General features: G+C 67.5%; 42 protein-coding genes and 2 pseudogenes (2 of these 44 only partly in view). 27 read left to right on the top strand and 17 right to left on the bottom strand.

Translation table 11 applies throughout. The annotated features are described in order from the left end of the window. Window positions 1–392 carry the 5' portion of a gluconate 2-dehydrogenase subunit 3 family protein gene (locus QZM72_RS09265; protein ID WP_089436363.1) on the bottom strand. The gene continues 349 nt to the left of window position 1, outside the view, so 392 of the gene's 741 nt are visible here — the first part of the coding sequence; its start codon is at window positions 390–392; its stop codon lies beyond the left edge, outside the window. 635 nt (window positions 393–1,027) lie between these two features. Between QZM72_RS09265 and QZM72_RS09270 the strand changes: the two genes are divergently transcribed. Continuing rightward, entirely contained in the window at window positions 1,028–1,567 is a 540-nt protein-coding gene (locus QZM72_RS09270) for an RNA 2'-phosphotransferase (RefSeq protein WP_301737960.1), read from the top strand. Between the two features lie 19 nt (window positions 1,568–1,586). On the opposite strand, the gene QZM72_RS09275 is transcribed toward QZM72_RS09270, so the two are convergent. After that, window positions 1,587–2,003 (bottom strand): DUF3995 domain-containing protein, encoded by a 417-nt coding sequence (locus QZM72_RS09275; protein WP_301737914.1) that lies wholly within the window; start codon window positions 2,001–2,003, stop codon window positions 1,587–1,589. Window positions 2,004–2,297: 294 nt separating this feature from the next. Here QZM72_RS09275 and ald point away from each other — a divergent pair, with 294 nt between their 5' ends. Beyond that, the gene (ald, locus tag QZM72_RS09280; RefSeq protein ID WP_301737915.1) at window positions 2,298–3,413 is read left to right on the top strand and encodes an alanine dehydrogenase; all 1,116 of its coding nucleotides are present in this window, start codon (window positions 2,298–2,300) and stop codon (window positions 3,411–3,413) included. 292 nt (window positions 3,414–3,705) lie between these two features. On the opposite strand, the gene QZM72_RS09285 is transcribed toward ald, so the two are convergent. The 3 genes from QZM72_RS09285 to QZM72_RS09295 all read right to left on the bottom strand — a co-directional run bounded on the left by QZM72_RS09285 (window position 3,706) and on the right by QZM72_RS09295 (window position 6,686). Next, on the bottom strand, window positions 3,706–4,098 hold the full coding sequence (locus tag QZM72_RS09285; protein ID WP_089469659.1) for a TraR/DksA family transcriptional regulator: 393 nt from the start codon (window positions 4,096–4,098) through the stop codon (window positions 3,706–3,708). Between the two features lie 387 nt (window positions 4,099–4,485). Next, on the bottom strand, window positions 4,486–5,892 hold the full coding sequence (locus QZM72_RS09290; RefSeq protein WP_301737916.1) for an undecaprenyl-phosphate glucose phosphotransferase: 1,407 nt from the start codon (window positions 5,890–5,892) through the stop codon (window positions 4,486–4,488). 11 nt (window positions 5,893–5,903) lie between these two features. Continuing rightward, on the bottom strand, window positions 5,904–6,686 hold the full coding sequence (locus QZM72_RS09295; RefSeq protein ID WP_089469658.1) for a Crp/Fnr family transcriptional regulator: 783 nt from the start codon (window positions 6,684–6,686) through the stop codon (window positions 5,904–5,906). Window positions 6,687–7,603: 917 nt separating this feature from the next. On the opposite strand from QZM72_RS09295, the gene QZM72_RS09300 reads away from it, so the two are divergent. From QZM72_RS09300 to QZM72_RS09325, 6 genes are all read left to right on the top strand, one after another. Beyond that, the gene (locus QZM72_RS09300; protein ID WP_179233509.1) at window positions 7,604–8,386 is read left to right on the top strand and encodes a Crp/Fnr family transcriptional regulator; all 783 of its coding nucleotides are present in this window, start codon (window positions 7,604–7,606) and stop codon (window positions 8,384–8,386) included. Window positions 8,387–8,565: 179 nt separating this feature from the next. Next, on the top strand, window positions 8,566–8,817 hold the full coding sequence (locus QZM72_RS09305) for an acyl carrier protein (RefSeq protein WP_179233508.1): 252 nt from the start codon (window positions 8,566–8,568) through the stop codon (window positions 8,815–8,817). Continuing rightward, window positions 8,814–10,010, top strand: coding sequence for an acyl-CoA dehydrogenase family protein (locus QZM72_RS09310; protein ID WP_089469656.1), 1,197 nt, complete (start codon window positions 8,814–8,816; stop codon window positions 10,008–10,010). Before QZM72_RS09305 ends, QZM72_RS09310 begins: the two co-directional genes overlap by 4 nt. Next, a complete protein-coding gene (locus QZM72_RS09315; protein ID WP_089469655.1) occupies window positions 10,007–10,981 on the top strand; it encodes an amino acid--[acyl-carrier-protein] ligase in 975 nt (324 codons plus the stop codon). Before QZM72_RS09310 ends, QZM72_RS09315 begins: the two co-directional genes overlap by 4 nt. Beyond that, window positions 10,978–12,033 (top strand): DUF1839 family protein, encoded by a 1,056-nt coding sequence (locus tag QZM72_RS09320; protein WP_089470562.1) that lies wholly within the window; start codon window positions 10,978–10,980, stop codon window positions 12,031–12,033. The genes QZM72_RS09315 and QZM72_RS09320 overlap by 4 nt, the downstream gene beginning before the upstream one ends. Before the next feature lie 29 nt (window positions 12,034–12,062). Beyond that, complete coding sequence (locus tag QZM72_RS09325) at window positions 12,063–14,516, top strand: glycoside hydrolase family 2 protein (RefSeq protein WP_301737917.1); 2,454 nt, start codon at window positions 12,063–12,065, stop codon at window positions 14,514–14,516. Between the two features lie 41 nt (window positions 14,517–14,557). Here QZM72_RS09325 and QZM72_RS09330 read toward each other — a convergent pair whose 3' ends face one another. Beyond that, window positions 14,558–15,949 (bottom strand): sigma-54 dependent transcriptional regulator, encoded by a 1,392-nt coding sequence (locus QZM72_RS09330; RefSeq protein WP_179233507.1) that lies wholly within the window; start codon window positions 15,947–15,949, stop codon window positions 14,558–14,560. Between the two features lie 1,189 nt (window positions 15,950–17,138). On the opposite strand from QZM72_RS09330, the gene QZM72_RS09335 reads away from it, so the two are divergent. Next, window positions 17,139–17,717, top strand: coding sequence for a drug:proton antiporter (locus tag QZM72_RS09335; RefSeq protein ID WP_089470559.1), 579 nt, complete (start codon window positions 17,139–17,141; stop codon window positions 17,715–17,717). Next, the gene (locus QZM72_RS09340; RefSeq protein ID WP_301737918.1) at window positions 17,714–19,291 is read left to right on the top strand and encodes a mannose-1-phosphate guanylyltransferase/mannose-6-phosphate isomerase; all 1,578 of its coding nucleotides are present in this window, start codon (window positions 17,714–17,716) and stop codon (window positions 19,289–19,291) included. Before QZM72_RS09335 ends, QZM72_RS09340 begins: the two co-directional genes overlap by 4 nt. 77 nt (window positions 19,292–19,368) lie before the next feature. Here QZM72_RS09340 and QZM72_RS09345 read toward each other — a convergent pair whose 3' ends face one another. After that, window positions 19,369–20,652 (bottom strand): nitrous oxide reductase family maturation protein NosD, encoded by a 1,284-nt coding sequence (locus QZM72_RS09345; protein ID WP_089469653.1) that lies wholly within the window; start codon window positions 20,650–20,652, stop codon window positions 19,369–19,371. Between the two features lie 291 nt (window positions 20,653–20,943). On the opposite strand from QZM72_RS09345, the gene QZM72_RS09350 reads away from it, so the two are divergent. The 4 genes from QZM72_RS09350 to QZM72_RS09365 all read left to right on the top strand — a co-directional run bounded on the left by QZM72_RS09350 (window position 20,944) and on the right by QZM72_RS09365 (window position 25,740). After that, the gene (locus QZM72_RS09350) at window positions 20,944–21,990 is read left to right on the top strand and encodes a glycosyltransferase family 2 protein (protein ID WP_089469652.1); all 1,047 of its coding nucleotides are present in this window, start codon (window positions 20,944–20,946) and stop codon (window positions 21,988–21,990) included. 317 nt (window positions 21,991–22,307) lie between these two features. Continuing rightward, window positions 22,308–23,456: a glycosyltransferase gene (locus tag QZM72_RS09355; protein WP_301737919.1), complete on the top strand. Its 1,149-nt coding sequence runs from the start codon at window positions 22,308–22,310 to the stop codon at window positions 23,454–23,456. 21 nt (window positions 23,457–23,477) lie between these two features. Beyond that, entirely contained in the window at window positions 23,478–24,557 is a 1,080-nt protein-coding gene (locus QZM72_RS09360; RefSeq protein ID WP_301737961.1) for a glycosyltransferase family 1 protein, read from the top strand. A 130-nt stretch (window positions 24,558–24,687) separates the two neighbouring features. Further along, on the top strand, window positions 24,688–25,740 hold the full coding sequence (locus tag QZM72_RS09365) for an acyltransferase family protein (protein ID WP_301737920.1): 1,053 nt from the start codon (window positions 24,688–24,690) through the stop codon (window positions 25,738–25,740). Window positions 25,741–25,779: 39 nt separating this feature from the next. Here the strand turns inward: QZM72_RS09365 and QZM72_RS09370 are convergent, their stop codons facing one another. The 3 genes from QZM72_RS09370 to QZM72_RS09380 are packed head-to-tail and all read right to left on the bottom strand — an operon-like array spanning window position 25,780 to window position 30,697. Beyond that, complete coding sequence (locus QZM72_RS09370) at window positions 25,780–27,150, bottom strand: oligosaccharide repeat unit polymerase (protein ID WP_301737921.1); 1,371 nt, start codon at window positions 27,148–27,150, stop codon at window positions 25,780–25,782. Beyond that, window positions 27,147–29,420, bottom strand: a complete 2,274-nt coding sequence (locus QZM72_RS09375) for a polysaccharide biosynthesis tyrosine autokinase (RefSeq protein WP_301737922.1) — start codon at window positions 29,418–29,420, stop codon at window positions 27,147–27,149. The genes QZM72_RS09370 and QZM72_RS09375 overlap by 4 nt, the downstream gene beginning before the upstream one ends. Before the next feature lie 59 nt (window positions 29,421–29,479). Then, complete coding sequence (locus tag QZM72_RS09380) at window positions 29,480–30,697, bottom strand: polysaccharide biosynthesis/export family protein (RefSeq protein WP_301737923.1); 1,218 nt, start codon at window positions 30,695–30,697, stop codon at window positions 29,480–29,482. A 128-nt stretch (window positions 30,698–30,825) separates the two neighbouring features. Between QZM72_RS09380 and QZM72_RS09385 the strand changes: the two genes are divergently transcribed. After that, window positions 30,826–31,227, top strand: a complete 402-nt coding sequence (locus QZM72_RS09385) for a hypothetical protein (protein WP_301737924.1) — start codon at window positions 30,826–30,828, stop codon at window positions 31,225–31,227. A 161-nt stretch (window positions 31,228–31,388) separates the two neighbouring features. Here QZM72_RS09385 and QZM72_RS09390 read toward each other — a convergent pair whose 3' ends face one another. Beyond that, on the bottom strand, window positions 31,389–33,242 hold the full coding sequence (locus tag QZM72_RS09390) for an alpha/beta hydrolase (protein WP_301737926.1): 1,854 nt from the start codon (window positions 33,240–33,242) through the stop codon (window positions 31,389–31,391). A gap of 557 nt (window positions 33,243–33,799) precedes the next feature. Between QZM72_RS09390 and QZM72_RS09395 the strand changes: the two genes are divergently transcribed. Both QZM72_RS09395 and QZM72_RS09400 read left to right on the top strand, forming a co-directional pair. Continuing rightward, window positions 33,800–35,059 carry an oligosaccharide flippase family protein gene (locus QZM72_RS09395; protein ID WP_089470557.1) on the top strand — a complete coding sequence of 420 codons (1,260 nt, stop codon included), beginning with the start codon at window positions 33,800–33,802 and terminating at the stop codon, window positions 35,057–35,059. A gap of 502 nt (window positions 35,060–35,561) precedes the next feature. After that, complete coding sequence (locus QZM72_RS09400; RefSeq protein WP_301737927.1) at window positions 35,562–37,763, top strand: glycoside hydrolase family 3 C-terminal domain-containing protein; 2,202 nt, start codon at window positions 35,562–35,564, stop codon at window positions 37,761–37,763. 80 nt (window positions 37,764–37,843) lie between these two features. On the opposite strand, the gene QZM72_RS09405 is transcribed toward QZM72_RS09400, so the two are convergent. Both QZM72_RS09405 and QZM72_RS09410 read right to left on the bottom strand, forming a co-directional pair. Beyond that, the gene (locus tag QZM72_RS09405) at window positions 37,844–37,966 is read right to left on the bottom strand and encodes a hypothetical protein (RefSeq protein ID WP_256979735.1); all 123 of its coding nucleotides are present in this window, start codon (window positions 37,964–37,966) and stop codon (window positions 37,844–37,846) included. Then, complete coding sequence (locus tag QZM72_RS09410) at window positions 37,966–38,544, bottom strand: DUF4865 family protein (protein WP_301737929.1); 579 nt, start codon at window positions 38,542–38,544, stop codon at window positions 37,966–37,968. Before QZM72_RS09410 ends, QZM72_RS09405 begins: the two co-directional genes overlap by 1 nt. A 129-nt stretch (window positions 38,545–38,673) precedes the next feature. Here QZM72_RS09410 and QZM72_RS09415 point away from each other — a divergent pair, with 129 nt between their 5' ends. Further along, on the top strand, window positions 38,674–39,531 hold the full coding sequence (locus tag QZM72_RS09415; protein WP_089470555.1) for a LysR family transcriptional regulator: 858 nt from the start codon (window positions 38,674–38,676) through the stop codon (window positions 39,529–39,531). Window positions 39,532–39,892: 361 nt separating this feature from the next. Here the strand turns inward: QZM72_RS09415 and QZM72_RS09420 are convergent, their stop codons facing one another. Beyond that, complete coding sequence (locus QZM72_RS09420) at window positions 39,893–40,726, bottom strand: helix-turn-helix domain-containing protein (RefSeq protein WP_301737931.1); 834 nt, start codon at window positions 40,724–40,726, stop codon at window positions 39,893–39,895. 172 nt (window positions 40,727–40,898) lie between these two features. Between QZM72_RS09420 and QZM72_RS09425 the strand changes: the two genes are divergently transcribed. The 6 genes from QZM72_RS09425 to QZM72_RS09450 all read left to right on the top strand — a co-directional run bounded on the left by QZM72_RS09425 (window position 40,899) and on the right by QZM72_RS09450 (window position 49,800). Continuing rightward, on the top strand, window positions 40,899–42,581 hold the full coding sequence (locus tag QZM72_RS09425; RefSeq protein WP_301737962.1) for a cyclic peptide export ABC transporter: 1,683 nt from the start codon (window positions 40,899–40,901) through the stop codon (window positions 42,579–42,581). Then, on the top strand, window positions 42,578–43,408 hold the full coding sequence (locus QZM72_RS09430; RefSeq protein ID WP_301737932.1) for an ABC transporter ATP-binding protein: 831 nt from the start codon (window positions 42,578–42,580) through the stop codon (window positions 43,406–43,408). The genes QZM72_RS09425 and QZM72_RS09430 overlap by 4 nt, the downstream gene beginning before the upstream one ends. Next, window positions 43,405–44,379, top strand: a complete 975-nt coding sequence (locus QZM72_RS09435; RefSeq protein WP_301737933.1) for an iron-siderophore ABC transporter substrate-binding protein — start codon at window positions 43,405–43,407, stop codon at window positions 44,377–44,379. The genes QZM72_RS09430 and QZM72_RS09435 overlap by 4 nt, the downstream gene beginning before the upstream one ends. Continuing rightward, on the top strand, window positions 44,372–46,396 hold the full coding sequence (gene fhuB, locus QZM72_RS09440) for a Fe(3+)-hydroxamate ABC transporter permease FhuB (protein ID WP_301737934.1): 2,025 nt from the start codon (window positions 44,372–44,374) through the stop codon (window positions 46,394–46,396). Before QZM72_RS09435 ends, fhuB begins: the two co-directional genes overlap by 8 nt. Before the next feature lie 179 nt (window positions 46,397–46,575). Beyond that, window positions 46,576–48,750 carry a TonB-dependent siderophore receptor gene (locus QZM72_RS09445; protein WP_301737935.1) on the top strand — a complete coding sequence of 725 codons (2,175 nt, stop codon included), beginning with the start codon at window positions 46,576–46,578 and terminating at the stop codon, window positions 48,748–48,750. Window positions 48,751–49,212: 462 nt separating this feature from the next. Beyond that, on the top strand, window positions 49,213–49,800 hold the full coding sequence (locus QZM72_RS09450; RefSeq protein WP_089469638.1) for a YigZ family protein: 588 nt from the start codon (window positions 49,213–49,215) through the stop codon (window positions 49,798–49,800). 146 nt (window positions 49,801–49,946) lie between these two features. Here the strand turns inward: QZM72_RS09450 and ppk2 are convergent, their stop codons facing one another. Together ppk2 and QZM72_RS09460 are read right to left on the bottom strand one after the other, a co-directional pair. Continuing rightward, on the bottom strand, window positions 49,947–50,897 hold the full coding sequence (ppk2, locus tag QZM72_RS09455) for a polyphosphate kinase 2 (protein ID WP_301737936.1): 951 nt from the start codon (window positions 50,895–50,897) through the stop codon (window positions 49,947–49,949). A 151-nt stretch (window positions 50,898–51,048) separates the two neighbouring features. Beyond that, window positions 51,049–51,168, bottom strand: a pseudogene (locus QZM72_RS09460) (transcriptional regulator); the annotation flags it as partial. Window position 51,169: 1 nt separating this feature from the next. On the opposite strand from QZM72_RS09460, the pseudogene QZM72_RS09465 reads away from it, so the two are divergent. Then, window positions 51,170–51,360, top strand: a pseudogene (locus QZM72_RS09465) (alpha/beta hydrolase); the annotation flags it as partial. A gap of 107 nt (window positions 51,361–51,467) precedes the next feature. Here QZM72_RS09465 and ggt read toward each other — a convergent pair. Continuing rightward, window positions 51,468–53,189: a gamma-glutamyltransferase gene (ggt, locus tag QZM72_RS09470; protein WP_089469636.1), complete on the bottom strand. Its 1,722-nt coding sequence runs from the start codon at window positions 53,187–53,189 to the stop codon at window positions 51,468–51,470. A gap of 398 nt (window positions 53,190–53,587) precedes the next feature. On the opposite strand from ggt, the gene QZM72_RS09475 reads away from it, so the two are divergent. Next, window positions 53,588–54,112: a metal-dependent hydrolase gene (locus QZM72_RS09475; RefSeq protein WP_301737938.1), complete on the top strand. Its 525-nt coding sequence runs from the start codon at window positions 53,588–53,590 to the stop codon at window positions 54,110–54,112. A gap of 288 nt (window positions 54,113–54,400) precedes the next feature. Beyond that, window positions 54,401–57,671, top strand: partial view of a DEAD/DEAH box helicase gene (locus QZM72_RS09480; RefSeq protein WP_301737939.1) — the 5' portion only. It continues 1,238 nt past the right edge of the window; only the first 3,271 of its 4,509 coding nucleotides appear in the window; it begins with the start codon at window positions 54,401–54,403; its stop codon lies off the right edge, out of view.

The following is a 57,671-nucleotide window of genomic DNA, read 5'->3' on the forward strand; positions in this document are numbered from 1 at the left end:
GGCACCAGCTTCAACTGGTAGCCGAGCTCGGGCACGCCCTGCTGGAACGGCCCCTGCATGTACCACGTCGCGCCGTGCGCATACGGCGTCTCCATCTGGCGATCGATGAATTCGGGCACGCCGGCCTCGAGCGCGCCGGGGCCTTCGGCGTCGGCCGGAATCAGCCGGTCGACGGCGGCCTGGACGAACGCCCATTCCTTCGCATCGAAAAAAGTCGGCTTGTACGGCGCGCGGTCGGCGCTGGCCGCGGCAGTGGACGCGTTGCCGGCCGTCGTCGCGGACGGCGACGACGAGCGCAGGTCGCAGCCGGCGACCGACGCGATCGGCACGAGCGCGACCGATGTGCGCAGGAAACGACGACGCGAATTGGGTTTGTCAGGTGGCGTGGACATGGTCGGATGTTGATCGTTGGGGATCGGGGTTCGGACGCGCGCATTCCGCACGCCGCGTGCCCGGCAGGCAGCCGTGCCGCAAGCGGCCGGTCGCCCTGTTCTTTCGTGTGTTGCGCGCAACGTCGATGCAGGCGTCCGGCCGCGATGCGCGGGACGCCGCCATTGCAGCCGCGCGGCGCGCCCGGATGCCGGCGGCGTGCACGCGAATCGACTTCTTCGCGGGCCTATCGTCGGACAAATACCAGCATCGGCTCGCATCTGCCCGTCATCGCCCATGACGCTTGTTCAACTTAGACGTCACATCGGCCCACGGCAAGCGCAACGCGCACGACCTTTTTTCAAGCCCGGCGACGCGTGCCGCGAATTATAGATGGAACCGGTTCCATTACTAGAGGGTCCAATGCAATTCACTGCATCGAAATCGGCAACAATGGGGAATCCGGACGCCGGAATGTGCAAGGACGGCGAGATGGCGGACAGCATCGCCGGTCGGGCGAAGGATCGGGTGGCGGCACGCGCGTGTCGCTTTCCGGCGACGCCCGATCAGATGACGGCATCGAGTGGCAGCGCGCTCTGGGCCTCCGCATCTCACGAATACCCAGAAAAACAAATCGCCGGCACCGGATGCGACCGGCATCAGCCAATTCCTGAGCTACCTGTTGCGCCACGAGCCGCAGGCCATCGGCCTGCAACTGGACGCCGAAGGCTGGGCCGATATCGATGAACTGATCGCGGGCGCCGCCCGACACGGGCGCCGGCTCGATCGCGCGACGATCGAAAGCGTGTGCGCCACCAACGACAAGCAGCGCTTCGCGCTGTCGGACGACGGCCGGCGCATCCGCGCCGTGCAGGGTCATTCGACGCCCGTCGTGCAGCGCCGGTATCCGGCCGCGCGGCCGCCCGAGCGCCTCTATCACGGCACGGCGACGCGCTTCCTCGATTCGATTCGCGCGCAAGGGCTGAAACCCGGCGCCCGTCATCACGTGCATCTGTCGGCGGACATCCGCACGGCGCTGGCCGTCGGCACGCGCTACGGCGTACCCGCGATCCTCGAAGTCGATGCGCGGCGCATGCACCGGCAGGGCCATACGTTCTTCGTCGCCGAAAACGGCGTCTGGCTGACCGATGCCGTGCCGGCCGAATACCTCGAGTCGATCGATACGCGCACGGCATGAGCCGCGCGCCAGTCCCCACTCACCCCGGCCAGAACATCGACGCGATCGACAACGCCAGCGCCGCGCACAGCGGCGAGTAATACAGCGTGTCCATCCGCGCGAAACGCGACCCGCGTATCCGTTTGAAGAAGCCGACATAGCGGAAATCGCCGACGGCCCGCACCGCGAAGATCAATGCGAGCGCAACGACTGCGAACGCGATCGTGCAGGGATACGCATTGCGGCCGAGCCAGCCGGCACGCGTGGCGACCACGCCTGCGCCGCCCAGCAGTGCCATCGCGACCGCAAGCGTGCCGACGGCAGTCGGCCGCAACAGCGGCACGCCGTCCTGCTCCGGAATGGCCGCACGCTTGCCCCGCCGCCCGCCGAACGCCCAGTAGACGTGCACGAACGCGATGGCGCAAAGCGTCGGCACGCTGAAATACGCAGCGGTCATGTCGATCAATGTCCTCGTCTCGTCGTCTCGTCGTTTGCGCAAAGGATGTCGGCACACGGCCTCGCCTCGCGGCACGCAAGACGATACCGAAACCCGGCCGCGCGCGCATTGCGACTTCCGGTCGCAACCGGTCGCCGCGCATGCTGCGCTGCAGTGCGCATGAGCCGTCGCGCAGGCCGGCCGCTTGACTTCCCTCGGGGCACTACTACGCTGTTATTCCAGTACTGCGGTCGGCCCGCCGCTGGCAAGCGGCTACCCGCACGACGACGACAACGAAGGCCATGGAGGCGACTCATGCTGATCGGTGTGCCGAAGGAGATCAAGAACCACGAATACCGCGTCGGCCTCACGCCGGCCGGCGCGCGCGAACTCACGCGGCACGGCCATCGGGTGCTCGTGCAGCGCGGCGCGGGCACGGCGATCGGCCTGCTCGACGACGACTACACGGCCGCGGGCGCATCGCTCGGCGACGGCGCGGACGAAATCTTCGCGCGCGCCGACATGATCATCAAGGTGAAGGAGCCGCAGCCGGCCGAATGCGCGATGCTGCGGCGCGGCCAGATCCTCTATACGTACCTGCATCTCGCGCCCGATCCCGACCAGGCCACCGCGCTCGTGAAATCCGGCGCGGTCTGCATCGCATACGAAACCGTGACGGGCCCCGGCGGCGGCCTGCCGTTGCTCGCGCCGATGAGCGAAGTCGCGGGGCGCATGTCGATCCAGGTCGCGGCGACCCACCTCGAAAGCCCGCGCGGCGGCCGCGGCGTGCTGATGGCCGGCGTGCCCGGCGTGCCGGCCGCGCACGTCGTCGTACTCGGCGCCGGTGTGGTCGGCACCGGCGCGCTGCAGATGGCGGTGGGCTTGGGCGCCCGCGTCACCGTGCTCGACACCAACGTGAACCGGCTGCGCCAGCTCGATCTCGTGTTCGCGAACCGGATCGCGACCGTGTGCTCGAACGCGCATACGGTCGACGAAGCCGTACGCGATGCCGACGTCGTGATCGGCGCCGTGCTCGTGCCGGGCGCATCGGCGCCGCGGCTCGTCACGCGCGACATGATCGCGACGATGCGCAAGGGCGCGGTCGTCGTCGACGTCGCGATCGACCAGGGCGGATGCTTCGAGACCTCGCATGCGACCACGCACGCCGCGCCGACCTTCGTCGTCGACGGGGTGGTCCACTACTGTGTCGCGAACATGCCCGGCGCGGTCGCGCGCACGTCGACCTTTGCGCTGAACAATGCAACGCTCGGCCATGCGCTCGCGCTCGCCGACAAGGGCTGGAAACAGGCGATGCTCGACGATCCGCATTTGCGCGCGGGCCTGAACGTGTGCGACGGCCACATCACGTACGAAGCGGTCGCGCTGGCGCTCGGCCTGCCCTACGTCCCGGCGACCGGCGTACTCGGATGACCTTGCCGGCATGCGTCGAACGCGTCGCGTGCGGCCGCGTTGCGTTCACGCGTCGTTCGAGCGGCTCCGCGTCGCGCCGCTGCCGCCCGCGCTGCCCGCACCGCCCATCGTGCGCGCCGGCACCGCCCATCGTGCGCGCCGGCAGCAGCCGCCGTTGCGCGAGCGTGCGCGTGGTCAGTAATGCTGCGTCAGCCAGCCGCGCCCGATCGACGGAATCCCCCGGAATTGTCGCCGTTCGCGATCATCGTCGGGATGTCGCGGCCATAGTCGGCGATCGGACGCACGCACGACGTCACAGCGATGCGCGCGGTGTCGTCGCGTAGCGCCGTTCGTAGAGCGACTGGCAATGCGTGCAGCGTTCGGCGGTCGGGCGCGCCAGCAAGCGCTGGTAGCCGACCGAGCCGTCGCAGTCGATGCATTCACCGTAACTGCCGTCGCGCATGCGCTGCTGCGCGCGGCCGATCGCGCGCAGCTCGGTCAGCTTCATGCCGATCAACGCATGGTCGACGTCGACGAAGAGGTCCGCGTTCGCCTCGTCGCCCTCGTCCGGCGCCGCGCCGGCAAGCTCCGCGTAGGATTCCGACGCGCGCTGGTCTTCGCTCGCACGGATCTCCGCGCGCAGCGTCTGCTCGCTCTCGTTCAGCCGCTGCTTCAGCGTCTGCCGTTGTTGTGGGTCGAGCGACATGGCCGTCTCTCCTGTTCCGGGTTCCGCGCGAGACAAGAGCGGCGCGCGGTATCGCACCGGTGCGCGACGGCGCAGGCCTGACCTGCGCTGTCGCATCCGGATGGGTGGCCGGACGCGCGAAACGCCGGACGCATGCGACGCAGGATAAACCCATTGAACACGCGTGTGTTGACCGGAATCAGCGTGCCGTTCGCGCAGCGGCAGCGGTGCGAAAACTGGGGACGGACGCGCAATCCCGCCCGACGGCGCGCGCGGCGAAGCGCGTCGTCGTAACCGCAGCGCAGCAATTTCCGCGCGGTCGCCTCGGTTCTTTCCGCGCCCTCGAACCGCCATCGCGCGGTCGATACGATCGCTCGCGCCGCACGCCACTGCAATCATTCGGGATCCTCAGAACGCGTTGCGCCCGATGAAGCCGCGCACCACCGTCAGCAGGATGATCTTGATGTCGAACCAGAAGCTCCAGTTTTGCATGTAGAACAGATCGAACTTCACGCGCGCCGCCATCGCCTCGACCTTGCGCGTTTCACCGCGATAGCCGTTCACTTGCGCCCATCCTGTGATGCCGGGCCGCACGCGGTAGCGGTACATGTAGCAGTCGATCAGTTGCCGATACAGGTCGTCGTGCTCGATCGCGTGCGGACGCGGGCCGACCACCGACATCTGCCCGAACAGCACGTTGAAGAACTGCGGCAGCTCGTCGAGCGACGTGCGCCGCAGGAACGCGCCGACGCGCGTGATGCGCGAATCGTTGCGCGACGCCTGCCGCACGACGCCCGGCTGCGCACGATGCACACGCATCGTCCGGAACTTCAGGATATCGAACTCGCGGCCGTCGACGCCCTTGCGACGTTGCCTGAATAGCACGGGCCCCGGCGACGACAACTTCACCGCGATCGCGAGCATCGTCAGCAGGGGCAGCAACGGAATCAGCACGCCGAACGCGAACAGCCGGTCGAACGCGAACTTGGCCCACAGCTCCGGCGCGGAGCGCGGCGTGGTCGCGAGATTGATCGCCGGCATGCCGAGCACGTCGGTCGCGGAACGATCGACCACCGCCATCTGCCGCACGTCGGGAAGCAGCCGCAACTCGACGAACTCGTCGCGCAACTCGCGCACGATGCGCTGGATCCGCCACTCGTGCGACATCGGCAGCGTGAGCCACACCTCGTCGATGTCGCCGCCGCGAATCCGGTCGCGCAACGCGTTCCAGTCGGCGATCACCGGTACGCCGCCGATGCCGCCCGCGGCGGCCGGCGCATCGTCGTCGAATACGCACGCGGCCGCGAAGGGGCCGTTCGGCGCGAGTTGCATCCGCTCGATCGCCACGCGCCCGTAAGCCGTTGCGCCGACGACGGCAACACGGCGCTGGCGCGCACGCGAGTCGCCGCGCGTCAATGCGAGCGCCAGCAGCGCCGCGCGGCCGAGCAGCAGCGCCGCGTCGCCGGCCAGCACCGTGCGCGCGATCCAGCGGGTCGTCACCGTGCCGCCGCGATTCATGATCCACATCGTGCCGGCCACCGTCAGCACACTCGCGCACACCACCGCCACCAGCGTGTGCGTCAGCACGTGCGCGCCGCCCTGCACCGCCACGCCGCCGCGCACGGTGCGCAGGTAGCGCGGCAGCAGCGCCACCGTCAGCACGCACAGCAGCGCGATCGCGCCGCGCTGCGCGTCGGACAGCGCATGCCAGCCGAGCCCCGACGCCGCCTGCGCGGCGAGCGCCCCGGCCAGCACGAGCACGACGTCGGCCGCCGCGATCGCGGCACGCCGGATCGCATTCGTTCCACCGGACATCGACTGCATCGTCACGCACCGTGTACGGGGAATCCGCGGTGCGCGTCCGGCATGCGCGGGCGAACCGTCGTCGGCCTCGCATGCTCGCGCGTGCCGAGCAACCGCCGATAGTCGGCGCGAATCAGGTTGTAGCATTCGCACGCGTGATGTTCGAGGCCGTCGCGGTCGAGCACCGTGATGCGGCCACGGCGTTGCCGGATCAACCCGGCTTCCTGCAGGTTTCCGGCCGCTTCCGTCACGCCCTCGCGCCGCACGCCGAGCATGTTCGCGATCGTCTGCTGGGTGACGGCCAGCTCGTCGCCGTCGATCCGGTCGTGCGCGAGCAGCAACCAGCGGCTGAGCTGCTCGCTGACCGAGTGATGCCGGTTGCACAGCGCGCTGCGCGAAATCTGCGCCATCGTCGCCTGACAGATGTTGAGCAACAGCCGGTAGGTCTGCGCCGACCGCTCGAATTCGGCGCGCATCACGCAGCTCGGCACGCGAAAGGCCATTCCGCCGATGCGCACCTCGACCCGGCTCGACGCGGCGATGCCGCCGACCAGCGTCCCCAGCCCGACCACGCCCTCGCGGCCGACCACCGCCACCTCGACCATCGCACCGTCCTCCATCAGGTGCTGCACCGACATCATCGCCGTCGTCGGAAAATGCAGATGACGCATCGGCTCGCCGACCCGGTCGAGCATCCCGGCCTTGATCCTGACCAGTTCGAGATGCGGGGCGATGGCGCGGATGCTGTCCTCCGGGAGGGCAGCAAGAATGGCGTTCGCCGAATAGCTCGAGTGAAGATGAAGCATGTCTGTATCCCTTTTATCGTCCGCGCCACCAGCAGTAGGCACGGAACTCGTTATCGCGATGCGCGCCCGGACATTGACAGCGGTTGCGGCCCACAACCCTGAATCCGACTGATCATCGGCTTGTCAACGCCGAATTAAGTCGACCGCCCCGTTTCGACACGCCATCCCGAATAAGCGATTTACGTGCCAATAGCCGCCCGTCCTTAATATATGAATCACGTCCGATTTAGAGCCCCCGAATAACCGGCCCCAAAGCCGAAAAAACGTCTCATTTCCGGACACTCCCCCATGCGGCGGACACAGCACGCATTCGACTGATCAATTCCCGCGCGCCGGATCAGGATGGTGGTGTGGCGGCCGTGACGCTTATCGTTCAAATACTTACGGCCGATTTTCAATTGTTTCCGTGATGTGCGGCGCAGCATTTCCCGGCGTCGCCGCGGCGCACACGCTCGTTTCAAACTGTCTCAAATTTGAATCGGCACACTAATTCCCGGCTCTGTCCACTACCGCACACATCACTCGCAAGCCATTGATATAAATGAAAAATCAGGCGAGCCCCATTTATTTGTCAAATAATGTTCAATGTCTTCTTGCCACTTTAGCTGTACGATTCGTCACGTTGTCCGATTGATTCCAGTCGACATAGAATGACGAGCAAGCTCACGATTCCATTTCCGGATGATTAATTCCAGAGAAAGGAATCCTTAAATCGATATAACGTTTGCGCCCAGTCTAAATCGTCAAACTTTGTGAAATGGCCAAATGTGGAATTGGCTGAATTCAATTGCGTGCTAGCCTTTTTTGCGAGTATCGTCATTCCGCTTTTTTTTGATCAACAAAGTCCGCACGATCGTGCGATTTCCATTCCGGACTTCGCCGAAGCGACGCGCGACCCCCACCTGCGAGGATGCGCCGTGACTCATCAGGCCGCCGAAGCCGTCGCCTATGCGAACGGCATGATCGAGCTTTCCCACAGCTTCGACGCCAACCGGTTTCTCGCGGCCATCGACCGCGACGAACTCGCCACGCTGAGGCCCCACCTGCAACTCGTTCACCTGAAATCCGGGCAGGTGCTGTGCGAACCCGGCGAAATGCTCGCCGCGGTCTACCTGCCGGTCACGACCGCGATTTCGCTGCAGTACGTGTCGTCCGGCGGCATGACGCTGGAAGTCGCGGAGATCGGCAGCGAAAGCGTGGTCTGCGACGACGTGATCGGCGGCAGCGGCCGGATGCCCTGCCGCGCGGTCGCGTGCCGCGACGGCTTCGTCTACCGGCTCGACCGGCGCGTCTTCGCGGCCGCGTTCGAGGCGTCGCCGGTGATCCGCCATCTCGTGTTCGTGTGCGTGCGGCTGCTGATGGCGCAAGTCGCGCAGATCACGTTCTGCAGCCGTCATCACGTGCTCAAACATCAGTTATGCAGATGGTTTCTGCTCGCGTTCGACCGCACGCGCAGCATCGAGATCCAGGTGACGCACAGCATGCTCGCGCAAATGCTCGGCGTGCGGCGCGAAACGGTCACGGACGCCGCGGGCGAAATCCAGAAGCTCGGCCTGATCCGGCAATACCGCAGCTCGATCGAGCTCGCGGACCTCGACGGCCTCGAGAAAATGTCGTGCGGCTGCCGCGCGATCGTGCGCGACGAGATGAAGCGCATCCTGTCGGCCGACTCCGGCGTGCCGGCCGCGTCGCGCGCGTGATCGGCGCGCCGGGCCGGGGCGGCGCTTCGACGTCGCCCGCGTGCCAGGTCAGCTGTTTGTAGGGTGGCGAACAGAACGCCGCGTCTGCCGATGGTCTACTGATGCCGGACTGCCGGGGGATGTCAGCGCTTGTCGCGCGTCTGCCCGAGCGGACGACACCACGCACGCCGGAGCAGCACGTGAAAAACGAAATCAGAACCATCCTGAAGCACGTCGCCCACCTCGAAGCCGCGATCGACTCGATCGGCGACGGGGACGACCTCTACGAAGCGGGCCTCTCCTCGCTCGATACGATCCAGCTGATGCTCGCGATCGAAAAGCAGTTCAACATCGAGATTCCCGACGAGATGCTGAACCGCAACCTGTTCCGCAGCATCGACGCGCTTGCGGACACGATCGTCACGCTGCAACGCACCGAGCACTCCGCATGAGCGCGCTGCTACCCGAACTCGCGTCCGACAGCGATTCGCATCGGCTCGACGAAGCCGCGCATGCCGTCGCGCAGATCGCCGCCCAGCACGCCGATGCGGTCGACCGCGACGCGCGCTGCCCCGTCGAGGCGATCGAGGCAATGCGCGTGCGCCGGCTGCTCGGCGCGATGGTGCCGGCCCATCTCGGCGGTGCCGGCGCGTCGCTGGAAGACATCGCGTCGGCCTGCTCGATCCTCGGCCAGGCGTGCGCCTCGTCGGCGATGGTGTTCGCGATGCACCAGATCCAGGTGGCCTGCATCGTCGACCATGCCGCCGACCAGGGCTGGCACAAGCTGTTCCTGCAGCAGATCGTGCGTCACCAGTGGCTGCTCGCGTCGGCCACGTCGGAAGACGGCGTCGGCGGCAACCTGCGCGCGAGCCAGTGCGCACTCGAGATCGACGGCGGCGGGTTCCGGCTGCACAAATCCGCGCCGACGATCTCGTACGGCGACTACGCGGACGGCATTCTCGCCACCGCGCGACGCGATGCGGACGCGCCGGCTTCCGAGCAGGTGCTCGTCACGCTGCTGCGCGACGGCTACACGCTCACACGCCGCGGCGAATGGGACACGCTCGGCATGCGCGGCACGTGCAGCAACGGCTTCGTGCTCGACGCGCAGGGCGCGGCCGTGCAATGCCTGCCGGTGCCGTTCGCGAAGATCGCCGAGGAAACGATGGTGCCGGTCTCGCACATCCTGTGGGCCGCGGTGTGGATCGGCGTGGCCGGCGACGCGTTTCATCGCGCGCATCAGTTCTTCCGTGCGCAGGCACGCCAGACCGACGGCGCGCCGTCTCCCGCCGCGCGGCGCATCGCCGAATCGCTCGCGCTGATGCAGGCGATGCAGGCGCGCGTCGACAACGTGCTGCGCCTCCACGCGAACGCGTCGGCGCGCTCGTGGTCGGCCGGCATGGCGTGGGCCGCCGAGATCAATACGCTGAAGACCTATGTGTCGGCGACCGCGCTCGAGGTCGCGCACCAGGCGATGATGATCTGCGGGATGGCCGGCTACAAGCAAGGCACGCCGTTCAGCATCGGCCGCCACATTCGCGACCTGCACGCGGCGCCGCTGATGATCAGCAACGACCGCATTGCCGCCAACACTGCGAGCCTGTTGCTCGCGCTGCGTCCCGCGACGCTGGAGAAACACACGTGAACGATCGCCTCGCCGTGCCCACCGCCCCCTCCGTTCCCGCCGACGCACCGCTCGACCGTGCGGGCGTCAATCCGCTGCGCGACGCGCTGATCGACGCGGGCCTGCTGGTTTCGACCGGCATCCAGGGCCTGTTCGGCCGCAGCGAGCGATTCGAGCGCGTGGTCGAAGCGCTCGACGCGTTCGTCACGCGCCTCGGCGCCGACCAGCAGGCCGAAGTGCTGCGCTTTCCGCCGGCGATGAGCCGCACCGAGTTCGAGCGCAGCGAATACATGAAGAGCTTCCCGCAACTGGCGGGCAGCGTGCATGCGTTCTGCGGCGACGAACGCCAGCATCAGCGCGTGCTGCAATGCCTCGATCGCGGCGACGACTGGACCGAAAACCAGAAGCCGACCTACGTCGTGATGACGCCGGCCGCGTGCTATCCCGTGTATCCCGTCGTCGCGCGCGCGGGCGCGCTGCCCGCCGACGGCCGGATCGTCGACGTGTTCTCGTACTGCTTCCGCCACGAACCGTCGCTCGACCCGACCCGCATGCAGTTGTTCCGGATGCGCGAGTACGTGCGGATCGGCACGCCCGAGCAGATCGTCTCGTTCCGCGAGACATGGATCGAACGCGGCACGCGGATGATCGACGCGCTGCGCCTGCCGAATGCGATCGATCTCGCGAACGACCCGTTCTTCGGGCGCGGCGGCAAGATCGTCGCGGATAGTCAGCGCGAGCAGAACCTGAAGTTCGAGCTGCTGATTCCGATCGAGCACGACGACCGGCAGACCGCGTGCCTGAGCTTCAACTACCACATGGACCACTTCGGTCTGCTGTGGGACATCCGCACCGCGACGGACGACGTCGCGCACACGGGCTGCGTCGGCTTCGGTCTCGAGCGGCTCACGCTCGCGCTGTTCCGCCACCACGGCTTCGACATCGACGCATGGCCGAGCGAGGTGCGCGACGTGCTGTGGGGCGCGCGATGAGGTTCGTTTCCCGCGACGGCGAAGACGCGTCGTTCGAGGACGTGCGCCACCGCGCGCGCCACTACCGGCCGCACCCGCTGCACAGTCAGGAGATGGTCTGGAAGCAGACCAACTGCTACGTCGACATGTGGCTCGAGGTGCTGCGGTGGTGGGGCCTCAATCCGTATGCGGCGCTGCCGTTTACGATCGCGCTCGATTTCGAGGGCGACCAGTTCACGTTCTTCAAGTTTCCGCACGACGAGCTGGAGCGACTCTACGGGATCGTCGTGCAGGAGCATTCGATCTACGAGCCGCTCGACCAGCACATCGAGACGCAGGTGGCGCGCGGCCACCTGATGATCGTCGAGGTCGACGCGTGGTTCCTGCCCGATACGCGCGGCGCCAGCTACCGCGCACAGCACACGAAGACGACGATCGGCATCGACGCGATCGACCGCGAGAAGCGCCAGATCGGCTACTTCCACAACAGCGGCTATTACGTCGCCGAGGATTTCGACTACGACGGGCTCATCGGCGGCAGTTCGCCGATGGCGCTGCCGCCGTACGTCGAATGCGCGAAGCGACGCTTTGCGCCGCTCGACGAACGCGCGCTGTGCGAAGCCTCGCTCGCCGCGTTGCAGCGCCACCTGCGGCGCCTGCCGGTCGTCGATCCGATCGCGGCGTTCCGCCGGCAGTTGCAGACCGATGCGCAGATCCTCGCGGAAGCGCCGCTCGAACGCTTCCATGCGTACTCGTTCAATTCGGTGCGGCAGCTCGGCGCGAATTTCGAACTGTTCGGCCACTATGCGCGCTGGCTGCAGGCGAGCGGCTGCACCGGGCCGTTCGCCGAGATCCGCGCCGCGTGCGATCGGATCGCGTCCGAAGCGATGGTGCTCGAATTCCGGCTCGCGCGCGCGTGCGCGCGCGGCAAGGAAGAGCGCGGCGATTCGACGCTCGAAGCGATCGAGGCCGCGTACGTCGACCTCATCGCGTGCGCGCGGCAGATCGGCGCGCCGCTGCGGCACGTGACGCCCGTGCGCGCCGACGCGGCGCCCGTGCCGGCCATGCGGTGACGCGCGCGCGCCCCCTGCCCGCGTGGTCGATGCGGGCGACGGCCGCGGGCGCCGTGCAAACGCCGCGCGACCTCCCCGCCAACCATGACGGCTGGATCGCGGCGCCGGTGCCCGGCACGGTCGCGCAGGCGCTCGCGCTGGCCGGCCGGCTCGACGAAGCCGCATCGCTCGACGAGCGCGACCATTGGTATCGACTCGAGCTGCGCGGGCGCGGGCCGCGCATCCTCCGTTTTCACGGCCTCGCGACGCTCGCGCAGGCCTGGCTCGACGACACGCCGATCCACAGCTCGGACAGCATGTTCGTTGCGCACGACGTGCCCGTGGCGCTCGACGGCACGCACCGGCTGACCGTCTGTTTCCGCGCGCTCGCGCCGCACCTGCGCGACGCGCGGGCGCCGCGGCGGGCGCGCTGGCGCACGCGCCTCGCCGAACCGGCCGCGCTGCGCACGATCCGCACGTCGCTGTTCGGGCATATGCCGGGCTGGTTTCCGCCGTATGTGCCCACCGGCCCGTGGCGGCCCATCGACGTGCTCGATCCGGCCGACGGGCCCATTCTCGCCGATTGCACACTGCATGCACGCGTCGAAGGCGACACGGGCTGGCTCGAGGCGGAACTGACGTTCGCCGCGCCGCTGCCCGACATGTTCGCGGCGCGGCTGTCGTGCGGCGAACATCACGCGACGCTCGAACGGGCCGGCGCCGACCGGCTGCGCACGAGCGTCGCGATACCGAACGTGCGCCGCTGGTGGCCGCATACGCACGGCGAACCGGCGCTCTACGAGATCGCGCTGCATATCGGCGATGCGCGCCGGTCGCTGGGCTCGACGGGTTTTCGCACGATCGACGTCGACTCCGGCGACGACGGCAAAGGCTTCGGGCTACGCATCAACGGCGTGCCCGTATTCGCGCGCGGCGCATGCTGGAGCAGCGCCGCGCCACTCGCGCTGCACACGGACGATGCGACCTACGGCCGCCTGCTCGGGCTCGCGCGCGACGCCGGCTTCAACATGATCCGCGTCGGCGGCACGATGACCTACGAGGCCGACGCGTTCCACGCATGGTGCGACCGGCTCGGGCTGCTGGTCTGGCAGGACTTCGGTTTCGCGAACTTCGACTACGCGCTCGACGATCCCGCGTTCGCGGCCAACGTCGATCGCGAAGCGATCCAGTTCCTGTCGCGTCACGGCGCTTCGCCGTCGCTCGCGGTGCTGTGCGGCGGCAGCGAGATCGCGCAGCAGGCCGCGATGTCGGGGCTCGGGCCGAAGCAGCGTTTCCTCGAGCTGACGGCCGACAGGCTGGCCGGCCACGCGGCCGCGCACCGCCCCGATGTCCCCTACGTGCCCGATTCGCCGGACGGCGGCGTGCTGCCGTTCACGCCGCGCGAACGCGTGTCGCACTACTACGGCGTCGGCGCGTACCTGCGCCCGCTCGACGACGCGCGCCGCGCGGACGTGCGCTTTGCCAGCGAATGCCTCGCGTTCGCGAACGTGCCGTGCGATGCGACGCTCGCGGAACTCGGCTGGCCGGGCGTGCACGAACCGCGCTGGAAGGCGGCCGTGCCGCGCGACCCCGGCACGTCGTGGGATTTCGACGATATCCGCGACCATTATCTGCAGACGCTGTACGACGTCGCGCCCGACCGGCTGCGGCGCGAGGACCCGGCCCGCTATGTCGAGCTGTCGCGTGCGGTGGTCGCGGACGTGATGCGCGAGACGTTTTCCGAATGGCGGCGCACCGGTTCGCGTTGCGCGGGCGCGCTCGTGTGGCAGTTCCAGGACGTGATGCCCGGCGCCGGGTGGGGCGTGATCGACGCCGCGCACCGGCCGAAATCGGCGTGGTATGCGCTGCGCCAGGTGCTGCAACCGATCCAGGTGCTGCTCGTCGACGAAGGCCTGAACGGGCTCGACGTGCACGTGATCAACGAACGCCCAGCGCCGCTGTCGGCCTCGATCGAGCTGGTCGCGCTACGCGACGGCCGCACGCCGGTCGCGCGGGCCGGCTGCCCGGTGCGGATTGCCGCGCACGACACGGTACGGCTCGGCTCGGCCGAGCTGCTCGGCCGCTTCTTCGACTGGACCTACGCGTACCGCTTCGGCCCGTGCGAACACGATACGGTCGTCGCGACGCTGCGCGCCGACGACGGCACGCTGCTGTCGCAGGCGTTCCATTTCCCGTCCCGCACGCATCCGGCCGTGCTGGCGCGTCGCGAACCCGGGATCGAAGCATGCGTGTCGCGCACCGGTGCAACTTGGCACGTCGACATCGACACGCGGCACGTCGCCCGCCACGTGCAGATCGACGCGCCGGGCTTCATGCCGAGCGACGACTGGTTCCATCTCGCGCCCGGCACGCCGGCGCGCATCGCGCTCGTGCCGATACGGCCTGACGGGAAGCCGGCGGGAGCGAACGACAACGTCGCGCCCACGGTGGACATCCGCGCCGTGAACGCCGCGCGCGCGGTGCGCGCGACGCAGGCCGGCTGACACGACGCGCGCGGCAGCCGCGCGCATCGTGCCGCCGCGCATCAATCGGACGAGCCCGTCCCGCGCGGTCGCTCGATGCCGTACGCCTCCATCCAGCGATACAGCGTCGCGCGCGACACGCCGAGTTCGCGCGCCGAAGCGGCGACGCGCCCGCGCGTCCGCAGCAACGCGGTTTCGATCGCCTCGCGCTCGATCGACTTGCGGATGTCGGCGACCGACGGCGACGCCGCATCGAGACAATATTCGAGCTCGAGATCCTGCGCGGTGATCAGGCGCCCCTCCGTCATCACGACCGCACGGCGCACCCGGTTGATCAGTTCGCGGACATTGCCGGGCCAGTCGTGCTTGTAGAGCGCCGTGATCGCATCCGTCGAGAACCCGCGCACGCGATGGCGCGCATCGCCGCGGAAACGTTCGAGCATGTGGTGCGCGAGCAGTTCGATGTCCTTGCCGCGCGCGCGCAGCGGCGGCTGGTCGATGCGCATCACGCACAGCCGGTGGAACAGGTCGGCGCGGAAACGCCCTTCCTCCATCGCATCGCGCAGGTCGACGTGCGTCGCCGACACGATCCTGACATCGACCGGCACCGGATCGCTACCGCCAAGACGATGAATCGAACGCTCCTGCAGAAACCGCAGCAGGCTCGCCTGGCTTTCATGCGGCAGGTCGCCGATCTCGTCGAGCAGCAGCGTGCCGCCGTTCGCGGCCTCGACGTAGCCGATCTTGCGCGCGTTCGCGCCGGTAAACGCGCCGCGCTCGTAGCCGAACAGTTCGGATTGCAGCAGATGCGGTGGAATCGCGCCGCAGTTGACCGCGACGAACGGGCCGTTGCGCCGCTCAGAATGACGGTGGATCGCGACGGCCGTGAGTTCCTTGCCGGTTCCCGTCTCGCCGAACACGAACACCGGTGCGTCGGTGCGCGCGAAACGCCGCACCGTATCGAACAGCCGCAGCATCGCGCTGCAGGTGCCGACGATGCCCTTTTCCTCCGATTCGAGCTGTTCGCGATCGCGCGCGAACAGGCACTCCATGCCGTACGCATGGCCGACCGTATCGGCGATTCGCTGGTGCGACGCCGGCAGCGTGACGTAGTCGAAGCAGTAGTCGCGCAACAGCGCGCGCACGTTCGGCGAGGCCGTCTGGCCGACGTCCACGAGCGCCACCCAGACGACGTCGCGCATCGACGCGCAGGTCGACGCGATGCTGCCGATCGCATCGGCATGGCCGCCGCTCAAGTCGAGAATGCCGCAGGTAATTTCGCCCGACGTGTCGCGCAGCTCGTTCGCATGCGCGACGACCGTCACTTTCCAGTCGCGGCGCGACAATTCCTTTCGCAGCATCACGGACGGCGACTGCGTCCAGTAAATCAGCGGACGCTGCCCGTTACTGCTCCCCGCGCCGGCGCTCTTATCGCGCGTTATTGGCATATTCATAACGAACCGTCACTCTCTGCACTCCGCGAACCGTTCGCGTGCGCTACGGCCGGCGGCGCATGGCCGCCTTTCCGCGCTGCGTTTCCGCAGCTTTGGCGAAGATCGAAACTGCACACGGCGAAACCCCCGGAGGTCGAGCCGGATGTCATCCGGCCTCGTTGTCATCGAACTCGAACGGAATGCGCGGCTGCGGGAGCCATGACATTCCGGCTTTGAAGCGACCCGCCGTCAGGCGGGGCACGCCGGCAAACGGACAATCCGTCCGCATGTGCGTCGCGTCGTATACGACGGTCGCGCCCGATACGGAACCGGAAGGCCGCCAAACCGCGCCCGGATTGGCCGCCCCATTTCATCCGCACCTCAATTTACACCCCGTTTCGAGATGACCTTGTTACCAAAAGATAATCCTGAATCAGTCGGTTACGCTGCCCGTGACCCGGCGCTGCGCACTTTTGGCCACTGAGATTTGATTATCTCCGACCATTCCCGTCAATCAGTGGCAAATACTACTTTTCCGCAAGATTGATACTGTCGATTACGTGCGATTTTCACCGAAATCTCCCAAAAGTGCGTGGGACCGTCCGCCCGGACCGCATAATCGCGAGCGCCGCCGGGTCGCGGCATCGCATGGCGCCGGCGCGCGGGCTGCCCAGCCGTTACACGTCGTAATCACCGGCATCGCGCCGCGCCGCCTCTTTTCGGCGAATTCCCGCCGACAACCGTGGGTTCCAGGCGTCGGGCGCCCGGAACCAGCGCCGCGCGGTGCAGCACGACGGCCCTCCTGGCGATCGGCCGCCCCGCAGGTCTCGACCGGAAGCCGACGCACCGGCCGATCACCATGGCGGTGCAACCGCGCGACCGGCCCATCGAAAAACACCGCAATCCTCGGTCCCGCGTCCCGACGACCGGTTTGCGTCCGATGTCGGCCGGCGCGCTTCATTGCAGGCCGCCACGATCAACCCATTATGAAAAGGCACCGGCCCCGACGGTGTGTGCTACCGCACATTGCGACGCTCCGCGACGCCCACGTCGCCTCGTATCCCGCGCCGTGCATGCGAATCCGGAGCGTGAGTACGCTTTCGAACAGACCGCCACGCCACGCATCCGGATGATGAAGATCGCCGCGCCGCACGGAACGATCGCGTCCGTGCGGCGCGGCGTGCCGAAGGCATCACGCGAGGACAGCATCATGGAATGGCATTGTTGTGAATTCGAACATCTGAGCGCCGTCGATCTCTATGCAATCCTGCGCGCGCGCAACGCCGTGCTGGTGGTCGAGGATGCGCACACGCATCTCGACATCGACGGCAAGGACGTGGGCGCACTGCACGTCTATGCGAGCGTGCGCAACGGCGACACCACGGAAGTCGCCGCGTACGCACGCATCCTGCCTGGCGACGACATCGATCCGGACGTCGTGATCGACAAGGTGCTGACGAGCGAAAGCTGCCGCGACGACGACACGCTCGAACGCCTGATCGGGCGCGCGCTCACCGCCGCGCAGGCCGCATGGCCGGACACCGCGGTGCGCACGCACGTCCCGGCGCCGCGTCAGGCGTTCTACAAACAGTTCGGATTCCGCAAGGCCTACGGCCCGTATCTCGAACAGGGTGCGCCGTTCGTCGGCCTGGTACGATCGGCCGACCGTGCGGCCGGCGCGCTGCGTCACCTGCTGTCGCGGGCCGTTTCAGTCTCGCGCAACGACGACACGCGCGCCGACGGCCGCGCGCGCACCCGGCTGCCCGCCGATACCGGAGCGAACCGATGACCCGTACCCTTCGCCCCGTTCCCGAACCGGATCTGCCGAGCATCCTGCCGGTGATTCTCGCCGGCGGCTCCGGCACGCGGCTATGGCCGCTGTCGCGCGAGCAGTATCCGAAGCAGCTGATCGAGCTGGTCTCGAACGAGTCGCCGCTGTCGGCGACGGCGCGCCGCCTGAACGGCATCGCGAACGCGTCGCTCGGCGACACGCTGCTGCTCGTCTGCGGCGAACAGCATCGCTTCATGAGCGCCGAGCAAGTACAAGGCCGCTCGGCGCCCGCCCGCATCCTGCTGGAGCCGGCCGCGCGCAACACCGCACCCGCGCTGACGCTGGCGGCGCTCGACGCGAGCGCGCTCGCCGACGATCCCGTGCTGGCCGTGATGCCGGCCGACCACGTGATCGTCGATGTCGGCGCGTTCCAGGACGCGATCGCACGCGCGGCGCGCTATGCGCAGGAGGGCGCGATCGTCACGCTCGGCGTGCTGCCGCGCCGCGCGGAGACGGGCTACGGCTACATCCAGGTCGGCGAGCCGCGCTCGGGCCGCCACGGCAGCCAGGGCGGCTACGCGATCGGGCGTTTCGTCGAAAAACCCGATGCGACGCTCGCCGAACGCTATCTGCAATCGGGCGATTACTGGTGGAACAGCGGGATCTTCGTCACGCGCGCATCGGTCTGGCTGAAGGCGATCGGCGCGCTCGCGCCGGACATCCACGCCGCTTGCGAGAACGCGTGGCGCGCGGGTGTCGCCGACGATCCGTTCTTCCGGATCGATGCGGCGGCCTTCGACGCGTGCCCGTCGGATTCGATCGACTATGCGGTGATGGAGCGCCTCGCGGAACACGGCGAGCTCGGCATCGAAGGCATCGTGGTGCCGCTCGCGGCGGGCTGGTCGGACGTCGGCACGTGGGACGCGATCTGGGAAATCATGCCGAAGGACGATCACGGCAACGTCGCGCGCGGCCCGATCGTGTTCGAGGATACGCAGGACAGCCTCGTGCGTTCGGAAGGCCGCCTCATCGCGTGCGTCGGGATGAAGGACGTCGTCGTGATCGAGACGGCCGATGCGGTGCTGGTGGCGAACAAGCACGACGTGCAGCGCGTGAAGAACATCGTTGAACGCCTGAAGACCGACCGCCGCCCGCAGGCGAGCGAGCACCGCAAGGTGCAGCGGCCGTGGGGCCATTACGATTCGATCGATTTCGGCGAGCGCTTCCAGGTGAAGCGGATCGTCGTCGAACCCGGCAGGCAGCTGTCGCTCCAGATGCATTACCACCGTGCGGAGCACTGGATCGTCGTGCGCGGCACCGCGAAGGTGACGCGCGGCGCCGAGACGTTCCTGCTGTGCGAGAACGAATCGACGTATATCGCCGTCGGTGAAGTGCATCGACTCGAGAATCCCGGCCGGATTCCGCTCGAAATCATCGAGGTGCAATCGGGAAATTATCTCGGCGAGGACGATATCGTGCGGTTCGACGATCAGTATGGGCGGACAGTCGTCGGGACGGCTCAACCATCGTCAAGGACGACTTCCGCGCAGCCCACGCCGGTCGTACCGCTCTCGGCCGGAGAACCAGGCTGACGAGAAGGCGGAGGAACGCGACGCCGTTCGACCGCTGCATGCGAATCGCGCCGGCGCGTGGGCCGCGCACCGCACGATCAATCGACGCGTTGGGACCAGCGCGCCCGTCTGACGGATTCGCGCACGCGCGGCAGCAATGACGTATCGGCGCCGACGGCATCAGGCGCACCCGGCCGCGACAGGCGCGCGCTCGTGCACGGAGCGCCTCTTGCCCGATTGTTCGCAGACGCGCCCGCGGGCGCGCCGGTTGCGCACTCCGGTTCAGGTCCGACCCGCACCGGCATGCCGCCGATTCCCGACAGCCGGTTGTCCGCCAGCCGTATGTCCGAGACGTTGCCCCACAACCGAATGCCATCGAATCGCGCATTCGAAACGCGATTGCCGATCACGGTCACGCGCGACACCGAACCGGACCACGTGCTGACCTCGATCGCCGCTTGCTGCGTGAGCGGACGCGAATCGGTCCGGCCCGTCGCGGTCTGGATATCGGCAATCACGTTGCGCTCGATCCGGACGTCGGACGAGCCGACAGTGTGGTTGCTGTCTTCCTGCGCGACGAGAATCCCGGCGCTGACCTGCACGTTGCGCACGATGTTGTCCGAAATCGTAACGTCCGCGCCGCCGACCACGGTGATGCCACGGCCCCACGGGTTGCCCTCCAGCGAGTTGCCGGTAATCATCACGTTGCGGGTCAGCACGCCTTCCGCCTGGTAGCTCACCACGGCGATCATGTCGTCGCCGGTTCCGCGCACGACATTGCCCTGCACCAGCACGTTGTGCGAGCCGTGCGTCATGTGAATGCCGTCCGCCAGCGTCGACAGCACCTCGTTGCCGACGATCGCGACATCCGCGCCGCCGAACACGAAAATGCCCGCCCCTGCGCCGCCGTCGACGATGTTGTCGAGCACCTGCACGTCGCGCCCCGTTACCTCGATCTTCGTCGACCCGGGCGTCGTGAGACGCGTCGCGCCGGTTCCCGTGAGCCGGAACCCGACGAGCGTCGTACCGTCGCCGCGCAGCTCGATCGTCTGATCGTTCGGCGTTGTCGCGATCAACGTCGCGCCGAATCCCGACAGCACCACACGCGCCTGCCGCACGACGAGCGACCGGCTGACGACATAGCGCCCCGGTGCGAATACGAGCCGCTGCCCCGGCCGCAGCGCGTCGAGCGCGCGTTGCAGCGCGTCGCCCTGATCTGCCGCTGCGGGGTCCGGACGCACGTAAGCGTCCGGTACCGCCGCATCGAGCGCGGCCGGTTTGGTCGCGGAGGCCGCGTGCACGGCCAACTCCGGCCACGATAGCGCGGCCGCCATGCACATGCCGGCGACCACAATGCGCGACAGGCGTTGCAATTCATGCATATCTTACGTTTCCCTGGCAAGTCTTCGTGCGCGTCGAACCGCACGTGTCGACGGCCGACTGCGTGGCCTGCGCGCGAAGCCGACGAAAGCGGCGACGCTCCAACCTTGATTAGATCAGCGGTTCCGAACGGCTTCGGTGCGTCATCAGACCAAGCGCTCGGGCAGCGCGTCGACGACGCAATATTCCACGTGTGCGCGAATGCCCGAACGGTAGGCTCGCGAACTGTGCGCAGGCGCGCGATCCGTATCATGACCCCGATCGTCCGCGCGCCGCCCGTCCGACTTCCGCACATGACCGACCTGACCATCGCAATCTGCAACTACAACCACGGCAAGTATCTGCGCGACGCGATTGACTCGGCGCTCGCGCAGACCACGCGCGGCGTGCGCGTTCTGATCGTCGACGACGGGTCGACCGACGATTCGCGCGACATCATTCGCTCGTACGGCGAGCGCATTGCCGCGGTGTTCCAGGAGAATCGCGGTCAGGTTGCCGCGTACAACCGCGCGCTGGAGCATGTCACGTCGCGCTACGTCATTCTGCTCGACGCGGACGACCTGCTCTATGCCGACGCCGCGGCACGCGTGCTCGCCGCGTTCGCATCCGGCGATTTCGTGAAGGTCCATTTCCGTCTCGACGTGATCGCGCACGATGGCGTACGAACCGGCGCGAGCGTGCCGCAGTCGGTGGTCGATACGGATTGCGGCCGCCTGTTGCGCGCGGGCTGGCTGTACCCGTCGCCGCCTGCATCGGGCAACGCGTATCAGGTCGCTGCGCTGAAACGCATTTTTCCGGTGCCGGTCACTGCCGACAATCTGCATGGCGCCGATTTCTACGCGATCTACGGCATCGCACTGCTCGGTGCCGTCCACATGATCGATGCGACACTCGGCGGCTATCGCATGCACCAGCAGTCGAACGCAGGCGCGGCCGACGGCCCGGCCCTCGCGCTCGCCAATTCGGAAGACGCGGCAACGGGTGCACTGAAGGCCGAACGTCGCTGGTCGATCCTGCGCACGCTCGCCGGCATGCGGTTGCGTGAAGCGCTGCCGGTTGCCCCACGCGACTTCGCCATCGAGAAGGCACGCTTCGCGAGCACGCTGTATCGCGCGCCGTTGGCGCGTCGCTGGCGCTGGTTCCTGTGCGAATCGGGACGCTATTGGCATACCGTGCTGCGCAACCCGTTCTGGCGTCCGGCCAAGAAAGCGGCGGTCACCGTGTTGTCGCTCGCGTGTTTGCTGCCGTCGTCGACGCTGAGCAATCGTGCGATCCGCTATCTGTCCAATCCGCTCGCTCGCGTACGCAAGCCACCCGCCCAGCGCGCCGACGCGCGATGAATACCTTCCGGGCGCGATTGCGGCAGCCGATTCGCTCGTTCGGTTAGCCATCGCACCGAGTGCGCGCGGCATGCGCTCCACAATGGTCCGGACCAGTTGATGCATGCGTGACAGTAGACATTCGCGGCCGCGTCGCGTGTTCGTTCGACCAAGCACGACAAACCGGAAGCAATGGCGGCGGCGATCCCGCATCAATCAATCAGGAATGCGTAATGGATTGGACGTTCGGTGTGCGTGACTCGCTGACGACTTGACGATACGCCGCCCCATCGTCGCACAGGGCAACGAACAGCGCGACCGAATCGACAGACCGAGAGATGACCCGAGAAAAGATCGTTCATATTGCCGAAGCATTCGGCGGCGGCGTGCTGTCGATGCTCACCTATCTCGCCAATCATGCCGCCGCGGCCGGCGTGGACGTGACGGTGCTGCACTCGATCCGGCCCGAAACGCCGGCCAATTTCCCGACGCTGTTCCGGCCCGACGTGACGCTGGTCCATGTCGACATGGTGCGCGAGGTCAACGTCCGGCAGGATCTGCGCAGCGTGCACGCGCTCGTCCGTAACCTGCGCGACTGCAAGCCGACCGCGATTCATCTGCACTCGTCGAAGGCCGGCGTGCTGGGCCGCATCGCCGCCCGGATCGCCGCCCCGAATGCAACGGTCCTCTACTCGCCGCACGGCCTGTCATTCCTGCGCTGCGACGTGTCGCCCATCAAGCAGTTCGCGTATCTGAGCTTCGAGCGCATCGCGGCGCGCATCGGCGGCACGATTGTCGCGTGCTCGGGCAGCGAGCTCGGCGAGATCAACGGGAAAGTCAGGCCGAGGTCGGCGGTCCTGGTGGAAAACGGCGTGAACGTCGCGGAGATTCCGGCCCGCCGTACGCGCGACGACCACAAGGTCGTGATCGGGATGAGCGGTCGCGCGTCGTTCCAGAAGAATCATGACGCATTCGTGCGACTCGCCGACACGTTGCACGGCGCCGGCGTCGAGTTTCTGTGGATCGGCGGCAACGCGGCCGAGATCCCGGATTCCGCCGCGCGCGAGGCCGTCGCATGCAGCGGCTGGGTGACCCGAGAGCGCGCGCTGGCGCTGACGTCGGAACTCGACATCTATGTCCAGACCTCGCGCTGGGAAGGCATGCCGGTCGCGCTGATCGAAGCGCAGGTTGCCGGAATCCCGGCCGTGGTGACGAACGTCGTCGGCAATCGCGACGTGGTGATTCACGGCGTGACGGGCTATGTCGCGTCGACCGCCGACGAGATGGTCGAGTACGTGACCACGCTCCGCGACGATCGGCAGCTTCGCGAGCAGATGGGCGAGGCCGCACGAAATCGCGCCATTCAGCGGTTTTCGATGAGCGCGATCTTCCGGCAATGGCATGTGCTTTACGGACTCGGCACCGACGAGCCGCGCGTCGACACGCGCGACTTCAAGCCGGTTGCAGCGGATCACGTCAAAGCCTGATTTCGATATCCCCTTATGGACATGATCTCGTTCAAGAAATCGAAGCCACTCGTCTACAACGGCCGATTCACCACGCAGAAGACAACCGGCGTGCAACGTGTCGCACGCGAGCTGATCGCCGCACTGGTCAAGTTTCAGCCGCAGGATCCGGTCACCGTGCTGGTGCCTCCGCAGCCCGGCATCGAGGTAAGCGGAACGAAGACGGTCAAAGTCGGCTTTTACAAGGGCGTGGTCTGGGAGCAACTGGTCCTTCCGTTGTTCGCGCGCCGCGGCCGCATCGTCAATCTCAGCAATTCGGCATCCATTTTCATCGGCAACCAGATCATCTACATGCACGATGCCGCGGTGTTCGACACGCCCGCGCATTTCTCGCGCCCGTTTCGCATGTGGTACCGGATCATGTTCTGGATCCTGGCGCGCACCTCCGTCTGCGTGCTGACCAACTCCTATTTCTCGCGGGATCGCCTCGCGCATCACTGCGGAATTGCCGCGGAGAAGATCAGCGTCGTGCCGCTCGGTGCGGATCATCTCGACACCCTCGAACCGGACGCCAGCGTGCTCGACAAGCATGCGCTGACACCGAACCGGTTCGTGCTCGCGGTCAGCAGCATGAATCCCACCAAGAACTTCGGCCGGCTGATCGCGGCGTTCAGGCAGATCGACGATCCGTCGGTCGATCTCGTCATCGTCGGGATGCGGAACACCACCGTGTTCGGCAAGCAGGACCCCACGGCGGCAGCGGAACCGAACATCAAGTACGTCGGTTATATCAGCGACGAACAATTGAAGGCGCTGTATCAGAACGCCGCATGCTTCCTTTATCCGTCGATCTACGAAGGCTTCGGCATACCGCCTCTCGAAGCGATGCGCTACGGCTGCCCCGCGGTGGTCGGCAAATCGGCCGCCCTGCCGGAAGTCTGTGCCGATGCAGCGCTGTACTGCGATCCGTATTCGCAGGACGACATCGCGCGGAAATTGCGGAGCCTCCTCGATTCCGACGCACTCAGGGCCGAGCTCAAACGCAAGGGAAGCCTGCATGCGGAGAAGTATCGCTGGAGCCGAAGCGCCGAGATGATGAACGCGATATTCGAGCGGCTGTAGGACATCCGTCGGGCGGCACGACGATCCACTGTCGCCCAGCGCACTGTCCTGCGCATCGGCCCGCCATACAGTGAACGACTGTCCGATATCTCGGCGGTGCGGAACCTGACGGGCCGGCCGCCCCTTCATCATGACTGCTCGCGAAACCAGCCTCGATGTCGCCCGCGGCGCGGGAATCATTCTTGTCGTATACGGGCACGTGCTGCGCGGTGCCGTCTCCGCCGATCTCGTGCCGGCGGGCGCGGCCGACACGGCATTCGCGTGGAACGACTACGTGATCTACACGTTCCACATGCCGTTGTTCTTCTTCCTGTCCGGCCTGCATGTCTGCAGCTCGCTGCGCCGCACGCCGCATGGGTTCCTGTGGTCGAAGATCAGGACGATCGTGTATCCGTACCTGCTGTGGTCGATCGCCCAGGGCGCCGTGCAGATCGCAATGGCGTCGCACGGCACCAATCATCCGTTCACGCTGAACGACCTGCTCGCGATCGGCTGGCGACCATTCGCGCAGTTCTGGTTCCTGTATGCGCTGATGCTCTGCATGCTCGGCATCCGGGCTTTCGCGGCGGCCATGCCGAACGTGACGCGTGCCCCCATGCCGTCGCGGGCGCGCGTCTGGCTCGCCGGATGCGCGGTGCTCGGGCTGATGCTCGGCGCGGCGACGCAGTGGGGCATCCTGTCGATCACGCTGATGAACGCACCGTTCTTCGTGGCGGGCGTCCTCGCGTCGCAGGCGTTACCCGGCTGGCTCGCGCGCAACAGCGGGCCAACCGCATGCGCCGCAACGGCAACGGCGTTCGTCGCCGCAGTCGTATTCGCTCACGGCTTCGGTAGTGCGACGAGCATCTGGGCGCTTCCCGCCGCGTTCTCGGGCATCGCGCTGGCGCTGCAACTCGCGCACCGGTATGCGTCACGGCCGGCACGCGCCGCATGGCTGGCGGCGATCGGTTGCGCATCGATGCCGATCTACCTGACCCACATCTTCGCGATGGCGGCCGTACGGATCGTGCTGATGCGCGCCGGCATCACCGATCTCGCAGTACACCTCGTACTCGGCACGCTGGCCGGTGTCGCGATTCCGATCGTCGTCTATCGGGTCGCATTGCGGACAGGGTTCGCGCCCATTGCCGGTTTCCCGTCGTGGCCAGGACGCGACACGGCGGCCCGAACGCGTACCGCGTGAGCGTCGCGATCGTCCGAGGGGCGGACGTCCAGCGAGTGGCTATGCCGTTGCACTGCCGTCCCGCCCGTTCGTTTGCGCGGCGCGTGTCCCGCGTCCGGAGGCGGTCGCCACGCTCGCCGGCCGCTTCCCGAACCAATGGAACACGATGATCGGCAGCACGATCGGCAGGAAATTGCGTCCGCTGAACAGATTCGGCGTGCGCATGATTTCCATCAACGACACGTAGAGCACCGCGTGCGCGCAGCACCAGAACCCGTTGCCGCTGCGCCAGCCCGCATAGCTGCGGCCGACCATCCAGCCGAGCACGGCCGCGTCGAGCAGCCCGAACCAGCCCCATTCATAGAAGTGGACGAAGATCCCGGACGGATTGTTGAATTCCGGGTCTGCGTAGCTGTTCAGAAACAGGTTGAAGCTGTCGCTTGAATCGAACCACGGCTGGAACGTCGCGCCGATCACCGGAAAGCGCATCAGCCAGTCGAACGTGAACATCGGATGGCCCTGCCCCCAGCCGAGCACGGCAAGCATCCCCGCACCGTTGTTCAGCGACGTCGAATAGTACAGGCCGAGCCGTTCGAGCGCGAAGTCGAAGATGTTGTCGTAGACGTTGACGTAATAGGCTTCCCATGACCGGTTGTACTCGTTCGCGATAAACAGCGCGAACAACAGCGGGATCGCCGCGTACGGCCCGAGCGTCAGCAGCCGCGCGTACCGGCCGTGCAGCCGGAACCGCACGACCATCAGCGCAAGCGGCATCACCATCTCGATCAACGCGAGGCGCTCCGCGAAGAGGAAGCTGCGCAGCAGTGTCAGCACCGCGAGCACGGCCATGTAGATCTTGTAGCGGTTCAGGCCTTTCACCGGCGTTCGGAACACGTAGAAATAGAGTGCGACGAACGGCGACGTCGCCTGCGTGAACGAGCTCAACCCGGTGATGCGACCGATCTGCCGGAGCATGTCGTACGCGGTAGCCTGTCCGTGCAGGAACTCGAGCAGCAGCGCCGGACGCGCGATGACGCCGCTCATCATCACGAGGTTGCCGAACAGCGCGAGTGCAAACAGGCAATCGAGCACGCGCGGCGGCACCTCGACGGGCATTTCCGGCGGCCCGCGCCGCGTCCGCGTTTCGGCCGTCGCGAGCCACGCCGTCGCCGCCACCACCATCAGGAACAGCGCGCCGACGAACGCGTAGTAGCCGTCGAAATAGATTCGCGCGATCGACTTCTGGTCGCCCAGCAGGCTGAGCGACAGCAATCCGTACAAAGGCAGGATGAACATCAGCACGAGCCGGGCCGGATCTTCCCACCAGTAGCCCGTATAACCGCCCGCGGCACTGCGCACGCGCGCCATCCTGCGCAGCGTCGCCGGGCCTTGCCGCGGCCCGGCCCCCACCCTGCCCGCTCGCCGGTTCATGACGGGCGTTCCGCCCGTTGCCGCGGCGCCATCATCCCCGCCAACCCGGCGGTGGCCTGATGCGTGTTCGCGTCGTTATAGCCGTAGTCGTACCGTCCCGGCGCGCCCTTGTAGTCGTTCAGGATCACGCCGCGCACGCCGATATGCGCGTGCTCGAGCCGCCGCGCGCTTTCGTCGAGTTCCGTCAACGTCGTCACGCCGCTACGCGCGACGAGGAACACGGTGCCCGCCAGGCGGCCCAGTACCAATGCATCGGCGACCGGGAGCAACGGCGGGCCGTCGAGCACGACCATGTCGTAGCGCGACGCGACCCGCTCGATCAGTTCCGCGAGCGCGGGCTGCAGCAGCAGTTCGCCCGGATCGGGCACGACGTTGCCCATCGCGATGAAATCCAGGCCCGGTGCGACGCCGCGTTTGATTGCCTCGTCGAGCGTGTGGGTGCCCGCCACCACGTCGGACAGCCCCGGCGCGCGGCTATAGCGGAACCGGTCGTGCAGCGAGCCCTTGCGCAAGTCGGCATCGATCAGCAGGACGCGCCGTTTCGCGGCGCCCACGAGCGACGCGATATTGGCCGCGACGAACGACTTGCCGACGCCCGTCGTCGGCCCCGAAATCAGCACGACGGGATTCGATGCGGCCGGCATCGACAGTTGCAGCGACGCCCGGAAATTGCGCAGGCTTTCGAGCGCCGCGTCCTGCCCCTCGGCCTGCGTCGCCAGCATGTGGCGGCCGCGCCGGCGTACCTTTGATTGCAGCTCCGCTTGTGCCGCGATGGCGCTGTGCGGGACCGTCGCGAACACCGGCAAACCCGTCGCCCATTCGATTTCCTCCGCGTCGCCGATCGTGCCGACGACGCGCTGCCGGGCGATCACGATCGCCGCGCCCGCCAGCAGGCCGACCATCAGCAAGCCGACCACCGCGACTCCGCGATGCGGACCGATCGGTTGCTCGGCGACCTTCGCCGTATCGACGATCCGCACGGTGCCCGTCTTGCTGGCACGCGCGAGAACCATCTGCTGGCGCGTATTGAGCAGGTTCGTGTACAGCGCGGTGTCGACGGCCACGTCGCGCTGCAGTTGCAGCACGCCCTGCTCGACGCCCGGCAGTTGCTGGATCTGCTTGCGGGTCGTGTCGAGCGAGCGCTGCGCATCGGCGAGCTGCGCATCGACGGCCACGATGGCCGGATGCTTCGGCATGAAGCGCGTCAGCAGTTCCTCGCGCTGCTGCTGCAGCGTCTGCACACGCGTCTCGATGTCGACCGACTGTTGACGCAATGCCAGTGCCTCATCGCTCGTATTGACCGTCCCGTGCGATGCCCGGAATGCGTTGAAGCGGCTCTCCGCCGCTTCCAGCTGCGCCTTCAATTGCGGCAACTGGCCGTCCATGTACCGGATCAGCTTGTCGGCCGCCTCGGACTTGCGCTGCGTGTTCTGCGCCAGATACGCATCCCCGATCGCGTTCAGCACACGGCTGTCGTGCACGGGATCGATGCCGTCGAGCGTCACGCCGATCATGTTCGACTGCTTGCCGCGCTCCGAGATCAGCGCGTTCTTCTGCAGCCACGTCGTCGCCTCCTCGTCGCTGTAGCGCGTCAGATCGAAGCGTGCGCCGGGCTGGCCGGCCACGTCGCGCACGAACACGTCGATCGGCCCCTGCGGCGTCTCGACGTGCAGCGGCTGGCCGATGCGGCCCTGCCATACCGGTCCTTTCCGGCCGAAAAAGCCCGTGCGCTGCAGCGTGTAGGCGCCGTCGTCGCCGACGGTCAGCGCGAAGCGCTTGCCGAGCAGGCGCTTGGGCACGTCGAAGGTCGGCACGTCGATGCGCTCGGTGCCGTACACATATCCGCCCGGCAACGGCGACGACAACCCGTCGGCCGCGTTCACCAAGCGCCAGCCGATCAGCGGCAGGTAATGCGGCCGTGCGTCGAGGGCGAGGTTCGTGCTATCGATCGCGCGGTCGAGCACCGCACGGGATTTGAGCACCTCGATCTCGGTCGATGCATCGGTCTTCAGATCGAACACCGACGACGGATCGCCGGGCGGCGACGTCTGCTTCGAATCGGTCGGGCTTTGCTCGACCTGGAACAGGATGTCGGAGCGGTAGACGGGGGCCGCGAACAGCGCATACAGGCCGCCCGCGAGCGCGCCCGCGAGCGCCGTGCAAACGATCAGTCGCCGGCCGCCGTACAGCATGCTCCAGTAGCGGCGCACCGGATAGGACGGCCGCAAAATGCGCCCGCTGTGCGGGTCAGGCAGGGTCGAAGTGTTCATACAGCATCAGTCCCGTATGGCGCGACGCACGGTCGCGGTCACGAAATCCGCCTCGTGCATCACGGCGAAATGGCTTTCGCCGTCAGCGCCCCTTGCGCGGACGACGGAATCAGCAGGTTCACGACGCGGCTCCAGCGCACCAGCGACGACGCATCGACGAACACGACGTCGCGCCGCTCGAGCGGAAACTGATCGGCGAGCGCGAACGACGCGGGCGAGCTGCCGTCGAGGTGGTACACCCGCGGGCGGTTGTCGGGGCCGCGGCGCACGACGAACACCTGGCGCGCGTCCGACGTGTACTGACTCACGCCGCCCGTGTCGCCGAGCGCTTCGCCGAGGCTCATCCGGCCGTCGGTCAACGTCAGCGTCGCGGGCCGCGATACCTCGCCGAGCACGAATACCTTCGCGTCGCTCGCCGCGCGCACGCGCACGAGATCGCCGTCGCGCAACAGGATGTTCGACGGGTTCACGCCCGCCGCGATCAGCGCAGGCAGGCTCACGTTGACGGTCGTGTCGCCGCGCGTCACCGAGACCCGCGAGCGATCCGCCGTCGGCGTGAAACCGCCCGCGCGGTCGATCGCCTCGGGCAGCGTCATCGGCATGTCGTTGACGATCTGCAGACCCGGCGTGCGCACTTCGCCGTCGAGATAGACCCGCTTGCTGCGGTAGCTCTGCACGCGCAACGCGAGCTGCGGCTTGCGCACGTATTCGCCGAGCCGCTTCATCAGCAGCGCGCGCGCCTCTGCCTCGGTCAATCCCGCCACGTGCACAAGGCCCGCGTACGCGAACTGGACGTTGCCGGTCGCGTCGACCGTATAGCCCGTCGCGACCGAGCTCGCGCCGACACCGTCACCGCCGCCGACCGTCTGTGTCGTCGGCAGGTTCAATTCGGGGTGGTCCCACACGACGATGCTCAGCACGTCGCCGGGGCCGATCGTGTACGGCGTCGGCTTGCCGAACAGCCGGCGGATCTCCGCGTCGACGTTGGGCGACCGCCCCGCCTGGTGCTGTGCGACGAATGCCGGCGTGATCTCGATCAGATCCTCGCTCGACACGTTCTGCACGCCGTCGAGGCCGCCCGAACCCGAGGCGTCGGCGCTCACGCGCGCATTCGCGTCGCGCTCGGCCGGCGCGCGGTAAGTCATGCCGGGCGACAGCGCACATGCGCTCAGCGCGCATGCGGCCGCCACGATCGCCATACGCGACAGCCACGGTGCGCGACGGGCGCCGGGCCGCGGCGCGCCGCGCATCGATTCCGGTTGCGTGGTGATTGACATGGTGTCCTTCCAAAACTGTGCGGTAACCCGCCAAACGCGGCGAATTCCGGCATTACGCTTGCCCAGCGCGGCTTGTATTGCATGGCCGCACCGCCCTCTTCACCGCACGTCACTCCGTACGATCCGCCATGAACTTCTCTTCGTCGCTTACGCCGTTCGTCTGCATCGTGTCGACCGGCTTCCTCTGCACCGCCGGTGCACAAACGCTGTCCGGCACGCCTGCCGACACACCGCCCTTCGCGTCGTCGACGCTCGTTGCGCCGGTGCCGCCACAACGCTCGGCGCAAGCCGCCGACGCAGTCACGGCTGCCTCCGCGGCGACAGCGCCCGCGATCGCTCGTTCAGCCGCGAGCGCCGCCGTCCAGCCCGACACGCGGGCCCGCATCGCGTTGCGCCGGCCGCTCGTGCCGACGCGGCCACATCGTGCGCAGGTCGCCAATGCACCCGCCGACGACGTATGGCGCAGCGACACGTTGTACGCATCGCCCTACGCGAAATCACCGTATGCGAAGCCGGGCGATCGGGACTGATCGATCCCGGCCGGTCATGCCGCGGCACCGCCGTGCATGCATCGATAAGGGATTGGACACCACGGCGAACGGCGCGTCTGTGAGCGACCCCACCGAACGTCGATCTTCATACGGAGCGGGGATCGCGCCCCAAAGCGGCGATGCATGCGGCACCGCGCGCCTCACGGGCTGCCGACCGACACGTTTGCGTACGATCCCGCAGCCGCTTCGCGCGCGACGGGATCGGCAACGTGCACGGCCGGCCGCGTCAAGTCGCGACCGAGCGCCTGCAAGCACCGCTCGATCACGATGTCCGTGCCGACCGCGCCGTACACCGCGTGATCGACCTGCGGCTCGAGGTGCAGCCGTACGTGACGCGAGCATCCGAACGCATGCTCGATCGCGCCGAAGTGGCGCCGGACATCGTCGATGCCGGGATCGAGCGCGCCATACACCAGGGTCGTCCGGACATTGCGTTGCGCAAGCACATGCATCACGCCGCGTGGTGTGCCGGCGCGCGGCTTCCAGCCGACGCGCGCGGCCGCCTCCTTCACCGGTACGCTGACCCGCGCGACCGCATTGGCGGCGACGGCGCGCACGATCGGCCGCAAATCGCGCCGTTCGCGCACGAGGCGTTTCCACTTCTGCCAGTCGCGCACCGACAGCCAGTAGCCGCGCACGGAGTTGTTCCGCTGCTTCTGCACCGCGTCGAGCGAGAGCCCGGCCGGCCACACGAAGCGCGCCAGGTTTATCGCGATCACGCCGCCGAGCGAGGGTGTCTTCACGGCCGCATGCAATGCCGCATAGGCGCCGGAACAGATGCCGGCCGCGATCACGTCAGCATGGCCAAGCGCACGCAGCCAGTCGGCGGCGGCCGCCACGTCGTCGCTCGACTGCGCCGAATACACGACACCCGACTGGTCGTCGAGCGCGGCCGGCCCGCTGTCACCGACGCCGTTCACGTCGATCCGCAGCGTCGTGACGCCGGCGCGTGCGAGCGTCCGCGCGAGACGCACGCTGAAGCGCCCTTCGCCGCTACGCGGATTCGTCGACGTATTCGCGATCACGAGCGCCGGAGCGGCGGGATTCGCCGGCCCCGTATCGGCGGGACGGCACAGTACGCCGACCAGTCGATCCGGCCCCACGGCGACGACCTGTTCGGTCATGTCGGTCATGTCGAGCGCGGCGGCCGATTCGCCGTTCCATGGTGGATCGTGCCGCCATGTCGGGTCGACGCCGGCGGCCGTGCGCGGCACGCGTTCGCCGATCCAGCGCGCGAGCGTGTCGATGGCCGCGAGCGGCAGGCGCGAACGCGTACCGTCCAGCATCGTCGTCGGCCATTCGCGGAACGGATCGGCCGCCACGCTCACGCCTCGCGCGAGCAGCGCGTCGCGCAACGCAGGTCCGTCCTGATCGGGCTGGATCAGCAGCATCGCGCCAGGCAGCCTCGGAGCATCGCGCACGACGTCGCACAGATCGACCGCCTTCAACGCAGCGACGAAATCATCCGGAAAGCGGTGCCCTAGAACGTTCATGCAAGGCTCGTCACGATGGGCGACTCGAATCGCAGGCGACGTGACGTCGAGCCACTGGCGATGCACGAACGACAACTCGCGAAGGTAAGCGCGTCCGCGCACGGCCGGCGCGAGCGCCACCAATGCGTCGACGCGCGGCGACGGATGCTGCTCGTCGCCCGCGGCGGCCAGCATCGCGAACAGCGCGCCCGCGCGGATTCCGACGAGCGTCAGCGATGCGACACCGACCTGGTCGCGCAGCAGATCGATCGCATCGTGAATGCTGCCGATGGTCGCGGCGTGCCGATCGGCGTCACGATCGTCGCCCGCGGAATCGCCGGTGCACGGATAGTTGAATCGCAACACCGTGACGCCGTCGCGGGCAAGGCGCTCGGCGATCGCCCGCATGAGCTTGTGCGTCCACGATGCCTCGTGTCCCAACGATTCGCACAGGATCACACCTTGTGTCGTCTGTCCTTCGTGCAGCCACCCCACGCAGCTGCCGAACGTAATCGGCTTCAATCGGTACTCCTCGGATCGGTATTTTTATCGGACGCGGACAAGCGTTCGGGCCGCTCCACCGGCATGAGCGATCCACGCTCGCGCGAGTCGTCGATGCACGCGTGGCAGCAGCCCCCGCCGCGCCCCTGCGCGGCCCGCCCGGTTCCATGCGTTGCCCTGCTCGCCATGCACGCGGGAGGTGACGTTGCGTGACCGAGGCATCGTCAGGCGGTTTGCACCGTGAACCAAAACAGTGCGATCGATTAAAGCACTCGGTTCGCGCGCCCTTCGGTGCGGCAGCTTACAAATAGATTCATCGCCGTCGCGACACGACAACGCACGACGACGCGCGCGGTGTCGGGATTCATGCCGCGCGCACGAACGGAATCCGCGAACGGTAGGCTCGCGAACATAGTCGTCCCGTGCGGCCCGTATCATGGCCGCCATACGATGTGGCCGTGCCCGGCGACGCCGGACCGCCTCCAACCCATGCAATCCGGGTCAGCGCCGACCGGATGCACGCGCGCACCGCGGCCTCATGCCGCCGCACTGCGACACTCACGGCGCCGACCGAGCGAATGTCAAACCTCAAGAAGAATTTCCTGCTGCTGCTGACGTTGCAGATTTCGATGTACGCCGTGCCGCTGCTGATCGCACCGCTGCTGACGCACGCCCTCGGGCCGGAGGGCTACGGGCAGCTCGCGTTCTCGCTCGCCGTCATCGCGTATCTCACCAACTGCACGAGCTACAGCTTCGACCTGACCGCCACGCCACGCATCGCGCTCGCTCGCGACAACCGCGCCGAACGCTCGCGCATCTTCTGGGCGACGCTATACGCGCAGATCGGCATCGCGGTGATCTGCTTCGTCGTGCTCATCGCGCTGACCTTTGCGGTCGAGCGCTTCGGCGAAGACCGCGACCTGCTGCTGATCGGGTTCGGGATGGTCGCCGGCGTGGCGTTCACGCCGGGCTGGTATTTCCAGGGAATGGAAAAGCTGCGGGCGCTCAGCATGATCCTGTTCGTCGGGCGCATCCTGAGCCTGCCGGCCATGTTTGCGCTCGTGCACAGCCCGGCGGACATCGACCGCGCGATGATCGTCAACGCAGCGGTGCCAACGCTGTCCGCGATCGCGCTGGCAGCCTATCTGTACTTCAACCGTGAAATCGACTTCGTGCGCGTCGGCACGGCCGACATCGCCGAATCGCTGAAAGGAGGCTGGCAGGTGTTCCTCGCGTCGACGTCCATCGCGTTCTATGCGTCGACCAACACCGTGCTGCTCGGCTTCGTATCGGGCAACGTCGCGGCAGGCTACTTCGCCGCCGGCGACAAGCTGATCCGCGCGGCGCTCAGCATGCTGCAGCCGCTGAAGGCCGCCACCTATCCGCGCATCAGCTACCTGATGCGGCACGCGCGCAACGACGCGTTCTCGTTCCTGCGCAAGCTGTTCGTCGTTCAGGTCGCGATGGTGCTCGGCATCTCGCTCGCGATTTTCTTCGGTGCGCCGCTCGCCGTGCGGATCCTGTATGGCCCGTCATACGAACCGACGGTCCAGGTGCTGCGCTGGATGGCCTTCATTCCGTTCATGGCCGGCATGACCGACTTGTTCGGTGTGCAAACGATGCTTCCGCTCGGGATGAAGTCGGCATTCACGCGCATCCTGATGTCATCGGGCATTCTGAACATCGTGCTGGTGCCCGTGCTGGCCAGGTTCTTCGCCGAGCGGGGCGCCGCCGTCGCCGTGCTGACGGCCGAGGCCGCGGTCGCCGCGGCACTCGCGACCGTCGTCTATCGCGCCGGGATTCCGATGCCCGGCAGTCCGGTCGCTCGACGCGGCTAGCCCATCGTCGCTGCTGCGCGGCTTTCCCCACGAGGCGGCCGGCATCCCGATGCTGTCCGTTCGATGCGCGCGCAACGAACCGTGCCGTACGGGCATACACGTCCCAACCTTCCGCCCCCTCCGAACGCCCGCGCACAGGTACTTCTTACTCCGCCGCGCATACCCGATCGGGAACGATGACCGCCTTTTCGCCCCACCGCTCGCCCCTACGAAATAAAGATCGCACGGATCGGTAGAAACACCGATGCTGTAGTCAAACTACATTCGTACGATTAGTCGCTGCAGAGAATCGCTACATCCGATTCGTCAGTGCCGGACGGTCCGCGTCGCCGTCCGCGTTGGTCGATCGAGCCCAACCGGCCGTAACGATTCCCCGCCTAGCCGGCATGCCGACGCGCAACCACCCTGCATCGCCAGCCGAATGCGTCCGGTGCGAATCCATCGGGCGTACGCAGCTCCAGACATCATTCGAACAACCGGCAATACGATCATGGAGAGCAACATGCGGGACACACTCTGGCCGGCCGTCGTGCTGGCAGCGACCCTCTGCACCACGGCCTACGCCGGCGACGCCGATTTCAATGCGCAGGGAGACGCGACCGACACGTTCGCGTCAGCCGCCGCGCAACGGCGCGCCGACTTGCTCGTGCGCAAGATGACGCTCGACGAAAAACTTCAATTCATTCATTCGCAATACGAAATGTCGAAGGTGCCGGGCGGCGGCGCCGGCTACATCCAGGGCGTGCCGCGGCTCGGCATTCCCGATCTCAACATGGTCGATTCGGCGACCGGCTCCGGCAGCACGTCGCAGGCCAGCACGACGTTTCCGGCCACGATCGCGGTCGCCGCGAGCTGGGATCGGCGGCTGTCGTACGACTTCGGCAAGCAGGTCGCGATCCAGTTGCGCGCGCAAGGATTCGGCATGGGCCTCGCCGGCGGCACCAATCTCGCGCGCGAGCCGCGCGGCGGCCGCCTGTTCGAGTATCTCGGCGAGGATCCGCTGCTCGCCGGCGACCTGCTCGCCGAACGCACGCTCGCGACGCAGCGGCAAAAAGTCATCGCCACGATCAAGCACTACGCGGGCAACGAGCAAGAGCACGGCCGGATGGGCGGCAATACGCAGATCGACGAACGCACGTTGCGCGAGCTGTACCTGCTCCCGTTCGAGATCGCCGCGAAGCGCGGCCGGCCCGGCAGCGTGATGTGCAGCTACAACCGCCTGAACGGCGCCTATGCGTGCGAGAACCCTCACCTGCTGAACGACGTGCTGAAGAACGAGTGGGGCTTCCAGGGCCAGGTGCAGTCCGACTGGGGCGCCACGCACAGCACCGCCGCCGCGATCAACGCCGGCCTCGACGAGGAAGAAGACGTCGGGCCGAGCGTGTACCTGACGCCGGCGGCCGTCACGCAGGCGATCGCGAACGGCTCGGTGTCGACCGCCCGCCTCGACGACATGGTGCGCCGCAAGCTCGCCGTGATGATCCGCGTCGGCGTGATGGACGATCCGGCCCAGGGCGGCGGCACGATCGATTTCGCGGCCGCCAACCGGTTCGCGCAGGCGGCCGCCGAGCAGTCGATCGTTCTTCTGAAGAACGATGGAAACCAGTTGCCGCTCGTCGCGTCGGCGCTGTCGCGTATCGCCGTGATCGGCGGCCATGCGGATGCGGCCGTGCTGTCCGGCGGCGGCTCGGGCAACACGCGCGACCCGGTATCGGGTTCGTTCGCCGGCTGCGGCGGCCTGACGTTCGGGTCGTCGACCGGGTGCAGCTGGTGGCGCAATCCGTGGCTCAAGGTCGACGTGCCGATCGTCGCGGCGATCCGCGCGCTGGCGCCGGCCGCGCAGGTCACGTATGCGGGCAACAGCGATCAGCAGTCGCCGTTCCGCGCGTACACGCAGCAGGAAATCGATCAGGCCGCGGCGCTCGCGGGCCGCTCGGATGTCGCGGTCGTCGTGGTCGCGCAGCCGGCCGGCGAGGATTTCGGCGATCTGCAGAGCCTGAGCCTCGCGAACCCGTCGAACCAGGATGCGCTCGTCGAAGCCGTCGCGCGCGCGAATCCGCATACGATCGTCGTCGTCCAGAGCGGCAACCCGGTGCTGATGCCGTGGAAGGACAACGTGTCGGCCATCGTCGAGGCGTGGTATCCGGGCGAAGCCGGCGGCAAGGCGATCGCGAACGTGCTGTTCGGCGCGGTCAATCCGTCGGGCAAGCTGCCCGTGACTTTCCCGGCGCGCGATCAGGACTCGCCGACGTGGGGACAAAACGGCACGTTCGACACCGACCCGGTGTACGCGGAAAAGCTGGACATGGGCTACCGCTGGTATGACGCGCGCAACATCAAGCCGATGTTCGAGTTCGGCTACGGCCTGTCGTATACGCACTTCGCGTATTCGGGTCTGTCGGTATCGAAGCAATGGGACGGCTCGCTGAGCGTCGCGTTCACCGTGCGCAACGACGGGCGCGTGGCCGGCGCGGAAATACCGCAGGTCTATCTCGGCGTGCCGTACAAGGACGAGCCGCCGAAGCGGCTGGTCGGCTGGGAAAAGATCCGGCTGAATCCGGGCGAGGCGCGGCGTGTGCGCGTGACCGTTTCGCCGCGGATGCAGAGCGTCTGGGATACGTCGCGCAATGGATGGAAGGTCGTGCCGGGCGGAACCGTGTATGTCGGCGCGTCGTCGCGCGACATCCGCTTGCAGGGCCATTGAGCAAGCCGCGATGAAGCGACCGGGGCGCCGTGCATCGCATGCGCGGCGCCCCTCGTGAACCACCACTGCGCTGAAGCGCGTTATCTGAACAGCAGCGCGAGCATCGTCGCAAGCGCCGCAATCGCGGCGATGCCCGCCACCACACCCGCCAGATGCGCGGCAATCACCACGCCGGCCGGCAGTCGCGACACGATGCCGGCCATCACACGCGGCCCGCTTCCAGCGTGTCGAGCAGCGGCCTCGCCAGATGCAGGACCTGGTACACCGTGCCCGCGCCGCCGTCGTCCGGTTCATGTTCCGTCACGAGCGCACGCGTCAGCCGCCAGCGCAGCGGATCGAGACTGACGGCCGCCGCGACCACGCCCTGCCGAGCCGCCGCGTCGCGATTGCGCGCGATCTCCCGCGCCAGTGCCGCATCGAGATCGGCTTCCACCGGAATCTCGATCGTTTCCAGACGCGCGAAACGTCCCGTCGACGCACGGCCCTTGCGCGCATCGAGCGCGACCTGGGTGTCGATCGGCGCACGGCCGAAGCTGTCCGTCACGACCCGATAGCGGCCGTCCGTCACGAACCGCGCGAACGCCTGTTCGTTGCGCCACAGGTAAAACGACGCGTAACCGTTTTCCGTCGCGCCGTGGCGGCCCGCCTCGCGCAGCAGGAATCCCTTGAACAGCAGGTCCGGCGTGTCGTCCCACAGGCGGCCGCGCTCGCGCACGCGCTGGCGGATGATGTCGAGGTCGTAGTTTGCCGGCAGGCGGTGCACGTAGTACGCGGTCAGCATGATCGACTCCTGGCAAAGAAACGGACGGCATTCCGGACGACATGAAAGCAGCGTAGAAGACCTTGAACCATTTGAAAATACGATGGCAGAATATTTCAATGATTCGATTTCGAAATGACCGAGGGTGCGATGAAAACGCTCGACATCGAAGCCGTCCAGGCATTCGTGCTGACCGCCGATCTCAAGAGCTTCACGCGAGCAGCGGAAGCACTGGACACCACGCAGTCCGCGGTGAGCCTGAAGATCAAGCGGCTGGAAGACGGGCTCGGCCGCCGCCTGCTGGAACGCACGCCGCGGCAGGTTCGCCTGTCGGCCGACGGCACCGCGTTCCTGGAGCCGGCGCGCGAACTGGTGGCCGCCCACCACGGCGCAATCAGCGCGTTCGGCACGAGCCAGCGACGGCTGGTGATCGGCGTCAGCCACCATGTCGTCGGCGCCGATCTCCCGATGCTGCTGCGACGGATGAGCGAAGCGGAGCCGGCGCTCGTGCTGGAGATCCGCGTCGCCGCCTCGCGCGACGTGCTCGATGCATTCGATCGCGGCCAGCTCGATGCGGCCGTGGCGCTGCAGCACGACAGCCGGCGGCTCGACGGCGAAACCATCCTGTCGGAGTCGTTCGGCTGGATGGCGGCGGCCGATTTCGAATACCATCCGCCGCAACCGCTGCGGCTCGCCACGCAGGCCGAGCCGTGCAGCGTGCGCCGCATGGCGGTCGGCGCGCTGGACGAAGCCGGCGTCGCGTGGACGGAGGTGTTTGTCGGCGGCGGCGTGGCGACGATCGGTGCGGCGGTGTCCGCGGGCCTGGCCGTCGCGGCGCTCGGGCATCGCGTGGCGCCCGCCGGCACCGTCGACGTGGGAACGCGCTACGGACTGCCGCCGCTGCCGACGCGCGACGTGGTGCTCTATTCGAGCCTGACCGATGCGCGCGCCCGGCAGGCGCTGCGCACGCTGGGGGCGGCGCTACGGTCGTCGGTCGGTGTGCGGTGAGGCCGCGTGCGGCATCGAAATCCTGTTCTCGACGAGTACGCGCCCTGCTCCGCGCTGTCGCGACCGAAGACCGCCGCAGGGATGATTCATTCCAACGATCGAGGATCTCCGATCGTGGGCGCTGGCTCGTTATCGAGCACTCGCCGTTCAATTTGATTTACCGGAATCACGGCCCCTTCCGACACGGCTGCTACGACGACGCCCCCGCCGAACCTTCCGGGGACAGGAAGCAAGAGGCATCGAAGGCGTGTCTGTTCCCCGAGCGCGTCGACACCGCGGCCGTTTCAACGTCGACGCAGCTGAATCCATCCGCCACCGACGGCGGCCGCTGCATCGACGGGCCGGCGCGAATCACGCGTGCTCAGCTGGCGGCGAGATATCGCTGCGGCGATGCGCCCGTGATCCGTCGGAACATGACAATGAACGCGCTCGCGCTGCGATACCCGAGATCTTTCGCCACCCGCGCCACCGACTGGCCGAGCGCGAGGCGTGTGATCGCTTCCGCGACGCGCATCTGCTGCCGCCAGGCCACGAACGTCAGCCCCGTCTCGGCATGCAGCCGGCGCGCGAGCGTACGGCCGCTCGCGCCGAATTGTTGGCCCCAGAAGTCCAGTGTGAGATCGCTCGCGGGGTCGTTCATCATGTGCTCGCACAGCTTGAGCAGGCGCTCGTCGCGCGGCAAAGGCACACCGGGCTCGGCGAGGCTCGGCGTTTCCGCAAGCACTTTCATCAGCAACGACGCGGCGAGCCCGGCACGGCTCGCGGCCGTATAAGTATCCGCGCCGTCGACGACCGTGAGCGCGAGCTCCCGCAGCAACACCGACACGGCGATGACCGCCGGTTCTTCCCAGGGCCACGGAAATACTTCGGGCTCCACATAGACGCTGCATAGCGCGGTTTCGCCCACCGCGTGCAGCTCGTGATCGACGTCCGACGGCAGCCACACCGCCCGCGACGGCGGGAGCGTCCATGTGCGGGCCGGCGTGAGCACGCGGACGACGCCCCTGGCGGCAAAGACGAGCTGGCCATGGCGATGCTGATGCCAGGCAACGCGTTCGCCTTGACGGTAATTCACGAGGGTGGCGGCCACTTGGCGCGGTAGCGGCACCCGCGCCAGCGGATAGCGCTTGAGCAGAAAGGCCTTCATCGGGGTCGGTCGAAAGGAAAGTGAGCCATGATATTTCAGATTTACCAAATTTTGTCAAAAAATCGATATTGTCTGTCTACCTTTCGACTGCGTGAGGCATTAATCTCCTTATCCATCAATGGCTACGGCCGAATCCTGCCCTCTACTTTTAATACGTCTCATTCTCATATATGAGACACAACACGTGCAGCCGGCACGTCCGCACGACCTTCGACGACTCATGCCTCTGATTGCCTCATTGATCCGCTATTCACGCTGGCTGCTGCCCGTCGCGCTGCTCACGAGTCTCGCGAGCGGCTTCGCGAACGCGGCGCTCGTGGCACTCATCAATCAGGCGTTGCAAGCGTCGGGCACACAGCTGATGGAGCTGGGCAAGCGCTTCGCCCTGCTCGCCGCACTCGTGCTCGTGACACGCATCGGCTCGCAGGCGCTATTCATGTATCTCGGTCAACGCGTCAAGGCGCAACTGCGCATGCAGACGATCGGACGCATTACCGCCGCGTCGTTCCGCGATCTGGAGCGGTGCGGCTCGGCCCGTGCGATGGGCGCGCTGACCCAGGATCTCGACAGCATCGTCGTGTTCTTCGTGAGCCTGCCCTCCATTGCGATGCAGGGCGCGGTGATCGTCGGCTGTCTCGCATACCTCGGCACGCTGTCGCTGCCGATCCTCGCGGTCGCGCTGGGCGTGCTCGGCGCCGGCACGCTCGGCACACAGCGGGTGAGCGCCCGGGCGCTACGTCATCTGCGCGCATCGCGCCACCGCGAGGACAAGCTGCTGAGCCAGTTTCGTGCGTTGTTCGATGGCGCCAAGGAACTCAAGCTGCATCGCGCGCGCGCGAACGCGTTCGTCGGCAGCGAGCTCGCCCCGCACGTGGAAGCGGTGCGCGTGCAGCGCACGCGCGGCTACGTGCTGCACGCGCTCGCGGCAAGCTGGGGCAATTTGCTGCTGTTCGGCTTCGTCGGCCTGACGACTTTCGTGCTCGCGCATCTGTTCGGCGCCGACGCGCACGTCATGTCGGGCTACGCGCTCGTGTTCCTCTATCTGATCATGCCGGTCGAAGGGCTCCTCGCGGCGCTGCCGTCGCTCAGCTCGGCCCGCATTGCGTTCGAGCGCATCGGCGAGCTCGAAGCGGCGCTGCCGGCCGAACCGGGCAATCACGCCGATTCCGCCACCGCACCGGCCCCAGCCGAAGGATTCTCGCGCATCGTGTTCGAAGGCGTCGAACATCGCTATGTGCGCGAAAGCGACGACGGCCTGTTCACGCTCGGGCCCATCGACCTGACGTTCGATGCGGGAGAGCTCGTGTATCTCGTCGGCGGCAACGGCAGCGGCAAGACCACGCTCGCGAAGCTGCTCGTCGGCCTTTACGCGCCCGAGCGCGGCCGCCTGCTCGTCGACGGCGTCGCCGTGGACGACGCGACGCGTGCCAAGTATCGACAGCGTTTTTCGGTGGTCTTCAGCGATTTTCATCTGTTCGATTCGCTGCTCGGCCTGACCGGCGAACGCGAAGGAATGGCGCGTGCGTTGCTCGTCGCGCTGCAACTCGACCACAAGGTGCGCATCGAGCGCGGCACGTTCTCCACGCTCGCCCTTTCTCAAGGTCAGCGCAAGCGCCTCGCGCTGCTGGTCGCCTTTCTGGAGGACCGACCGTTCTACGTCTTCGACGAATGGGCCGCCGACCAGGACCCGGCCTTCAAGGACGTGTTCTATCGGACGCTTTTGCCCGCGCTGAAGGCGAACGGCAAGACCGTGCTGGTCATCACGCACGACGATCGCTACTTCGATCTCGCCGACCGCCTCGTCAAGCTCGAGAACGGGCGAATCGCCGCGATGACCGCGAACACGGCCGGCCCGGACAATGCGCGGCGTACGGGCGGCAGCGACATGGCGAGCGCGGCATGAGCCACATCGTGCGCGACGAAGCAGCCGGCGCCACCTGCGGCAACACCGGCAATGCCGCGACGTTCTCGCTCGAACGCGTGTCGTACGTCGCCGGCGGCCGTCCGCTGCTGCAAGCGATCGATCTCGCGATCGAACCCGCATGCGTGACCGGGGTGCTCGGGCACAACGGTTCGGGCAAATCCACGCTCGTCAAATTGCTCGCTCGCCAGCTCGCTCCCACTGCCGGCACGATTCACTACGCGGGCAAGCCGCTCGCCGGCTGGGGCGCACGCCAGTTCGCGCGTCAGGTCGCGTATCTACCGCAGCAGACGCCGCCCACCGACGGCATGACCGTGCACGAACTGGTGGCCCTCGGGCGTTATCCGTGGCATGGCGCGCTCGGACGCTTCGGGGAAGAAGACGCCGCGCACGTCGAGCACGCGATGCGTGCAGCGGATGTGCTCCGTCATGCCGATCGTCCCGTCGACGTACTGTCGGGCGGCGAGCGTCAGCGTGCATGGCTGGCGATGCTGGTCGCACAGGACTGCCGCTGCATGCTGCTCGACGAACCGACGTCGGCGCTCGACCTCAACCATCAGCTCTCCGTGCTCGAACTCGTGCGCACGCTCTGCGCGACGCGGGCGATGAGCGCCGTCGTCGTTCTGCACGACGTGAACATGGCCGCGCGGTTCTGCGACCGTATCGTCGCGCTGCGCGAAGGCCGCCTGCTGATGCGCGAGCACGCCGCCGACATCATGGACCCGGCGCACCTCGAATCGATCTACGGCGTACCGATGCGCGTGAGCGCCGATCCGGTCAGCGGACGGCGTCTGGGGTTTCCGGCATGAAGCTGCTCGTTGCCAATCCGCGCCGCCGGCAACTGCTCGTCGCGCTCACCGCGCTCGCCGGCCTGGGCCCCCAGCTCTCGGCGCAATGCGTCGCTGCGGCGGCCACACGGGTCCCGCACCGCATCGTCGTGCTCAACTGGGAACTCACGGAAACGCTGCTCGCGCTCGGGCGCGCGCCCGTCGGCATTCCGTTGCCCGACTGGTACGCGAGCGGCATCGTGACGCCGCCGTTGCCGCCCGGCGTCGCCGACGTCGGCCTGCTCTATCAGCCGAATTTCGAAGTGCTGCTGGCGCTCGCGCCGGATCTCATCATCGTCACGCCAGCGCATGCGGCGTTGATGACGCCGCTACGACGCATCGCGCCGACGCTCACGCTGGGCACATACATGAACGCTGCACGGCCTCTCGAGGTGCTCTGCGACGAGACATCCGCGATGGCGCGCGCGATCGACGCGCCGCAACGCGCCACCGAGCTGATCGCCGCCGCGCAACGGGAGTTCGCGTCGGTGGCCGCCCGGATCGCGAACACCGGGGCTCGGCCGGCGCGAGCCGTGATCGTCGCCGAAGCACTCGACGAGCGACATCTTCGCGTCTATGGCACGGGTAGCCTGTTCGACGACGTGCTCGCGCGCATCGGTGTCGACAATGCTGCCCATCCTCGCGACGCGACGAGCCGTGCGGCCTCCACGCCGTGGCGCACCTCCGTGACCGGTTCAGCCACCGTCGCGCTGGAACGCCTGTTCGACGTCCCGCACGCGGACATTCTGCTGATCGGTCCGCTGCGCGCCGCCGTGCGTGCCGCGCTGAACCAAAACCCGTTGTGGCGCGCGCTGCCAGCCGTGCGCGAGAAACGCGTCGCGGTGCTGCCGGTGATCGCGGCCTTCGGCGGACTCGTGTCGATGCGCCGCTTCGCCGCGGCCGTCTCGATCGCCCTCGCCACACCGGAGCACGACGGAGGCGGCCTTGCGTAACCTCGTGCTGGCCGGACGCGCCGCGCGGACGAGCGATCGGCGCCTGGCGCTGGTAGGCGCCATGGTCGTACTGGCCGCGTGCCTGACCGCCACGGACGTGCATCGCGCACTGGCGGGCACGCCCTTGTGGCGCGCGCTCGCGGCCACCGCCGACACGCAGGACGTGGGAGCCTTGCTCGTCCACTACAGCCTGCTGCCGCGCGTCGCGATGACGCTGCTGTGCGGCGCCGCGCTCGGCCTGGCGGGTGCGCTGATGCAACAGGTGCTGCGCAATCCGCTCGCGGAACCCATGACGCTCGGGGTGTTCCCCGGCGCGTATCTCACGCTGTCCGTCGCGACGATCTGGATGCCCGGCTGGTTGGCCGTCGGTCGAAGCACACTGGCGCTTGCGGGCGGCGCGGCCGCGATGCTCGTGGTGTTCGGGCTGGCATGGGTGCAACGTATGTCGCCGCTCGGCGTGATCCTCGGCGGCATGGTGGTGAACATGTACTGCGGCGCAATCAGTCTCGCGATCTCGGTGGTGCATTTCGACAGGCTTGCGGGCTTGCAGATCTGGGGCGGCGGCGCGCTCGACCAGAACGGCTGGCAACCGACGCTGCATCTGGGCATGCAGCTCGCCGCTTGCGCAGGCGGCGCCGCACTGCTCTGTCGCCCGTTGGGTCTGTTCGATGCAGGCGACACGACAGCGCGCCATCTCGGTGTCGCGGTCGGAGGGGTGCGCGGCGCCGCGCTGTTCGTCGCGGTCGCGCTCACGGCGTTCGTGGTCGCCGAAGTCGGTGTCATCGGCTTCGTCGGCCTGGCCGCGCCGTTGCTGGGCCGCCTGGCCGGCGCGCGGCAGTGGCGCGCGCGGCTCGTGTGGTCGCCGCTCATCGGTGCGGTGCTGCTGTGGCTGACCGATGAAATCGTGCGCGCGGTCGCGCGGGCCGACATGTTTTCCGCGCACGTGATCGCGACCGGAAGCGCGACCGCGATCGTGGGCGTGCCGTTGCTCGTCGGGTTACTGCCCCGTTTGCGCACGCGGCCCGATGCGCATGCCGCAGCAGGCCCCCGGCATGATCGTCGCGCGCCTCGTGCGACGGCGCTGGCGTGGATCATGCTGCTACCGCTCGCATGCCTGCTGTCGCTGGCGGTCTCTCGCGGCCCCACCGGCACGAGCGTCGCAACGCTCACGCAAATCGAAAGCCTGCTGTTCTGGCGCGTACCCCACCTCGTCGCGGCGCTGGCGGCGGGCGCTCTGCTCGCAGTCGCGGGAACCGTGCTGCAACGCATGAGCGCGAATCCGATGGCGAGTCCGGACGTGCTCGGCGTCGGTTCCGGCGGCATGTTCGGCATGGTCGCCGTGCTGTTCATGAGTCACCGCCTCGTCCCCGCCGCGCTGGTGGCAGGCTGCGTGGCCGGCACGTTGGCGACGTTGGTGCTGCTCGTCTGGTTCGGACGGCGCGCGCGATTCGCGCCCGAGCGCCTGCTGCTCGTCGGGCTGTCGATCAGTGCGCTGTTCAACGCGGTAGTCGGCGCGCTGATGTCAAGCGGCGATCCGCGCGCGGGCGTGCTCGTCGATCTGCTGATCGGATCCACCTACTACGTCGCGCCCGACATCGCATGGAGCGTCGCGGCACTGGCGCTCCTCACGCTCGCCGTCGCACCGCTGACCGGACGCTGGCTCGCCGCGCTTGCGCTCGGCACGGACGTCGCGGCGAGCGTCGGCGTGCCCGTGGGTCGCGCGCGCTTCGCCTTGCTGCTGCTGGCGGCCCTGTCGACGGCGGCGGCTACCGTGATCGTCGGGCCGTTGTCGTTCGTCGGGCTGATCGCGCCGCATATCGCACGGTTTTCCGGTGCACTCCGCCCCGTGCCGCAGCTCTATCTGGCCGCAACGCTCGGCGCGCTGCTGATGGTGGCGGCGGACTGGCTCGGGCGGCAGATCGCTTTTCCGCAGGAAATCGCGACCGGCCTCGTCGCCACGCTGCTCGGCGGACCATGGCTCATCGCGCTCGTGATGCTGCGCGGGTTGCGGCGGTAATTGCGTCACGGGTCGCCAGATCGACCACGATGTCGGTCCGGCAGGTGTTCGGTAGTGCATTGATTCAACGATAGACGAGCCCTTCAGATGCCCGTCGATAACGATCGTCCCCCCATTTTTCAACCCGCCGCTGGCGGGAGGAAGCAGTTCGACGTTTTTCAACCTCGGGATGATCAACCATGACAACGAGAATAGACCACCCGCGCGCGCGGCCCACGACGACGGGACGCTGCAGCCGCGCCCCGCTCGCCTTTTCGGCGCTGTGCCTCGCCTCCTCGTGGGCGAACGCGCAGAGCACGCCCGCGCCGGTCGGCGACGTGCTGCCCGTCTTGACGGTGGTGGGCGCAAGGGACGCCGATGCGACCACCGAAGGCAGCGGCAACTACGCTGCAAAGTGGGCCACCATCGGCGGAAAAGTCGCGCAATCGATCAAGGAGACGCCGAACTCGGTCTCCGTGCTCACGCGCGAGCGGATGGACGACCAGAACGTCACGACCATCCAGCAGGCGTTGCGCACCCTGACCGGCGTCAGTTCGATCGACTACGGCGACGGCACGGCGTACTTCCGCGCGCGCGGCTCGCAGCTCGGCATTGAATTCGACGGGGTTCCGACGCTCAGCGGCCTGCAGTACCAGTTGCAATTCGATCTGGCGATGTACGACCGCGTCGAAATCCTGCGCGGCCCGGCAGGCTCGATCGATGGCATGGGCGAGCCGGGCGGCGTCGTCAATCTCGTGCGCAAGCGCCCTCAGGATCAGTTCCACCTCGGCACGGAAACGCAGGTCGATTCGTTCGGCAGCGTGCGCCAGATGATCGACGTCACCGGGCCGCTGAACAAGGACGGCACGCTGCGCGGACGCGCCGTTCTCGTGGGCGGCACCGGCATGCAATCCATCGAACGCACGCGCAGCAAGGAGGTGATGGCCTATGGTGCGCTCGATTGGGATCTCACGCCGCGCACGACGCTGTCGCTCTCGGGCGGCTATCAGGTCTCGCCGATCTCCGGCATCGATTACGGTGCGGGCGGCGTGCTGAACAGTACGCGTACCGCGCTCACCGGGCGCGTGCCGAGCGAATATACGCGGAACTTCAGTCCGAGCTGGAACTATGCGTACACCTCGTTGCAAGAGGTCAACGCCAACCTCGTGCATCGGTTCGAAAGCGCGTGGCAATCCTCGACCACGCTGTTCTACCGCCACGAACTCTCCAAGGCCTACTACGCGTACTCCGGCCCCGGCGCGACCGCAAACGGCCTCGCGCGCTTCGGAGACCAGCGGCAGCGCACGAGCTATGACTGGTTCGGCACGGACACCAACGTCTCGGGCCCGATCCGCCTCTGGGGGGAAACGCATACGCTGACCATCGGCGCGAACTACGCCGTGATGACGTCGGGCGCGCAATCGGGTTTCCGCGCGTTGAGCGGCCCGTACGGTGGCGCCTACAGTCTCTACGATCCCGATGCGGTACCGGCCGTGGACGTACCGTACACGTTCGGCACCCGTCACCGCACCGTGCAATACGGCGTCTATGCGCAGGCGCGTATCAAGCTCGCCACGCCGCTGACGCTCGTGCTCGGCGGCCGCGAGGCGTTCCTGCAAGACCGCACGCAGTCGACATTGCCGAGCGTCGCGGACTGGACGACCAACGCACAGGTCGATCATCGCTTCCTGCCGTCCGCCGGCTTGCTGTGGGACATCGTGCCGTCGCTGACGGCCTATGCCAACTATGCGCGTTTCCTCGATGCGCAAACGCAAGGCACGTACTCGGGGCCGGGCCTGCCGCCCCGCTCGGGAGAGCAGTACGAAGTGGGCATAAAGAGCAGCCTGCTCGATGGCCGCCTGAATGCGAACGCCGCGCTGTTCCGCATCGACGACGCCAACCGCGCCGTGGCCGACCCTGCCCATCAGTTCTATTACGTATCCGCAGGCAAGGCGCGCAATCAGGGAATCGAGCTCGAACTCACCGGCCAGCCGACGCCGGACTGGAATCTCTATGCGGGCTACACGTATCTGAACGCACACTACGAGAACGACTCGCCCGATCTCACCGACGGCACGGATCCGAAGCATCTGTTCAAGCTGTGGACCCGATATACGCTGTCGCAAGGCCCGTTGCGCGGATTCTCGTTCGGGGGCGGCATGCTCGCGCAAACGCGTATTTCGCGCGGCGTCGAACAGGGTGCCTATGCGGTTTTCGACGCACAAGCGGGATATCGTTTCAACAAGCACGTGACGGCGTCGTTGCAATTGAATAACGTGTTCAATCGCAGGTACTACATTCGCCCGCCCAGCACCTATTACAGCGTATTCGGCGACGCACGCAACGTGATGTTGACGGTGCGGTCGGATTTCTAGGTGCCCGCCGCGCGACGAATACGTCGCGCGACGGTCGGCCCCATCGTCCGGCGGCCCTCGCCCGGGGCATGAGCATGGCCGAACCGGGCTCACGGCGATTCGTGAAGCTGTCGCGAGCAGCGATGCGGTCCGAACAACCGTGCCGCGCGTCTCGGCGGCAGGAGCGCCCGGCCGGGCAATGTCGACGGGGGCGATGCGTCAATTTCCGGTAACTCGCCGTCCGGCACGTTCGTCAACGCGGATGCCTCCTGCGCCGTTCGTCGAAAGACGACGGCGAATTCCGATGGATCGCGCCGGGTCCGCCGAGTGCATCCGGCCGTCATGCATCGCCGCGCGCCACGGTAAAATTCCGTCTTCGCCCCGCGCTTATGCAGACGCTATCCATCCGTCCCCGGGCCCACGTCAAAAGCATCGACCAGCCATCATCGCCTTGATTTCCCTCCACTTTCCGCGTCGCGACGCATGAGTTACTCGCTCGCCACCTCGTACATCCGCGAACTCGAGATCCGCAAGAGCCGTTTCATCGCGTACGCGGTTCCGGTCGAGGACCGCGATGCCGCGATGCAGGTCCTGCAACGCCTGCGCGACGAGCACCCGGCGGCCACCCACGTGTGCTGGGCGCTGCTCGCGGGCGGCCAGTCGGGCATGTCGGACGACGGCGAGCCGTCGGGCACGGCGGGCCGGCCGATCCTCGAAGTGCTGCGCCATCACGATCTCGACGGGGTGCTCGGCGCGGTCGTGCGTTACTACGGCGGCGTGAAGCTCGGCGCGGGCGGGCTGGTGCGTGCGTACACGGATGCGATCGCGTCGGCGCTGCTCGATGCCGAGCGCGTCGAGCGCATTCGGTACACGCGGCTCGCGATCGAGATCGGCTACCCGGAAGAGGCGCGCGTGCGTCGCTGGATCGAACAGGCCGGTTACGCGCTGGTGGACAGCGCATACGGAATGACGGTGAAGCTCGTGATCAAGCTGCCGGAAACGGCCGAAGCCGCGGCAAGAGCCGAACTGTTCGATCTGACGCAGGGGCGCTCGGGGTTTCCTGATCTCTGAGCCGTTGCGACGACAGCCCGCGCGGCGCGCGCGTACGCTGTACTCGTACTGCATGCATTCGAACCGCCCCGCTCCGCCAGACCTAAAAAAAACGCGCCGCATACCGCGGCGCGCTTCGTCACATGGCGATCGACCCGGCGAACCGCTCAATAAACGTCCGGCACGATCATGTTGTCCGGCACCGGCCGGCGGATGTAATCCTCGTGATGCTCGCGCTGCGGCAGATCGATCGTCGGGCGCGGCACCTCGTGATACGGCACCTGGCCGAGCAGATGGTGAATGCAGTTCAGCCGCGCGCGCTTCTTGTCGACGGCCTGCACGACCCACCACGGCGCCTCGGGAATATGCGTGCGCTGCAGCATCTCTTCCTTCGCGGCCGTGTAAGCCTCCCAGCGGCGGCGGCTTTCGAGGTCCATCGGGCTCAGCTTCCACTGCTTCAGCGGATCCGCGATCCGGCTCTGGAAGCGCAGCTCCTGCTCGTGGTCGGTGATCGAGAACCAGTACTTGACGATCTGGATCCCGCTGCGCACGAGCATCTTCTCGAACTCGGGCACCGACCGGAAAAATTCCTCGTACTCGTCGTCGGTACAGAAATTCATCACGCGCTCGACGCCCGCGCGGTTGTACCAGCTGCGGTCGAACAGCACGATCTCGCCGCCAGCCGGCAGATGCGCGACATAGCGCTGGAAGTACCATTGCGTGCGCTCGCGGTTGTTCGGCGCCGGCAGCGCGGCCACCCGGCACACGCGCGGGTTCAGGCGCTGCGTGATGCGCTTGATCGCGCCGCCCTTGCCGGCCGCGTCGCGCCCCTCGAAAATGACGACGAGCCGGTGCCCGGTGTTCACGACCCAGTCCTGCAGCTTCACGAGCTCGCCCTGCAGCCGGAACAGCTCGCGGAAATATTCCTTGCGCGCCTCGCGGCGCTCGGGCGAGAACAGCAGGTCCTCGCCGTCGTCGAAGCGGCGGTCGTCGAGCTCCATCTCGAGTTCCTCGTCGTAGGCGTCGACGAGATCCTCCTCGAAACGGCGCTGGCGCGCTTCCATCGGGTCCATATCGGTGCGGTTGTCGGTCTCGGTGCGGGTATCGTTGTCGCCCATGGGGCCTCCTTCCATCATTGACGCAGCCAAACTCGTCCATTATCCCAGCCTCGCGCGTCAAATTCATGAAAACGGACGGCCACGCCCGTCCGGAGCGGGGCGCGAACGTCACGCCAGCCCGCCCGCGTGGCGCCCTCCGGTTCGCCGCGCATCAGTCGGGCGGCGGCAGCACGACCGTATCTTCCGGCCCGAGCACGCGGCCGTCCTGCGAACGCAGCTCCAGCTTCCGGACCGGCAGCCCGGTCTTCCGGTCAACGAGCAATACGTGCGCCGCGCCCGCGATCTCGGCAGACGCCGACCGAACGCTCGGCGCCGAACACTTTCTGCCGCTCTTTGCCGCGCTGTTCCCGCCCGCGCCGAGCGAGTGGCTGGCTGGCGGGCGGGCGTCGGGCACGACTGCTTCGAGGATGCGCCCGAAGCCATTGCCGCGCGGATCGCGGGTTTCATCCGAGCGGCCGGCTGAAAAAATTCGGCAGCCGGATCGAAACTCCGGCTGCCGAACGGCGCGCGCGGCCGCTGTCGCCGACGCGCACGCATCGCTTCACGTCAACGTCAACGTCAACGTCAACGTCAACGAATAATCCGCGTCACGCCTCGCCCGCGCGGATCGGCCATCGCTTCCGGCGTCTTGCCGTCGATCTTGATGACCTGGATGTCGCCGCTGAAATCCTGCCCCTTCAGCGTGTAACCGCGCGCCTCGATCTGCTTCGCGAGTTCGCCTTCGATCGGGTGGTACGGCTCCCAGAAGATCGTGTTCGGCGGCAGCAACTGGTGGTGGAAACGCATCGCGCCGACCGCTTCCTTCAACGGCATCCTGAAGTCGTAGATGTTGTTGATCACCTGGAAGATCGACGTGAAGATGCGCGAGCCGCCCGGCGTGCCGATCACCAGCGACACCTTGCCGTCCTTCGTCATGATGGTCGGCGACATCGACGACAGCGGGCGCTTCTTCGGTTCGATCGCGTTCGCGTCGCTGCCGACCACGCCGAACATGTTCGCGACGCCCGGCTTCGCGGAGAAGTCGTCCATCTCGTCGTTCAGCACGATGCCCGTGCCGTCGGCGATCACGCCCGAGCCGAAATAGCCGTTGATCGTGTACGTGTTCGACACCGCGTTACCCCACTTGTCGACCACCGAGAAGTGCGTCGTTTCGGCCTTCTCCGGCATCGTCGTGCCGAGGCCCGGCTGCACGCTCTTCGTGTCCGACGGCTCCTTCGGGTTGACCTCGGCCGCGCGCTTCGCGATGTACGCGTCGTCGGTCAACTGCGCGATCGGCACCTTGTAGAAATCGGGATCGCCGAGATACTGCGCACGATCGGCGAACACGCGCTTCTCGATTTCCGCGACGAGGTGGATGTACTGCGGCGAGTTGAGCTTCACGCCGTCGAAGTCCTGCTTGAGGTCGGCCTTCATCTTCAGCAACTGCACGAGGCCGATGCCGCCGGAACTCGGAGGCGGCGCGGTGATCACGTCATAGCCGTTCCACTTCGCCTGTACCGGCTCGCGCCACACCGCGCGATACTGCGCGAGATCCTCGGTCGTGATCAGCCCGTTGCCGTCGCCGGTCTTCATCGACGCGGCGATCAGCTCGGCCGTCTTGCCCTTGTAGAAGCCTTCCGCGCCGCCGTTCGCGATGCGCGTCAGCACGTCGGCGAGATCGGGCTGCTTGAAGTTCACGCCGGCCTTCAGCCCGGAGAAGTACTTGTCGAAGTTGGTCTTGCCGCCGAATTCCTTCGATGCGTCGACGCCGCGCTGCGCGAGCTGTTCGTCGACGACGAAGCCGTCGCGCGCATAGTGGATCGCCGGCGCGAGCACCTGCTTCCATTTCAGCTTGCCGAAGCGCTTCTGCGCTTCCCACATGCCCGCGACCGTGCCCGGCACCCCGACCGCGCGCGGGCCGTACAGGCTCATGCCCTTGACGACGTTGCCGTCCTTGTCGAGGTACATGTCCTTCGTCGCGGCGAGCGGCGCGCGCTCGCGGTAATCGATGAAGTACGGCTTGCCGTCCTTGTAGATCGTCATGAAGCCTCCACCGCCGATGTTGCCGGCTTCCGGATACGTGACGGCCAGCGTGAACGCGATCGCGACGGCTGCGTCGATCGCGTTGCCGCCTTCCTTGAAGATCCGCTCCGCGGCATCCGCGCTGTATTTGTCGGCGACCGCCACCGCCGAGCTCGTCAGGACCGCGGGCTGCGGCCCCTTCGCGTACGCGGGCGCGTTCGGCAGGAAACCGATGCCGGCCACCGTCGCCAGCACGGCGGCGGATGATTTGAAGCGATTCAGCGTAGTCATTGCATGTCCCCCATGTGGATCTCCTTCAGGCACGACAAGCACCTGATCCGTGGATGGCCGCTGGCGCGCCGGCAGCCATATGCCGGCTTCGTAGTATAGGGGCACAAAAAGGGTCGAACACGCGACGCGCGACGAAAGCGTGCCGCGTGTGCGCGGCCGCTCACGTTGCGGCGCCGCGACGCGCACGTGGAGCGCCCGACACCGCCTGCCGTGCGCCCCGTCGCGCAATGCACAAAACCGAAAGTTGCGAACCGCGCGGCATGCCATGCACTGCGCACCAAAAAATCTACAAACGACCCGCGCGCGGCACAGGCCGATCTGCGAAGATAGCGCCCCGCTTGCGCGCCGCATCATCGTTTCGTGCACGCGCCGCTTCACGTTTCTTCGTCTCGCTCCCTATGGCATCACACAATGCGCATCACGCGTCCGGCTTCGCGGCCGGCGTCACCGCCGCCGTCCTCGTCGCGCAAACCGGCGCAACCGGCCCGTGGCACTTGGGCATGCTCGCCGCGTTCGCGGCGGGCGTCGCGGGCGGCACCGCGCCCGACTGGCTCGAAGTCGCCTGGTGGAGCCGCAAGCGCCGCCTGTGGATCACGCATCGCACCCTCACCCACTGGGGTATCGGCTGGGTCGCGCTGCTTGCGCTCGGGTGGCACGGGCTCGTCCATCATCCGCATCCGCTGTGGGCCGCACCGCTGTTCGGCTTCGCCTGCGGCGGCGTGATGCACCTGCTCGCCGACTGGCCCAATCCGCTCGGCGTACCGTGGATCTGGCGGCGCCACTCGCTCAACCTGTGGAACAGCGGGCATTGCGACCTGATCGTGGTGGCCGCCGCCTGGGGCGGCACGCTGTGGCTCGCGCAGTCGCTGTGGTCGCGTACGCCGCTGCTCGAACACTGGCTCGGCTGGCTGCAGCGCGTCTAGGAACGGTTCGCGCTCATACGCTCATAACGCACGATCCCCCGTTTGGGGAAATTCAGTCGTGGGGCTGGCCCCCGGTTGCAATTCGACACAATTCGGCACGCGCTCGCGCGGACCGGCAGGCACGCAACTTTCCGTCCCATTGAAAGCACGGTGCAGGCCCCCATCTGAATCGCAATCGTCGGCACGCATGCCCGGCACGCGCGCGCGACGTCTGGCACACTGACGATTCGATTCGCGTTCGATGCGTCCGCACGTCGCACCCCGCTCGCACCCTATTTCAACGCTCCGATGGACGTTACAGCTACCCGCCCTGCCGCCCGTGCGCTCGACGTGTTCCACCCGGCCGTCGCCGCGTGGTTCCGCCGCACGTTCGCCGCGCCGACCGGCGCGCAGGCGCTCGCGTGGCCGCACATCAAGGCAGGCCGCTCGACGCTCGTCGCCGCACCGACGGGCTCCGGCAAGACGCTCACCGCGTTCCTGTGCGCGCTCGACGATATCGTGCGCGATGCGCTCGCGCACGACGGCACGCTGCCCGACGCGACGCTGGTCGTCTACGTGTCGCCGCTGAAGGCGCTGTCGAACGACATCCACGTGAACCTCGACGCGCCGCTCGCCGGCATCGCGGAATCGCTCGCGCAACTCGGCCTGCCGGTGCCCGCGATCCGCACCGCGGTGCGCACCGGCGACACGACGCAGGCCGAGCGCGCCGTGCTGCGCAAGCGCGCACCGCACATCCTCGTCACCACACCCGAATCGCTGTACGTGCTGCTGTCGTCCACGTCGGGGCGGCAGATGCTGTCGAACGTGCGCTCGGTCATCGTCGACGAAATCCATGCGCTTGCGTCGTCCAAGCGCGGCAGCCATCTCGCGCTATCGCTCGAACGTCTCGACGCGCTGGTCGGCCACGCGCTGCCGCGCATCGGGCTGTCGGCCACGCAAAAGCCGATCGACGCGGTCGCGCGCTTCCTCGTCGGCGGGCCGGCCGACGCGCCGCGCGACTGCGCGATCGTCGACACGGGCCACACGCGCGAGCGCGATCTCGCGCTCGAACTGCCGAACGTGCCGCTCGAACCGGTGATGGCGACCGACGTGTGGGAACAGGTGTACGACCGCATTGCCGGGCTCGCGGCCGCGCATCGCACGACGCTGGTGTTCGTCAACACGCGCCGCACCGCCGAGCGCGTGGCGCGCCATCTTGCCGACCGGCTCGGCAAGGATGCAATCGCCGCGCATCACGGCAGTCTCGCGAAGGAGCACCGCTTCGACGCCGAGCAGCGCCTGAAGCGCGGCGAACTGAAGTTGCTCGTCGCGACCGCGTCGCTCGAACTCGGCATCGACATCGGCGACGTCGATCTCGTCTGCCAGGTGGGTTCGCCGCGCGGCATCGCGCCGTTCCTGCAACGCGTCGGCCGCTCGGGGCACCATGTCGGCGGCGTGCCGAAGGGGCGGCTCTTTCCGCTGTCGCGCGACGAACTGGTCGAATGCGCGGCGCTGCTCGACTGCGTGCAGCGCGGCGAACTCGACGCGCTGCGCATTCCCGAAGCGCCGCTCGACGTGCTCGCGCAGCAGATCGTCGCCGAAGTCGCGTGCACGGAATGGCAGGAAGACGCGCTGTATGCGAGCTTCACGCGCGCCGCGCCGTACGCGCGGCTGACGCGTGAACGCTTCGACGAAGTGATGAAGATGCTCGCCGAAGGGTTCACGAGTCGCCGCGGCGTGCGCGGCGCGTACCTGCACCGCGACGTGGTCGGCGGCACCGTACGCGGGCGCCGCAACGCGATGATGACCGCGACGACGTCCGGCGGCACGATCCCCGACATGGCCGACTACGCGGTGCTGCTCGAACCGCAGGGCATCCAGGTCGGCACCGTCAACGAGGATTTCGCGATCGAGAGCCTGGCCGGCGACGTATTCCAGCTCGGCAACCAGTCGTACCGGATCATTCGGGTGGAAACGGGCCGCGTGCGCGTGGAGGATGCGCAGGGACAATCGCCGAGCATTCCGTTCTGGCTCGGCGAGGGACTCGGGCGCAGCGACGAGCTGTCGGCGGCGGTCGGCCGGCTGCGCGCGCGGCTCGACGCGCTGTTCGCGGACGGCGACCGGCATCCGCGGGCCGATGCGGCGAAGCACGCGAACGTCACCGAGGCCGGCAAGACGACCACCCGCGGCAAACCCCGAAAAGCGGCCACCGAGACTGACGCGCTGTCCGCCTCGCCCGACAACGCGCCCGGCGGCACCGCGCTCGCCGCCACCGAAAGCCGTCTTGCGCCGGCGCTGCGCTGGCTCGTCGAGGATCTCCATCTGTCGCCGGACGCGGCCCGCCAGATCGCCGACTACCTCGCGCGCACCCGCGCGGCGCTCGGCGCCTTGCCGACGCAGGACACGCTCGTGATGGAGCGCTTCTTCGACGAATCGGGCGGCATGCAGCTCGTGATTCATTCGCCGTTCGGCAGCCGGATCAACCGCGCATGGGGGCTCGCGCTACGCAAGCGCTTCTGTCGCAACTTCAACTTCGAACTGCAGGCCGCCGCGACCGACGACGCGATCATCCTGTCGCTGTCGCTCGCGCACAGCTTCGCGCTCGACGAAGTGTGGCGCTACCTGCGTTCGGCCAACGCCGAGCACGTACTGATCCAGGCGCTGCTCGACGCGCCGATGTTCGGCGTGCGCTGGCGCTGGAACGCGACCACCGCGCTCGCGCTGCCGCGCTTCACCGGCGGCCGGCGCACGGCGCCGCAATTGCAGCGGATGAAGAGCGACGATCTGCTCGCGACCGTGTTCCCCGATCAGGTCGCGTGCCTCGAGAACGTCGTCGGCGAACGCGAGATTCCGCATCACCCGCTCGTCGATCAGACGCTCGACGACTGCCTGCACGATGCGATGGACACCGACGGCTGGCTCGCGCTGCTGCGCCGAATCGAGAGCGGCGCGATCGAACTCATCGCGCGCGACTTGCCCGCGCCGTCGCCGCTGGCGGCCGAGATCCTGAACGCGAAGCCCTATGCGTTCCTCGACGATGCGCCGCTCGAAGAGCGTCGCACGCAGGCCGTGCAGTCGCGCCGCTGGAGCGATCCCGAATCGGCCGACGATCTCGGCGCGCTCGACGCCGACGCGATCGACGCGGTGCGCGACGAAGCGTGGCCGCTCGTGCGCGACGCCGACGAAATGCACGACGCGCTGCTCACGCTCGCATGCGTCGCCGACAGCGAGGCGCACGCGCACGCAGGCTGGCCCGAGCGGCTCGCGGAACTCGCGGAACGCCGCCGCGCGACGAAGCTCGCGACGCCGGGCGGCGCCGCGCTGTGGGTGCCGGTCGAGCGGCTCGTCTGCGTGCGCGCGCTGCACCCGGACGCCCGCGCGACACCGGCGCTCAAGGTGCCGGCCGCGTGCGCGCAGCCGTGGGAAGCCGATGCGGCGCTCGTCGACGTGATCCGCGCGCGCCTCACCGGCTTCGGGCCGCTGACGCTCGATGCGATCGCCGCGCCGCTCGGCCTGCCGCACGCGTCGGTGGCGACGGCGCTCGCGGCGCTGGAGCGCGAAGGCTACGTGATGCGCGGCC

It is taken from the genome of Burkholderia sp. AU45388, assembly GCF_030481585.1.
Taxonomy (GTDB): Bacteria; Pseudomonadota; Gammaproteobacteria; order Burkholderiales; family Burkholderiaceae; genus Burkholderia; species Burkholderia sola.

Coding starts and splice junctions, on each gene's coding strand:
- QZM72_RS09275 (WP_301737914.1), bottom strand. CDS start 2,003: ATGACCGCTGCGTATTTCAGCGTGCCGACGCTTTGCGCCATCGCGTTC.
- ald (WP_301737915.1), top strand. CDS start 2,298: ATGCTGATCGGTGTGCCGAAGGAGATCAAGAACCACGAATACCGCGTC.
- QZM72_RS09285 (WP_089469659.1), bottom strand. CDS start 4,098: ATGTCGCTCGACCCACAACAACGGCAGACGCTGAAGCAGCGGCTGAAC.
- QZM72_RS09290 (WP_301737916.1), bottom strand. CDS start 5,892: ATGTCCGGTGGAACGAATGCGATCCGGCGTGCCGCGATCGCGGCGGCC.
- QZM72_RS09295 (WP_089469658.1), bottom strand. CDS start 6,686: ATGCTTCATCTTCACTCGAGCTATTCGGCGAACGCCATTCTTGCTGCC.
- QZM72_RS09310 (WP_089469656.1), top strand. CDS start 8,814: ATGAGCGCGCTGCTACCCGAACTCGCGTCCGACAGCGATTCGCATCGG.
- QZM72_RS09320 (WP_089470562.1), top strand. CDS start 10,978: ATGAGGTTCGTTTCCCGCGACGGCGAAGACGCGTCGTTCGAGGACGTG.
- QZM72_RS09325 (WP_301737917.1), top strand. CDS start 12,063: ATGCGGGCGACGGCCGCGGGCGCCGTGCAAACGCCGCGCGACCTCCCC.
- QZM72_RS09330 (WP_179233507.1), bottom strand. CDS start 15,949: ATGAATATGCCAATAACGCGCGATAAGAGCGCCGGCGCGGGGAGCAGT.
- QZM72_RS09335 (WP_089470559.1), top strand. CDS start 17,139: ATGGAATGGCATTGTTGTGAATTCGAACATCTGAGCGCCGTCGATCTC.
- QZM72_RS09340 (WP_301737918.1), top strand. CDS start 17,714: ATGACCCGTACCCTTCGCCCCGTTCCCGAACCGGATCTGCCGAGCATC.
- QZM72_RS09345 (WP_089469653.1), bottom strand. CDS start 20,652: ATGCATGAATTGCAACGCCTGTCGCGCATTGTGGTCGCCGGCATGTGC.
- QZM72_RS09350 (WP_089469652.1), top strand. CDS start 20,944: ATGACCGACCTGACCATCGCAATCTGCAACTACAACCACGGCAAGTAT.
- QZM72_RS09355 (WP_301737919.1), top strand. CDS start 22,308: ATGACCCGAGAAAAGATCGTTCATATTGCCGAAGCATTCGGCGGCGGC.
- QZM72_RS09360 (WP_301737961.1), top strand. CDS start 23,478: ATGATCTCGTTCAAGAAATCGAAGCCACTCGTCTACAACGGCCGATTC.
- QZM72_RS09365 (WP_301737920.1), top strand. CDS start 24,688: ATGACTGCTCGCGAAACCAGCCTCGATGTCGCCCGCGGCGCGGGAATC.
- QZM72_RS09370 (WP_301737921.1), bottom strand. CDS start 27,150: ATGAACCGGCGAGCGGGCAGGGTGGGGGCCGGGCCGCGGCAAGGCCCG.
- QZM72_RS09375 (WP_301737922.1), bottom strand. CDS start 29,420: ATGAACACTTCGACCCTGCCTGACCCGCACAGCGGGCGCATTTTGCGG.
- QZM72_RS09380 (WP_301737923.1), bottom strand. CDS start 30,697: ATGTCAATCACCACGCAACCGGAATCGATGCGCGGCGCGCCGCGGCCC.
- QZM72_RS09385 (WP_301737924.1), top strand. CDS start 30,826: ATGAACTTCTCTTCGTCGCTTACGCCGTTCGTCTGCATCGTGTCGACC.
- QZM72_RS09395 (WP_089470557.1), top strand. CDS start 33,800: ATGTCAAACCTCAAGAAGAATTTCCTGCTGCTGCTGACGTTGCAGATT.
- QZM72_RS09400 (WP_301737927.1), top strand. CDS start 35,562: ATGCGGGACACACTCTGGCCGGCCGTCGTGCTGGCAGCGACCCTCTGC.
- QZM72_RS09405 (WP_256979735.1), bottom strand. CDS start 37,966: ATGGCCGGCATCGTGTCGCGACTGCCGGCCGGCGTGGTGATTGCCGCG.
- QZM72_RS09410 (WP_301737929.1), bottom strand. CDS start 38,544: ATGCTGACCGCGTACTACGTGCACCGCCTGCCGGCAAACTACGACCTC.
- QZM72_RS09415 (WP_089470555.1), top strand. CDS start 38,674: ATGAAAACGCTCGACATCGAAGCCGTCCAGGCATTCGTGCTGACCGCC.
- QZM72_RS09425 (WP_301737962.1), top strand. CDS start 40,899: ATGCCTCTGATTGCCTCATTGATCCGCTATTCACGCTGGCTGCTGCCC.
- QZM72_RS09430 (WP_301737932.1), top strand. CDS start 42,578: ATGAGCCACATCGTGCGCGACGAAGCAGCCGGCGCCACCTGCGGCAAC.
- QZM72_RS09435 (WP_301737933.1), top strand. CDS start 43,405: ATGAAGCTGCTCGTTGCCAATCCGCGCCGCCGGCAACTGCTCGTCGCG.
- QZM72_RS09445 (WP_301737935.1), top strand. CDS start 46,576: ATGACAACGAGAATAGACCACCCGCGCGCGCGGCCCACGACGACGGGA.
- QZM72_RS09450 (WP_089469638.1), top strand. CDS start 49,213: ATGAGTTACTCGCTCGCCACCTCGTACATCCGCGAACTCGAGATCCGC.
- ppk2 (WP_301737936.1), bottom strand. CDS start 50,897: ATGGGCGACAACGATACCCGCACCGAGACCGACAACCGCACCGATATG.
- ggt (WP_089469636.1), bottom strand. CDS start 53,189: ATGACTACGCTGAATCGCTTCAAATCATCCGCCGCCGTGCTGGCGACG.
- QZM72_RS09475 (WP_301737938.1), top strand. CDS start 53,588: ATGGCATCACACAATGCGCATCACGCGTCCGGCTTCGCGGCCGGCGTC.